53 protein-coding genes and 1 pseudogene (1 of these 54 cut by a window edge) are annotated in these 56,072 nt (G+C 70.8%); 26 read left to right on the top strand and 28 right to left on the bottom strand.

The features are described from left to right. The first annotated feature begins 30 nt into the window (after positions 1-30). Entirely contained in the window at positions 31-1,221 is a 1,191-nt protein-coding gene (locus OHT57_RS14710) for a cytochrome P450 (RefSeq protein WP_328746843.1), read from the top strand. 63 nt (positions 1,222-1,284) lie between these two features. On the opposite strand, the gene OHT57_RS14705 is transcribed toward OHT57_RS14710, so the two are convergent. The 3 genes from OHT57_RS14705 to OHT57_RS14695 all read right to left on the bottom strand — a co-directional run bounded on the left by OHT57_RS14705 (position 1,285) and on the right by OHT57_RS14695 (position 4,663). Beyond that, positions 1,285-2,433 (bottom strand): aromatic ring-hydroxylating oxygenase subunit alpha, encoded by a 1,149-nt coding sequence (locus OHT57_RS14705; protein WP_328746842.1) that lies wholly within the window; start codon positions 2,431-2,433, stop codon positions 1,285-1,287. Further along, positions 2,430-3,629, bottom strand: a complete 1,200-nt coding sequence (locus OHT57_RS14700; RefSeq protein ID WP_328746841.1) for a class I SAM-dependent methyltransferase — start codon at positions 3,627-3,629, stop codon at positions 2,430-2,432. The genes OHT57_RS14705 and OHT57_RS14700 overlap by 4 nt, the downstream gene beginning before the upstream one ends. A gap of 266 nt (positions 3,630-3,895) precedes the next feature. Continuing rightward, positions 3,896-4,663 (bottom strand): SDR family NAD(P)-dependent oxidoreductase, encoded by a 768-nt coding sequence (locus OHT57_RS14695; protein ID WP_328746840.1) that lies wholly within the window; start codon positions 4,661-4,663, stop codon positions 3,896-3,898. A gap of 142 nt (positions 4,664-4,805) precedes the next feature. On the opposite strand from OHT57_RS14695, the gene OHT57_RS14690 reads away from it, so the two are divergent. Beyond that, complete coding sequence (locus tag OHT57_RS14690) at positions 4,806-6,332, top strand: FAD-dependent oxidoreductase (RefSeq protein ID WP_328746839.1); 1,527 nt, start codon at positions 4,806-4,808, stop codon at positions 6,330-6,332. A 63-nt stretch (positions 6,333-6,395) separates the two neighbouring features. Here the strand turns inward: OHT57_RS14690 and OHT57_RS14685 are convergent, their stop codons facing one another. Continuing rightward, positions 6,396-6,713: a muconolactone Delta-isomerase family protein gene (locus tag OHT57_RS14685; protein WP_328746838.1), complete on the bottom strand. Its 318-nt coding sequence runs from the start codon at positions 6,711-6,713 to the stop codon at positions 6,396-6,398. A gap of 53 nt (positions 6,714-6,766) precedes the next feature. Continuing rightward, the gene (locus tag OHT57_RS14680) at positions 6,767-8,059 is read right to left on the bottom strand and encodes an activator-dependent family glycosyltransferase (RefSeq protein WP_328746837.1); all 1,293 of its coding nucleotides are present in this window, start codon (positions 8,057-8,059) and stop codon (positions 6,767-6,769) included. Positions 8,060-8,493: 434 nt separating this feature from the next. Between OHT57_RS14680 and OHT57_RS14675 the strand changes: the two genes are divergently transcribed. From OHT57_RS14675 to OHT57_RS14660, 4 genes are all read left to right on the top strand, one after another. Continuing rightward, on the top strand, positions 8,494-9,687 hold the full coding sequence (locus tag OHT57_RS14675) for a class I SAM-dependent methyltransferase (RefSeq protein WP_328746836.1): 1,194 nt from the start codon (positions 8,494-8,496) through the stop codon (positions 9,685-9,687). 125 nt (positions 9,688-9,812) lie between these two features. Beyond that, on the top strand, positions 9,813-12,818 hold the full coding sequence (locus tag OHT57_RS14670; protein WP_328746835.1) for a DEAD/DEAH box helicase: 3,006 nt from the start codon (positions 9,813-9,815) through the stop codon (positions 12,816-12,818). Beyond that, positions 12,815-13,630, top strand: a complete 816-nt coding sequence (locus OHT57_RS14665) for an SWIM zinc finger family protein (protein ID WP_328746833.1) — start codon at positions 12,815-12,817, stop codon at positions 13,628-13,630. Before OHT57_RS14670 ends, OHT57_RS14665 begins: the two co-directional genes overlap by 4 nt. A gap of 98 nt (positions 13,631-13,728) precedes the next feature. After that, a complete protein-coding gene (locus OHT57_RS14660; RefSeq protein WP_328746832.1) occupies positions 13,729-14,025 on the top strand; it encodes an antibiotic biosynthesis monooxygenase family protein in 297 nt (98 codons plus the stop codon). 66 nt (positions 14,026-14,091) lie between these two features. Here the strand turns inward: OHT57_RS14660 and OHT57_RS14655 are convergent, their stop codons facing one another. The 4 genes from OHT57_RS14655 to OHT57_RS14640 all read right to left on the bottom strand — a co-directional run bounded on the left by OHT57_RS14655 (position 14,092) and on the right by OHT57_RS14640 (position 18,414). Next, the gene (locus OHT57_RS14655; RefSeq protein ID WP_328746831.1) at positions 14,092-14,898 is read right to left on the bottom strand and encodes an AfsR/SARP family transcriptional regulator; all 807 of its coding nucleotides are present in this window, start codon (positions 14,896-14,898) and stop codon (positions 14,092-14,094) included. Between the two features lie 222 nt (positions 14,899-15,120). After that, positions 15,121-16,812, bottom strand: coding sequence for an MDR family MFS transporter (locus OHT57_RS14650; protein WP_328746830.1), 1,692 nt, complete (start codon positions 16,810-16,812; stop codon positions 15,121-15,123). Between the two features lie 103 nt (positions 16,813-16,915). Then, positions 16,916-17,488 carry a YbhB/YbcL family Raf kinase inhibitor-like protein gene (locus OHT57_RS14645; RefSeq protein WP_328746829.1) on the bottom strand — a complete coding sequence of 191 codons (573 nt, stop codon included), beginning with the start codon at positions 17,486-17,488 and terminating at the stop codon, positions 16,916-16,918. A gap of 50 nt (positions 17,489-17,538) precedes the next feature. Continuing rightward, the gene (locus OHT57_RS14640) at positions 17,539-18,414 is read right to left on the bottom strand and encodes an alpha/beta hydrolase family esterase (RefSeq protein ID WP_328746828.1); all 876 of its coding nucleotides are present in this window, start codon (positions 18,412-18,414) and stop codon (positions 17,539-17,541) included. A gap of 347 nt (positions 18,415-18,761) precedes the next feature. Between OHT57_RS14640 and OHT57_RS14635 the strand changes: the two genes are divergently transcribed. Genes OHT57_RS14635 through OHT57_RS14615 form a run of 5 tightly spaced genes read left to right on the top strand, consistent with a single transcriptional unit; the run spans position 18,762 to position 24,265 of the window. Further along, positions 18,762-19,967 (top strand): CaiB/BaiF CoA transferase family protein, encoded by a 1,206-nt coding sequence (locus OHT57_RS14635; protein ID WP_328746827.1) that lies wholly within the window; start codon positions 18,762-18,764, stop codon positions 19,965-19,967. Further along, the gene (locus OHT57_RS14630; RefSeq protein WP_328746826.1) at positions 19,964-20,842 is read left to right on the top strand and encodes an HpcH/HpaI aldolase/citrate lyase family protein; all 879 of its coding nucleotides are present in this window, start codon (positions 19,964-19,966) and stop codon (positions 20,840-20,842) included. The genes OHT57_RS14635 and OHT57_RS14630 overlap by 4 nt, the downstream gene beginning before the upstream one ends. Further along, entirely contained in the window at positions 20,839-21,732 is an 894-nt protein-coding gene (locus OHT57_RS14625) for a cyclase family protein (RefSeq protein ID WP_328746825.1), read from the top strand. Before OHT57_RS14630 ends, OHT57_RS14625 begins: the two co-directional genes overlap by 4 nt. An 8-nt stretch (positions 21,733-21,740) precedes the next feature. Beyond that, the gene (locus tag OHT57_RS14620; RefSeq protein ID WP_328746824.1) at positions 21,741-23,162 is read left to right on the top strand and encodes an MmgE/PrpD family protein; all 1,422 of its coding nucleotides are present in this window, start codon (positions 21,741-21,743) and stop codon (positions 23,160-23,162) included. Next, the gene (locus tag OHT57_RS14615) at positions 23,159-24,265 is read left to right on the top strand and encodes a phenazine antibiotic biosynthesis protein (RefSeq protein WP_328746823.1); all 1,107 of its coding nucleotides are present in this window, start codon (positions 23,159-23,161) and stop codon (positions 24,263-24,265) included. Before OHT57_RS14620 ends, OHT57_RS14615 begins: the two co-directional genes overlap by 4 nt. Positions 24,266-24,317: 52 nt before the next feature. Here OHT57_RS14615 and OHT57_RS14610 read toward each other — a convergent pair whose 3' ends face one another. Next, on the bottom strand, positions 24,318-25,667 hold the full coding sequence (locus OHT57_RS14610; protein WP_328746821.1) for a carboxylesterase family protein: 1,350 nt from the start codon (positions 25,665-25,667) through the stop codon (positions 24,318-24,320). 316 nt (positions 25,668-25,983) lie between these two features. On the opposite strand from OHT57_RS14610, the gene OHT57_RS14605 reads away from it, so the two are divergent. Beyond that, on the top strand, positions 25,984-27,135 hold the full coding sequence (locus tag OHT57_RS14605) for a sensor histidine kinase (RefSeq protein WP_328746820.1): 1,152 nt from the start codon (positions 25,984-25,986) through the stop codon (positions 27,133-27,135). On the opposite strand, the gene OHT57_RS14600 is transcribed toward OHT57_RS14605, so the two are convergent. Beyond that, positions 27,023-27,673, bottom strand: a complete 651-nt coding sequence (locus OHT57_RS14600) for a response regulator transcription factor (RefSeq protein ID WP_328746819.1) — start codon at positions 27,671-27,673, stop codon at positions 27,023-27,025. The genes OHT57_RS14605 and OHT57_RS14600 overlap by 113 nt on opposite strands. A 499-nt stretch (positions 27,674-28,172) precedes the next feature. Here OHT57_RS14600 and OHT57_RS14595 point away from each other — a divergent pair, with 499 nt between their 5' ends. From OHT57_RS14595 to OHT57_RS14585, 3 genes are all read left to right on the top strand, one after another. Then, positions 28,173-28,586 (top strand): hypothetical protein, encoded by a 414-nt coding sequence (locus tag OHT57_RS14595; RefSeq protein ID WP_328746818.1) that lies wholly within the window; start codon positions 28,173-28,175, stop codon positions 28,584-28,586. Between the two features lie 68 nt (positions 28,587-28,654). Next, the gene (locus OHT57_RS14590) at positions 28,655-28,852 is read left to right on the top strand and encodes a hypothetical protein (protein ID WP_328753535.1); all 198 of its coding nucleotides are present in this window, start codon (positions 28,655-28,657) and stop codon (positions 28,850-28,852) included. Position 28,853: 1 nt separating this feature from the next. After that, the gene (locus tag OHT57_RS14585; RefSeq protein ID WP_328746817.1) at positions 28,854-29,774 is read left to right on the top strand and encodes a carbohydrate kinase family protein; all 921 of its coding nucleotides are present in this window, start codon (positions 28,854-28,856) and stop codon (positions 29,772-29,774) included. A gap of 79 nt (positions 29,775-29,853) precedes the next feature. On the opposite strand, the pseudogene OHT57_RS47445 reads toward OHT57_RS14585, so the two are convergent. From OHT57_RS47445 to OHT57_RS14570, 4 genes and pseudogenes are all read right to left on the bottom strand, one after another. After that, a pseudogene (locus OHT57_RS47445) lies at positions 29,854-29,952 on the bottom strand (hypothetical protein); the annotation flags it as partial. Continuing rightward, a complete protein-coding gene (locus OHT57_RS14580) occupies positions 29,949-31,025 on the bottom strand; it encodes an aminopeptidase P family protein (RefSeq protein WP_443053611.1) in 1,077 nt (358 codons plus the stop codon). The gene OHT57_RS14580 and the pseudogene OHT57_RS47445, both read right to left, overlap by 4 nt. A 138-nt stretch (positions 31,026-31,163) precedes the next feature. After that, a complete protein-coding gene (locus OHT57_RS14575) occupies positions 31,164-31,508 on the bottom strand; it encodes a MazG-like family protein (protein WP_328746815.1) in 345 nt (114 codons plus the stop codon). Between the two features lie 37 nt (positions 31,509-31,545). Continuing rightward, positions 31,546-32,118, bottom strand: a complete 573-nt coding sequence (locus OHT57_RS14570) for a DoxX family protein (RefSeq protein WP_328746814.1) — start codon at positions 32,116-32,118, stop codon at positions 31,546-31,548. A gap of 131 nt (positions 32,119-32,249) precedes the next feature. Here OHT57_RS14570 and OHT57_RS14565 point away from each other — a divergent pair, with 131 nt between their 5' ends. Beyond that, complete coding sequence (locus OHT57_RS14565) at positions 32,250-32,576, top strand: nuclear transport factor 2 family protein (RefSeq protein ID WP_328746813.1); 327 nt, start codon at positions 32,250-32,252, stop codon at positions 32,574-32,576. Positions 32,577-32,630: 54 nt separating this feature from the next. Beyond that, complete coding sequence (locus OHT57_RS14560) at positions 32,631-33,611, top strand: aldo/keto reductase (protein ID WP_328746812.1); 981 nt, start codon at positions 32,631-32,633, stop codon at positions 33,609-33,611. A gap of 25 nt (positions 33,612-33,636) precedes the next feature. On the opposite strand, the gene OHT57_RS14555 is transcribed toward OHT57_RS14560, so the two are convergent. From OHT57_RS14555 to OHT57_RS14545, 3 genes are all read right to left on the bottom strand, one after another. Further along, a complete protein-coding gene (locus tag OHT57_RS14555; protein WP_328746811.1) occupies positions 33,637-34,338 on the bottom strand; it encodes an ABC transporter ATP-binding protein in 702 nt (233 codons plus the stop codon). Between the two features lie 90 nt (positions 34,339-34,428). Next, positions 34,429-35,895, bottom strand: coding sequence for an ABC transporter permease (locus OHT57_RS14550; protein ID WP_328746810.1), 1,467 nt, complete (start codon positions 35,893-35,895; stop codon positions 34,429-34,431). A gap of 370 nt (positions 35,896-36,265) precedes the next feature. Then, the gene (locus OHT57_RS14545; protein WP_328753197.1) at positions 36,266-37,024 is read right to left on the bottom strand and encodes an SDR family oxidoreductase; all 759 of its coding nucleotides are present in this window, start codon (positions 37,022-37,024) and stop codon (positions 36,266-36,268) included. Positions 37,025-37,174: 150 nt separating this feature from the next. On the opposite strand from OHT57_RS14545, the gene OHT57_RS14540 reads away from it, so the two are divergent. Next, positions 37,175-38,815 carry an alkaline phosphatase D family protein gene (locus OHT57_RS14540; RefSeq protein WP_328746809.1) on the top strand — a complete coding sequence of 547 codons (1,641 nt, stop codon included), beginning with the start codon at positions 37,175-37,177 and terminating at the stop codon, positions 38,813-38,815. Here OHT57_RS14540 and OHT57_RS14535 read toward each other — a convergent pair. Next, entirely contained in the window at positions 38,802-39,845 is a 1,044-nt protein-coding gene (locus tag OHT57_RS14535) for a Gfo/Idh/MocA family protein (protein WP_328746807.1), read from the bottom strand. The genes OHT57_RS14540 and OHT57_RS14535 overlap by 14 nt on opposite strands. Before the next feature lie 88 nt (positions 39,846-39,933). Here OHT57_RS14535 and OHT57_RS14530 point away from each other — a divergent pair, with 88 nt between their 5' ends. The 5 genes from OHT57_RS14530 to OHT57_RS14510 all read left to right on the top strand — a co-directional run bounded on the left by OHT57_RS14530 (position 39,934) and on the right by OHT57_RS14510 (position 45,008). Then, on the top strand, positions 39,934-41,241 hold the full coding sequence (locus tag OHT57_RS14530) for a multidrug effflux MFS transporter (RefSeq protein WP_328746806.1): 1,308 nt from the start codon (positions 39,934-39,936) through the stop codon (positions 41,239-41,241). Then, a complete protein-coding gene (locus tag OHT57_RS14525) occupies positions 41,193-42,368 on the top strand; it encodes a serine hydrolase domain-containing protein (protein ID WP_328746805.1) in 1,176 nt (391 codons plus the stop codon). Before OHT57_RS14530 ends, OHT57_RS14525 begins: the two co-directional genes overlap by 49 nt. 121 nt (positions 42,369-42,489) lie before the next feature. Continuing rightward, a complete protein-coding gene (locus OHT57_RS14520; RefSeq protein ID WP_328746804.1) occupies positions 42,490-43,473 on the top strand; it encodes a small ribosomal subunit Rsm22 family protein in 984 nt (327 codons plus the stop codon). Positions 43,474-43,550: 77 nt separating this feature from the next. Then, positions 43,551-44,168: a TetR/AcrR family transcriptional regulator gene (locus tag OHT57_RS14515; RefSeq protein WP_328746803.1), complete on the top strand. Its 618-nt coding sequence runs from the start codon at positions 43,551-43,553 to the stop codon at positions 44,166-44,168. 105 nt (positions 44,169-44,273) lie between these two features. Further along, positions 44,274-45,008: a bifunctional DNA primase/polymerase gene (locus OHT57_RS14510; protein ID WP_328746802.1), complete on the top strand. Its 735-nt coding sequence runs from the start codon at positions 44,274-44,276 to the stop codon at positions 45,006-45,008. An 18-nt stretch (positions 45,009-45,026) separates the two neighbouring features. On the opposite strand, the gene OHT57_RS14505 is transcribed toward OHT57_RS14510, so the two are convergent. From OHT57_RS14505 to efeO, 4 genes are read right to left on the bottom strand one after another with little or no spacing between them, the layout of a single operon-like run. Continuing rightward, entirely contained in the window at positions 45,027-46,028 is a 1,002-nt protein-coding gene (locus OHT57_RS14505; RefSeq protein WP_328746801.1) for a hypothetical protein, read from the bottom strand. After that, positions 45,988-46,860 (bottom strand): iron uptake transporter permease EfeU, encoded by an 873-nt coding sequence (efeU, locus tag OHT57_RS14500; protein ID WP_328746800.1) that lies wholly within the window; start codon positions 46,858-46,860, stop codon positions 45,988-45,990. The genes OHT57_RS14505 and efeU overlap by 41 nt, the downstream gene beginning before the upstream one ends. Before the next feature lie 3 nt (positions 46,861-46,863). After that, the gene (gene efeB, locus OHT57_RS14495; RefSeq protein ID WP_328746799.1) at positions 46,864-48,099 is read right to left on the bottom strand and encodes an iron uptake transporter deferrochelatase/peroxidase subunit; all 1,236 of its coding nucleotides are present in this window, start codon (positions 48,097-48,099) and stop codon (positions 46,864-46,866) included. Between the two features lie 10 nt (positions 48,100-48,109). Then, positions 48,110-49,255, bottom strand: a complete 1,146-nt coding sequence (gene efeO, locus OHT57_RS14490) for an iron uptake system protein EfeO (RefSeq protein ID WP_328746798.1) — start codon at positions 49,253-49,255, stop codon at positions 48,110-48,112. 243 nt (positions 49,256-49,498) lie between these two features. Between efeO and OHT57_RS14485 the strand changes: the two genes are divergently transcribed. Further along, entirely contained in the window at positions 49,499-50,143 is a 645-nt protein-coding gene (locus tag OHT57_RS14485; RefSeq protein ID WP_328746797.1) for a PhzF family phenazine biosynthesis protein, read from the top strand. Positions 50,144-50,146: 3 nt separating this feature from the next. Here OHT57_RS14485 and OHT57_RS14480 read toward each other — a convergent pair whose 3' ends face one another. Further along, positions 50,147-50,794: a biliverdin-producing heme oxygenase gene (locus OHT57_RS14480; protein WP_328746796.1), complete on the bottom strand. Its 648-nt coding sequence runs from the start codon at positions 50,792-50,794 to the stop codon at positions 50,147-50,149. A gap of 165 nt (positions 50,795-50,959) precedes the next feature. After that, positions 50,960-51,817 carry a type I methionyl aminopeptidase gene (map, locus tag OHT57_RS14475; RefSeq protein WP_328746795.1) on the bottom strand — a complete coding sequence of 286 codons (858 nt, stop codon included), beginning with the start codon at positions 51,815-51,817 and terminating at the stop codon, positions 50,960-50,962. A 58-nt stretch (positions 51,818-51,875) separates the two neighbouring features. On the opposite strand from map, the gene OHT57_RS14470 reads away from it, so the two are divergent. Then, positions 51,876-52,103, top strand: a complete 228-nt coding sequence (locus OHT57_RS14470) for a hypothetical protein (RefSeq protein WP_328746794.1) — start codon at positions 51,876-51,878, stop codon at positions 52,101-52,103. A gap of 41 nt (positions 52,104-52,144) precedes the next feature. Here OHT57_RS14470 and OHT57_RS14465 read toward each other — a convergent pair whose 3' ends face one another. Together OHT57_RS14465 and OHT57_RS14460 are read right to left on the bottom strand one after the other, a co-directional pair. After that, positions 52,145-53,416 (bottom strand): MFS transporter, encoded by a 1,272-nt coding sequence (locus OHT57_RS14465; RefSeq protein ID WP_328753196.1) that lies wholly within the window; start codon positions 53,414-53,416, stop codon positions 52,145-52,147. Positions 53,417-53,597: 181 nt separating this feature from the next. Next, positions 53,598-54,200, bottom strand: coding sequence for a hypothetical protein (locus tag OHT57_RS14460; RefSeq protein ID WP_328746793.1), 603 nt, complete (start codon positions 54,198-54,200; stop codon positions 53,598-53,600). A gap of 192 nt (positions 54,201-54,392) precedes the next feature. Here OHT57_RS14460 and npdG point away from each other — a divergent pair, with 192 nt between their 5' ends. Then, positions 54,393-55,109 carry an NADPH-dependent F420 reductase gene (npdG, locus tag OHT57_RS14455; RefSeq protein ID WP_328746791.1) on the top strand — a complete coding sequence of 239 codons (717 nt, stop codon included), beginning with the start codon at positions 54,393-54,395 and terminating at the stop codon, positions 55,107-55,109. Between the two features lie 34 nt (positions 55,110-55,143). On the opposite strand, the gene OHT57_RS14450 is transcribed toward npdG, so the two are convergent. After that, a protein-coding gene (locus OHT57_RS14450; RefSeq protein ID WP_443053446.1) for an RNA-guided endonuclease InsQ/TnpB family protein crosses the window boundary here: on the bottom strand, positions 55,144-56,072 show its 3' portion. It continues 304 nt past the right edge of the window; only the last 929 of its 1,233 coding nucleotides appear in the window; its start codon lies beyond the right edge, outside the window; it ends in the stop codon at positions 55,144-55,146.

The raw sequence follows: 56,072 nt of genomic DNA, 5'->3' as shown, positions 1-56,072 counted from the left end.
CTTCGGGCCAGGAACGCGAGGAGAAAACCCATGGGTGGTCCGCACTTCTCGGACGAGATGCAGAAGACCCTCGCCTGGTACGAGCGGATGCGCCGGGACGAACCGGTCAGCCACGACCCGACGTCCGGGCGGTGGCGGGTCTTCCGCTACGCGGACGGCTTGAAGGTGATGCAGGACGCGGAGACGTTCTCCAATGACATGAGCGAGTTCATGCCCCCGGTGGAGGAGCTGATCGCTTTTCAGAAGGGCAACTTCCAGAACATGGACATGCCCCGCCATCGCGAGCTGCGTGGGCTGGTCAGTCAGGCCTTCACGCCCCGCTTCGTGGCCGGGCTGGAGACGCGGATCAGGGCGGTGACCCGGCAGCTGCTGGACGCCGTCGACGCGCGGGGCGGCACCATGGACGTGGTCACCGACCTCGCTCATCCGCTGCCGGTCACGGTCATCGCCGAGGTGATGGGCCTGCCCCGGTCGGATCACGAGCTGTTCCGTAGCTGGGCCTACGCGCTGCTCGTCGACAACGGCGTCGACGCCATCCGCAGCGAGGCGGGTGTGACCGCCATGGCCCCGTACATCCGTGAGATGAACGACTACCTTACCCGGCATGTGCGGTGGCACCGGGACGAGCCGCGCGACGGGCTGATCAACGACCTGATCCGGGCCGAACTGGACGGCAGGCGCCTGGACGACGTGGAGATCGTCGGCTTCCTCGGGCTGCTGCTGATCGCCGGGTTCCTCACCACGAGCGCGCTGATCGGCAACGCGGTGCTCTGCTTCGACGAGCACGCCGAAGTGACCGCCAAGCTACGCGAGGACCCCGCGCTGCTGCCCGCGGCCATCGAGGAGGTGCTGCGCTACCGCTCGCCACTCATCTGGCTGGACCGCAGGGTGGCGGTGGACACCGAGCTGAGCGGGTACCGCATCTCCAAGGGCGCGCTCGTCAGCGTGGCGCTGGTGTCGGCGGCAAGGGACGGTGAGGCCTTCGCCGACCCGGACACGTTCGACATCGGCCGGCGCTCCAACCGCCATCTGTCCTTCGGCAAGGGCGCGCACGTCTGCCTGGGTGCCCCGCTGGCCCGTCTGGAGGCGCGGGTGGCACTGACCGAACTGCTCACCCGCTACGAGTCGTTCGAGGTCTCCGGCACCGAACCGGTGCAGTTCCACGATCCGGAGGGCCTGCTGGCGCCGAGCAGGCTGCCGTTGCACATGCGCACCGCGTAGCACGGCGCGACGGTGAAGCCCCGGAGACCTCGGACGAGGTCTCCGGGGCTTCACCGTCGCGTCCTAGCCGCAGAGCCCTTCGGCCAGCGAGCGGTAGAAGGCCAGCACGCCCGGTTCCTTGGGGCTGAGGTGGCCGCGTCCGGCGTAGCGCGAGCCGACCCCGCGCTGCACGGCCTCCAGACCGGTGCGGTCCTCGGCGTTGACCCGTGCGGTGAACTCCTCCAGCGGCCCGCGCAGGTTCTCCAGGCCGGCCTGCTCGACGATCCGGCGTGGCATCAGCGTGCCGCCGCGCACCACGGTGCGGTCCAGCGAGGCCGGGATGAGGCTGAGCCAGGCGATCGTCTCGCCGAAGGTGGCGACGCTGCCGCAGGGGAAGACGCGGAAGCTGTAGAGCGTCTTCTGCTCTTCCTCGGTGAGCGGCAGCACGGTCGGCTGCACGGGGTTGCCCGCAGGGCTCAGCAGCCGCGAGACCACGGGTGAGTCGAAGTGCACCCGCATATCGATGCCGCCGGTCATCAGGGGCTTGACGGTCTCGGGGTGGAAGCCGATGGCGTGGTAGTTCTCGTGGCCGTTCTCCACGGCCACCTTCCAGTTGCAGTGCCAGTCCTCGGTCCAGGTGGAGATCTGGACCATGTCGTCGAGCCGGTAGTTCTCCATCTCCGTCTCGACGACGGTCAGTTCCGGGGCGAGGGGCCGTGCGTGCGGGTCGAGGTTGACGTAGACGAAGCCGTGCCACTCCTCGACGGCGAAGCCGGGGAGCCGGCACGACGCCGGGTCGAAGTCGGGATTGCCGCGCATGTGGGTCGCGGCGATGAGCCGGCCGTCCATGTCGTACCGCCACAGGTGGTACGGGCACGTGAGGTCCTTGGCGTTGCCCTGCCCCTTCTCGACCAGCGGCATCAGCCGGTGCCGACAGACGGGTGAGGTGGCGTGCAGGGCGCCGTCCGTGGCACGGGCCACGAGGACGGCCTCGCCGGCGACGTCCAGGGCCACGTAGTCCCCGGGCGACGCGAACTGGTCTGCGTGGCCCACCAGTACCCAGGAACGGTGGAAGATCCGCTCGCGTTCCAGTTCGTACAGGCCGGGATCGGTGAACGCCCGCGGCGGCATGCTCAGTTGCGGCGGCACCGGAGCGAGATACTCGCGCAGCTGCGTCAGCAGCTCGGCGGTCTCCTCCGTGTGCACGGCGGCTGGACCGGTCGTGACGGTCATCGTGACTGCGCCTCCTCGCGCCCTTCTTCCGGGGTGATCGCGCCCAGGGCCTTCCACGCCTCGTCGTCCATCCAGGCGGGGATGCTGGTCTCGCCGTTCACGCCCTTCTCGATGAAGGCGATGTTGTGGTAGGTGTGCACGCCGATCACCTCCGACTGGGTGATCGTGCGGGGCTCGTCGGGTTTCGGGGCGAACTCCGCGTAGTGGATGTCGTCGAGCAGCCGCTTGAGCAGCCCCATGGAGGTGTCCGGCGCGGTCGTCGGCCCCGGGGTGCCGCCGAACCGTGGCCAGTACGACGTCTGCAGATCCTCGATCACGTACAGCCCGCCGGGCTGCACATACGGGAAGAGCGCGTCGAACGAGACGCGCACATGCTCGTTCTCGTGGCTGCCGTCGTCGATGACGATGTCGAACGGACCGTGTTCCTCGGCCAGTTCACGCAGGGCTTCGGCGTCGCCCTGGTCGCCGGTGAGCGCCTTGAGCCGGTCCTGGTCCAGTGCGGACTTGTCGAACAGATCGAGGCCGTAGACCATGCCACGGTGGAAGTAGCGCTTCCACATCTTCAGCGACGGGCCGCCCAGGGCACCCGCGTAGCCGCCGATGCCGATCTCCAGGATGCGCACCGGGCGGTCGCGGTACCGGGCGAAGTGGTTCTCGTAGTGCTGCGTGTACCAGTGGAAACTGGCCCACTTGTCCGAGCCGTAGCGCACCGAGAGCGCGCCGAGGCCGGGCGTCTGGCTGGTGCAGCCGGACAGCAGTGTCCCGCCCGCCTGATGGGTGGAGTCGAGGATGTCCCGCAGTCGGCTGAAGTCGGCCGGCCGTTCCGGGAGGAAGACGTCCGTGAAGTCACCGCTGTGCTGCGCGTGCAGCGGGCCGTACAGGCGGTGTACCAGGTCGGCGAGGGTGAACTGCAGGTGCCGGCGGATACACACCGACGGGTCGTCGTCACCGATGACCCGGATCGGTTCGCCGCGGGACATGCGCAGCACCGTGCGGTGGGTCTCCTCGCCGTGGCCGACCTCCAGCGCGATGTCCACGGGCATGGTGTTCACGGGGTCGTCACAGCGGAACAGCACCTCGTCGACGAGGACCGTGACAATCCGCGCCAGGCCGACTTCCTTGACCAGCGCGGCTGTTTCGGTGTCAGGTGCGGTCCCGCACAGGGTGAGGCGCCCGGCAAGGCTCTGGGTGGTCATCTGACGGATACCCTCTCTGCGGTCGAAACCAGGACGGATACGCGGGCGACCCTAGGGGCCGCTGCTTGAAGGGAGGTCAAACCCGGCTCGTGAGGCCGGCCGCCGCCGGCGGCGCACGGGCGTCGCGGACGACGCCTCGGCGGGACGTGGACCGCGGTGCGAAACAGCTCGCGAAAGGTCCCGGCAGCCGCCGAAGACCTTCGGCTTCGGCACCCGGGAATTCCGGAACGCTCAGCGCCCGCACGGTACCGGCTCCATCGAGCCGCTCACTGGACGGAGAGGGCGCCGTCGACCGCCAGGACGGTGCCGTTCGCGTACTGCGCCTGCGGCGAGGCCAGTTGGACGATCCACCAGGCGATCTCCTCGGGGGTTCCGACGCGGCCCGCGGGGATCCGGTCGTGCATGTCCTTGATGAACGCCGCGTAATGCTCTGCGGGCATGCCGTTGCGCGTCGCCATGCCGGTGTCGATGACGCCGGGCGCGACACCCACCACGCGGACCCCGCGCGGGGCGAACTCCAGGGCCCAGGTCCGGGTGAGGAAGTCGAGGGCGACCTTCGTGGCGCCGTACACGGACATGCCGGGCCAGGCGCGGCGCCCGAGCGAGCCTGCGGTGGAGAGGTTGACCACCGTGCCGGAACTCGCGGACAGCGCGTCCAGGGCACGCCTGGTCAGCAGGAACGGTGCGCGCAGGTTCGTGGCCAGCTGGACGTCGAGGGTCGCGGTGTCGAGGTCATCGAGCGTGCTGTGCACACCAAGGGCGGCGTTGTTCACGAGCACGTCGAGCCGTCCGTACCGCTCCAGCGCGGTCGTGACCACCGTGTCGGGGCCGTCGTCCGCGGTGATGTCGGCGGTCAGGGTGCTGATCGTGGGCTGCTCCCCGGCGGTCTCCCGGAGTGGTCCGGGCGTGCGTCCCACCACCAGGACGTGCGCGCCCTCCATGGCGAAGGCCCGGGCCGTGGCCCGCCCGATGCCGCTCCCGCCTCCGGTGACGACGACGGTCCTGCGCTGCGTGTGCTTCATCTCCTCGGTCACGGTCGCACCGTAAGAACCCTCGCTCGAACACCGCTCGACGAGCGGGGTCCGCCGGGTCCAGCCGGAATCGAGGGCGGGCGTGTGGGGTGTGCGAAGCAGCAGGCCTGTCGAGGGCCGGTCCGACGGAGGGAAGAGGGACGAGATGAGCGAAGGCACGCCACACCGGCCGCCACCGGGCCCCGTGGCGGTGGGCACCGACGATCCCCGCTATGCCGACCTGGTCAACGGTGTCAACCACCGCTTCACCGGCACCCCCGAGCACATTCGCGTCGTCGGTGACACCGAGCAGAGCGTCCTCGCCGTGCAGGACGCCGTCGACGCCGGTCTGCACATCGGCGTCCGCAGCGGCGGACACTGCCTGGAGGACTTCGTCGACGGGCCGGGCACCCGCTTCCTCATCGACATGTCGCAGATGGACGCCGTGTACCACGACCCCGCCCGAGGCGCCTTCGCCGTCGAGCCGGGCGTCCAGCTGGGGGCGCTCTACCGTGCCCTGTACAAGGGCTGGGGCGTCACCGTTCCCGGCGGCTCCTGCCCCACGGTCGGCGCCGGGGGACACATCCTCGGCGGCGGGTACGGCCCGCTGACCCGGCTGCACGGCTGCGTGGTCGACTACCTGCACGCGGTGGAGGTGGTCGTCGTGGACGCCTCCGGCACCGCTCGCGCGGTGGTCGCGAGCCGTGAGGACGAGGGTGCCCTGCAGGATCTGTGGTGGGCCCACACCGGGGGCGGCGGTGGCAACTTCGGCGTGGTCACCCGGTATTGGCTGCGTGCGCCGGACGTCTGTCCCGGCGCCGGTCCCGGTACTCTGCTGCCCCGCCCGCCGGCCACCGTCCTGGACAGTCTGGTGACCTGGTCGTGGCAGGACATGACCGGAGACCGCTTCCGGCGGCTGATGCGCAACCACGCCGAGTGGCACGAGCAGAACAGCGCGCCCGACTCCCCGTACGCGAGCCTGTTCAGCGTGCTCGGCGTGATGCACAGGGCGTCCGGGATCATCATCATGAGCACCCAGATGGACGCCACCGTGCCGGACGCCGCGTCGCTGCTGGACGGCTATGTCGACGCGCTCGCCGACGGGGTCGGCCCGCGCCCCGCGCACACGGTGCGGACCAGGCCCTGGCTGCAGTCGATGCTGCAGCCCACCCTGCCCGACACGGTGACGGGCATGCGCTCCAAGGGCAAGGCGGCCTATCTGCTCAAAGGCTACGAGGACGGACAACTCGACGTCCTGCACGAGGCGTTGACCGACGCCGACTACGGTCACGCGAGTGCCGGTGTGCTGTTCATGTCGTACGGCGGCAAGGTGGCCGAGGTGGCGCCGCAGACCACCGCGACGGCGCAACGCGGTGCCGTGATGAAGGCGTTCTACGTGAGCCTGTGGCAGGACCCCGCGCAGGACGCCCGGCACCTGGCCTGGATACGGGAGCTGTACCGGGACGTCTACACAGAGACCGGCGGTGTGCCTGTGCCCGGCGAGCAGAGCGACGGCACCTACATCAACTACCCGGACATCGACCTGGCAGATCCCGAGTGGAACAAGTCGTCCGTGCCCTGGCACACGCTCTATTACAAGGACAACTACCCCCGGCTCCAACGGGCGAAGGCGCACTGGGACCCGCGGGACGTCTTCCGCCACGCGCTGTCCGTCCGGCCGCAGGAGGCCTGACCGGTCCGGCGGGCGGAAAGGGGGCGGCCCGGTGCACTCCGTGGTGCACCGGGCCGCCCCTGCTCACTGCTGCAGTGTGTTCTCCCTGCCGTTCCGGTACGAGGTCGAGTCGAAGGCGCGCGGTTCGGCGAGCGGGATGACCTCGAACGACAGGTGCGGGCTCAGCGGGTTGTCGTAGAGGTGGGTCAGCAGCTCCTCGTGCGAGGCCACGTCGTAGACGAGGAGCCCGCCCGAGGCGCCCACGCGGACCCAGCTGTGCCGGATCACCCCTCGCTCCACCAGTTCGCGGGTGTAGGCGAAGCCCTCCGGCAGCCGGGCCCGGAACTCGTCGGCGCTGATCCCCGAGGGGGCCTGGGTGGCGAGAACTGCGAACAGAGTCATGGGTGTTGATCCTCCTGGGAACGTGGGGAAAGCGGGACGGCCGGGAGTACGGGTCACGTGGCGGCCGTGCGGTGCTGTGCAGCCAGGCGCTCCAGCACGGGTACGACCTCGTTGGGGGCGGGCTCGGCCGTCATCTCGTCGCGCAGCGCCTGCGCCCCCTTCGCGTACGACGGCTCGTGCAGCAGCCGGTCGAGGGCCGAACGCAGTCCGGCCGGGTCCAGTTCGGCGGGCGGGACGAACACTCCGGCACCCACCTCCTGGGTGCGGCGGGCCCGGTGGATGTTGTCCCACATCGAGGCGAGGACCAGTTGCGGTACGCCGTGGACCGCCGCGGTCGCCCAGGTGCCGGCCCCACCGTGGTGCACGATCGCCGCGCACGACGGCAGCAGGACGTGCAGCGAGGCGAAGTCGACCACCCGGGTGTTGTCGGGCACGGTGGTCAGCCGCTCGCGCTCGGAGTCGTCGAGGATCGCGACGATCTCGGCGTCGAGGTCGGCCACGGCCTCGAAGAAGTCGTCCGCGGTGACGGCGCGACCGTCGGGCGAGTCGATGGTGCGTACGCTCAAACCCTTCGTCAGACAGATCCGCGGTCGGTCGGGCGCGACGCGCAGCCAGGGCGGCACGGTGGCGGGCACCGGGCCGTTGTAGGGGACGTACCGCATGGGCACGGTGTGCTGTCCGGGGGCCAGCCGCATGCTCGCCGGCATCTGGTCGACGCGCCACTGACCGGTCACGGTCTCCTCGGTGAACTCCATGTCATACCGGGCGAGTTGGCCCGCGAGCCAGTGCCGTACCGGGTCTGCCTCGGGGGTGCGCGCGGCGTCCACCCCGTTTCGGGCGTGGTGGCCGAGCAGGGTCTGGCGCATGTGCAGGAACAGGTCGGGTCCCCACAGCAGCCTCGCGTGCGGGACCCCGGTGACCTGTGCGGCGACGGCGCCGGCGAAGGTGAAGGTCTCCCAGATCACCAGGTCGGGCCGCCAGGCGCGGCAGAACGCGACGAGGTCGTCGATCGTCTCCTCGTCGTTGATCCGTGCGTAGAACGCCGAAGTCATCAGCTCGTTGCTGGTGCGGAGGAACTCCGCGTCCACCGGTTCGTCCAGGCTGCCCACGAGGTCCCGGCCCTCGTGGTGGGCGTAGATCCGCGGGCCGGCCGCGGCCATGACCCGGGCGAGCTCCGGGTCCCGGCCGACGGGGACGGCGGTGAGCCCGGCAGCGGTGATGCTGTCGGTCAGCGGGGGCTGGGCGGCCACCCGTACTTCGTGTCCCGCTGTCCGCAGCGCCCACGCGAGCGGGACGCAGCCGTTGAAGTGGGCGTCCAGGGCGGGCGCCGCTATCAGTACGCGCATGGGTGCCTCTCCGACCGAGGTTGACGTGGCCGGGGCAGGTTGTCTCCAAGCGCTCGAAGACTCCTGGAACCTCGCTGAGCCGAGCGGGCAGGGGAGGGCTGGACAAGGGGGCCCGGCGACCGCTCGCCGAATCGAATTACGCCCGGATCGGCGGGGCCCTGCCCCATTTCGGAGATCCATGTATATGGAGTGGCTGTGGCTTGACAGAATGCCGTTCTTCTGGTCTCGAAATTATCGAGAAATGGGATTTGACTTTTCCTCGAATATCGTGTCCTGCGATACCTGGAAGAAGGGTCGGGGAAATGTGGCGACCGTTTCGTGAGACGGTCGCCACCGCAGGTCGAGCCTGCCTCGACCCGCCGCTCCTAGCCTCGGACCCGCTCGTCCGCCACGGCGGAACGGGATCCTGCCCACTCGGCCATGAAGGAGCGCACATGCCGGCGCAAGCCCCACGTGAACTGGAGAACACCCTCATCGGCCTCGCCGACCGCCCGGACGCAGAGGCAGCCGCCCGGCTGACCGAGCTCGGCGCCGCCGACTGTGCCCAGACCCTGCTGCGCGAACTGGTCTCGCGCGCCGCGCTGTTCCCGGAGCCCGTCGGCAAGACGACGGTGAAGGTGAGCCTGCGCCTGGGCGGCGAACTGCTCGGCTGCGGAGTCACGCTGGGCGGCGGCGTCGCCGAGGTGGTGCCGAGCGCCCCGCGGACAGCGGTCGCGAGCCTCGCCCAGGACCTCGTCGAGCTGCTGCGCGCCGTGTACGGAGCGCCGGGCCGGTACACGGCGACCCTGGAGCTGCACGTGGCCGAGCCTGACCGGCCCCTGTTCGACCCGGCCGACCCGGCGCACGCGGAGCGGGCGGCCGCCGTCACCGCGCTGCATCAGCTGGCCGCGGCGATCGGCGGCCGGGAACAGTCGCTCGACGAACTCGCGGTGCGTTTCGGCTCCGACAAGTGGGGCGGGCACTGGTACACCCCGCACTACGACCGCTACTTCGCCCCGCTGCGCAGGCGTCCGGTGACCGTGCTCGAGATCGGCATCGGCGGCTACGACGCCCCCGACCAGGGCGGCGCCTCGCTGCGCATGTGGAAGCACTACTTCCCGCGCGGCACCGTCTACGGCCTCGACATCCACGAGAAGCACGGCATCGCCGAGCCCCGCCTGGTGCCGCTGCGCGGGGACCAGGGGGACGTGCGGTACCTGGAGGGGCTGGCCGAGGGCCTCGGCCCCTTCGACATCGTCATCGACGACGGCAGCCACCTCAACCACCACGTCCTGACGTCCTTCCGGACCCTCTTCCCGCACGTGCGGCCCGGTGGCCTGTACGTGATCGAGGACGTACAGACCGCCTACTGGCCGGGCTGGGGCGGCAACGCCACCGATCTCCACGACTCCGGCACCTCAATGGGCCTGGTCAAGAACCTGCTGGACGGGCTCAACCACCAGGAGCGGCAGCCGGACGCCGACGCTGCCGGGCCCTCGTACACCGACCGCAACGTCAGCGGTGTCCACGTCCACCACAATCTGGTCGTGATCGAGAAGGCGGTCAACACGGAACAGGGGGCGCCTTCCTGGGTGCCGCGCGACGTCGATCCGGAAAGCTGGTACACCGACGCCGCGAAAAGCAATTAGATTCGGCCCCGGATCTCGCCGTCCTGCGGGATCGGATCCAGCTGTACTGTGAAATCGGGGCAACTCTCGGGGTATCCTGCACAGCGCTTTTCCGAATCCGCGATTTCGAGGAGACAGGATCGCTCATGGGCCGGCCCGAAATTCCCGGTCAGTTGCAGGCGACGTTCGTTCCGGACCCCGAGGTGCCCGGGAAGGGGAGGATGGCCTTCTGGGGAACGCCGTGGCCGGCGACGCACGCCGCGGCCCTCGGACTGGTGCCGCACACCGCGTCCGGCACCGGATCCGGCGCCGTCCTCCCCGTGGTGCTGCCCGACGGTGACCAGATGGTGGGTGCGGAGGTACCCGCCCTGCTGGTGCCGGTCGGCGAGACGCTTGCCGCTCTCGCCGGCCTGCACACGACGGGCCCCGTGTCCGGCGGGCAACAGCCCGGCCCGTCCGTGCACGCCTGGGCCCTCGCCGCGAGACTCGCCCTGGAGCACGTGGTCGCCGGACATCTGACCCCCGTGTTGTCCCCCGGCAGGGAGGACCGCGTGCACGGGCACTGGCGCGCCGACTGCGGGGGCGACCCGCGGCTGGCGGCCCTCGCCGAGGCGCTGCCGGCCGCCGCGCACGCACTGCGGCTCCCGCCGCCCGGCACAGTGGCCGAGGACGGCGCCGACGAGCTTCGGGTCTGTGCCCCGCACACCCTGCTCGGCGCGTTCTGCGACGCAGTCGCCGATGTCTGTGCCCGGGCCGGGGACAGCGTCGGTGCACCGGACGACCGGCCGCACGTCACGTCGGAGAGCCGCGCCGGCGACTGGCCGGGGGCCTGGCTGACGGCCCTGACGGCCGGAGCCGAGGCGGCCGCAGTCGAGGCGCCCGGCGCGCCCTCGGCCGACCGGATCGCGGACTGGGCCGCCTCCGGCGCCGACGAGCGGGTCGCCGTACGGCTCTGTCTGCGGCTCGGGGTGCCTGCCGGGCCGGACGCGCGGTGGCCTCTGACGTTCCACCTCCAGAGGGTGGGTGAGCCGGCGGCGCTGGTGCCCGCCCAGCGTGTGTGGACCACCGAAGCCACCACGCTCACCCTCGGAACCGGCGTCCTGGACCGGCCGCAGGACGTCCTGACCGAAAAGCTGGCCCTGGCCGCGCGTACCTTCCCGCCCCTCGCGGGCGTCTTGTCCCAGGGCCATCCGGTGCAGGCCATGCTGACCCCGTTCGAGGCCGCCGGACTCCTCGGCGACGGTGGCACCGCGCTGCGGATGGCCGGTATCGAGGTGGTCGTCCCGGACGGACTCGACGCGCCGGGCAATGTGCTCGGTCCACGGCTGCGGGTGGGTGTCCGGCGCGGAGGCTCCGCAGACCGCAGGAACGGGGCGAGCCCGCACGGCCGTACCGTCGCCTGCCGTTGGGAGGCCGTTGTCGGCGGCGAGGTCCTGACCCATGACGAGGTCCTCGCCCTGGCCGAGCGCGGTGAGCCCCTCGCCCCGTGGCGGGACCGGTGGGTACGGGTGGACTGCGCACAGGCCGACCGGCTCGCCGCACTCGTCGGCACCAGCGGGCGGCTGGCGATGGTGGAGGCACTGTCCGTCGTGCTGTGCGGCCGTCGTCACACCGAGGAGTTCGGTGACGTTCCGGCGCTGGCCGACGGGTCGGTCGCGGACATCGTGGCCGACCTGCGCGACGCGGCCGACGCCGGCGAGCCCGAACTGGCCGGGGTGCGTGCGGAACTGCGTGACTACCAGCGGCGCGGTGTGGCCTGGCTGCAGAGCCTGACCGGGCTGGGGTTCGGTGCGCTGCTCGCCGACGACATGGGCCTCGGCAAGACCCTCCAGGCCATCGCGCTGATCGCGAGCCGCACCGGTGAGCGACCCCACCTCGTGGTCTGTCCCACCTCCGTGATGAGCAACTGGGAGCGCGAAATCGCACGGTTCACACCGGAGTTGACGGTCCGTCGACACCACGGTCCGCGACGCGCCACCGCCGCGGACGAGTTCCGGGCCGACGAGGTCGTCGTCACCAGTTACGCCCTGCTGCGTCTGGATGCCGAGCTGCTCACGTCCGTGGACTGGAACCTCGTCGTCCTCGACGAGGCGCAGCAGATCAAGAACCACACCGCGCGGACGGCCCGTGCCGCCACCCGGCTCGCCGCCCGGCACCGCGTAGCCCTGACCGGTACGCCGGTGGAGAACCGGCTGTCCGAACTCTGGTCGATCATGCACTTCACCAACCCCGGACTCCTCGGCTCGCACCGCCGCTTCAAGGAGCGCTTCGCCGACCCGATCGAACGCGACGGGGAGAGCGGGACCGCCGAGCGGTTGCGCGCCGTGATCGCCCCCTTCGTGCTGCGCCGGCTCAAGAGCGCGGTGGTGGCCGAACTCCCGCCGAAGCTGGAGTCGACGGTCGCCTGCAACCTGACCGCGGAGCAGGCCGGTCTCTACAAGGCCGCGGTGGAGGCGGCCCTCGACACAGAGGAAGGACTGGGGACCGGCTTCGCACGCCACGGCAACGTGCTGCGTCTGCTGACCGAGCTCAAACAGATCTGCAACCACCCGGTCCAGTACCTGCACCGGGGCCGACAGACCCGCGACGATCAGCTCGTGGGACGCTCCGGCAAGCTCGCCCGGGCCACTGAGATGCTCTCCGAGGCGGTGGCGGCGCAGGACCGCGTACTGGTCTTCACCCAGTACCGTGTCATGGGCGAACTGCTCAGCCGTCATCTCGCCGCCGAACTCGGCCTGGGCCACGTGCCGTTCCTGCACGGCGGCACCCCGGTGGAGGAGCGCGACCGCATGGTCGAGGCGTTTCAGCACGACGAGACGGCTTCTCCGATCCTCGTCATCAGCCTCAAGGCGGGCGGCTTCGGCCTGAATCTCACCCGGGCCTCGCACGTCCTGCACTACGACCGCTGGTGGAACCCCGCCGTCGAGGAGCAGGCCAGCGACCGTGCCCACCGCCTCGGCCAGACCAGAACCGTCCATGTGCACAAGCTCGTCACGGCGGACACCTTGGAGGAGCGCATCGACGCCCTGCTGGAGAGCAAGCGCTCGCTGGCAGACGCGGTCGTCGGCATGAGCGAGACCTCGCTCTCCGAACTCGACGACGCGGCCCTCCGTGACCTTGTCCAGCTCACAGAATCAGGAGTCGACGAGTGAGCCCGGCAGCAAGCAGTACCCGGTCCGACAGCAGGCAGCAGCCCGCGGCCGCCGCAGCCACCTCGTGGAGCAGGCGCTGGATCCGCACTCTGGAATCACTGGGCGCGACCTACCCCAACACCAGGCTGCCGCGCGGCCGTTCGCTCGCGCGCAACGGCGCCGTGCAGGGCCTCGTGGTCCGGCCGGGCGAGGTCATGGCCCGCGTGGAGCAGGCCAAGGGGGCCTGGCCGGTGACGCTGACACTGCCGGTGTTCACCGACGACCAGTGGGCGCACGGTCTCCGCTTCCTGGCCGGGCAACTCCAGCACACGGCGAGCCTGCTGGAGGGCCGCATGCCGGAGAACGTCGACGAGACCCTGGGCAGGGCGGAGCTCGCCGCCTTCCCCCGCCGGGGCGAACTCTCCTCGCGCTGCGACTGCCGGGACACCGGCGACCCCTGCGTCCACGGCGCCGCCGTGCACTACGCCTTCGCCGAGGCACTGGAGGACAACCCCTTTCTGTTGCTGGCCCTGCGTGGCCGTAGCCGTGAGGAACTGCTCGCGCAGCTGCATGCCGCCCGTAACGACGGCGCTCTGCCCGAGCGCGCCGGCCGCACCGGTGTCCCGGCGGCCGAACTGCCGTCGGGGGAGGCGTTCTTCGCGGTCGGTGACCTCACCGCCGTACCGCTGCATCCGCAGCGGCCCACCGACCCGGCGGCCCGGTTGCGCCGCCTCGGCCCGCCGCCCGGCTGCACGGTGGCCGACGCGGAGCGGCTGGCCGCGGTCGTCGAGAGCGCGGCCGCCTGGGCGTGGGGGCTGGAACAGGGAGGGTGAGGCACCGGTTGTCGAGCGTTCGTCGAGCAGCCGGCGACAGGATCGGGGCACGGACCGCAGTCCGACCGCCCCGATACCGACGTGGAGAGGCCGCATCGATGATCACGTTCGTCAACCGTTTCGAAGTGCACGGTTCCGTCGAGGAGTTCGAGCGGGCGTTTGACGCCACCTCGGTGTTCTTCTCCGCTCGTCCCGGCTTCCTCGGGCATCGCATGCTCCGCCATGCCGACCAGCCGGGGCGGTACGTCAACGTCGCCGAGTGGGAGAGCCGGGAGCGCTTCGAAGAGGCCCTGGCCCACCCGGAGTTCCCGCCGCACGCCAAGGCCCTGAGGGTGCTCGCCACCAGTGACCCGAACCTGTACACCACGGTCCTGGACCGAACAGCACCGCGGTGACGCGAGCCGGTGTCCCGGGGCCCCGGTGCGGGCCGCGGGACACCGGCTCGTGCCGCCCGGCACCGGTCAGTCCACAACGAAGGGCAGCTGCGCCCGCAGAGTCCCGGGCAGGGACTCACCGCTCAGGACCGCCTGGTGCATGCGCTGGAGCCGGTGACTCGGCTCCACACCGAGCTCCATGCGCACACACTCGCGCAGGCGGCGGAACTCCTCCATCGCCCGCCAGGTGTTGCCGGAGCAGTAGAAGGCGGTCATCAGCTGGGCACGCAGGTTCTCGTTCAGAGGATGCCGGGCGGTCAGGACGCGTAGCTCGGCGATGAGCGACGAGTACCGGCCCAGCCGCAGATCGGCCTCGATGCGCTGCTCCAGTACCTGCATGCGGGACTCCTCCATGCTGATGGCCTCGAGCTCCAGCACCACCCCGCGTGGTACGTCGCCCAGTGCCGGTCCGCGCCACAGGTTCAGCGCCTTCCTGAGCAGGTCGGCCGCCGTACAGGGGTCACCGGTCTCCAGTGCTGCGCCTCCGCGCAGCGTCAACTGCCGGAACTCGGCCGAGTCGTGGCTCTCCACGGTCGGCGTCAGGCGGTAGCCGCCGAACGAGGTGGCGAGGACGTCCTTCGGAGTGAGGGCGGAGCCGGGGGCCAGGGTCCCGGCGATCTGGCGGCGCAACTGCAGAATGTACGTCTGGAGCGTGGTGGCGGCGCTGCGTGGCACCGCGTCCCCCCAGACTTCCTCCATGAGGGTGCTCACGGGTACGGTGTGGCCTGCCCGCAGCGCGAGCATGGTGAGGACCTGACGCGGTTTGCCGGCGGTGGGGACGATGGACGAGTGGTTGTGGTCTACGGACAGCGGTCCCAGGACCCCTATTTTCACGAGAACGCTCCGATCCGGTCCATGGTGTGGGGTACTTCGGAGCGTTCCACCTGCGCACCGGCGGATCCAGGACAGCGGACACCAATGGCGTGGGAATTGCACATCGCCGCCATGTGCATTTCTCACCTCCACCGCGTCAGGTGCCGTACGGCGGACAGAACGACTCCGGGGCCGGCTCGCATGGAGCGGCCCCGGAGTCGTTCGGGGGGTGTCGAGGAGGGATCAGCCCTGGCCCTTGGCCGCTGTCCGTTCCCTCGCGGCCTCTTGGGTGCCGGCCTTGGCCCGCAGGGCCACCGGCTTCCAGAAGACCAGGATCAGGAGGCCCACGACGGCGAGGGCGGCCGTCACCAGGAAGACCGTGCCCATCGAGTCGGCGAACGCCTGCCTGAGCGGGTAGGAGACGGCACGGGGCAGCGTCTGGAGCGCGGAGGTGTCGTGCACGACGTCCTGTGCGGCGCCGGTGTTCCCGGAGTCCAGCGCCGTGACCAGCTGCTGAGTGGTGTGGTCGTGGGTGCCCTGTGCCGCCCGGGCGACCTCCTGCTGATAGGCGGTGTCCCGTAGCGCCGAGTTCACGTGGTGTGTGAGGGCCGACGGGGTGAGCGCGAACCAGACGGAGAGCAGGACCGCGACACCGGTGGTGCCGCCGATCTGCCGGAAGAACGTGGCCGTCGCCGTGGAGATGCCCAGGTCCCGGGCGGGCAGGATGTTCTGCATCACCAGGGTGATGGGCTGGCTGAAACAGCCGATGCCGAGGCCGAACGCGAAGGTCACCGGCAGCAGGGCCGCCAGGTTCTCCGTCCCCGACAGGGCGTACAGGAGGAACATGCTGACCACTGTGAGGATCGCGGAGGCGACCGAGTGCACCCGGTACGTACCGGTGCGGGAAATGATCTGCCCCGATGTCAGTGCCCCGGCGATGGTGCCGGCGATCATCGGCAGGAGCAGTGCGCCCGCCCGGGTCGGCCCGGCTCCGAGCACCACCTGGAAGTACTGCGGTACCAGGCTGAAGGGGACCAGGACCAGGGCACCGAGGACGAAGGCGAGCACCGCGCCCTGGGAGAACTGGGTGTTCCGGAAGACCCGCAGCGGCAGCAGCGCGTTCTGGTCCATCCGTTTCTCGATCCACAGGAACAGCAGGGTGCCCACGCCGAACACCACGATGCAGACGACGGACCGGCCCGACCGCCAGCCCCACTCCTGGCCGAACTGGGCGACGACGAGCAGCGGGGTCAGCGCCACGGTGAGGGCCGCACTGCCGATCCAGTCGATCCGCACGCCCTCGCGCCGTGCGTGCTGGATGTTCAGGACCCGGTACACGACGAACAGGGCCACGAGCCCGAGCGGAACATTGATCAGGAAGGCCCAGCGCCAGCCGGTGATGCCGGCGATGGTGTGGGAGTTCGCCAAGACGCCGCCGATGAGCGGACCGATGACACTGGAGCCGGTGAAGACGGCCAGGAAGTAGCCCTGGTAGCGGGCGCGTTCCCGGGGTGCGACGATCTCGCCGAGGATCGTGAACGCCAGCACGCTCAGGCCGCCGGCACCGATGCCCTGTACGGCTCGGAAGACCGCGAGCTCGTACATCGACGTCGCACACGCGCAGGCGGTCGAGCCGAGCATGAAGACGGAGACCGCGAACAGATAGGCCGGCTTGCGCCCGAAGAGGTCGGACAGCTTGCCGTACAGCGGTGTGACGATGGTCGAGGTGACCAGGTAGGCGGTGGTGACCCAGGCCTGCTGCGAGTAGCCACCGAAGTCGTCGGCAATGACCCGGATCGAGGTCGCGACGACCGTCTGTTCCATCGCGATCAGGAAGATGCCCATGAGCAGCCCGGACACGATGTACAGGATCTGCCGATGGGTCAGTGCCGCAGGTGGTGACTCGGGCTTCTGCATGGTGGGGCGGTCAGCCATGATGCGTACTCTCTTCTGGTCGATCACGGTGGGACACGCGCGACCCGGACGGGGCGTCGGGCACCGTCACCCGACGCCGTCGTCAGGCCCTACCGGTCACAGGTCAGACCCGCTCGTAGAAGCCGTCGAGACGGCCGCGTGCCAGCACGTCGCCCGCGGCTGCCAGCACGGCCCGCGGTTTGGCGGAGTCCGGCACGGTGTCGCTCCGGCCGACGGTCAGCGGCGTGCCCAGGGCGAACAGCTGGAAGACGTAGCGGTGCGGGCCGTGGCCCTTGATCGGGGCGGGCCCCAGGTAGCCGCGACGTGAACCCGAGCTCAGCAGCCGCACCCCGTCCGCGGGGGTGTCGGCGTGGAGGCCGCCCTGGGGGAGAGAGGTCAACGAGGGGTCGAGCAGGGCGATTCCGTGGTTGTACGGCAGCGCCATCGGCGCGTCGGGATCTTCGATCACCAGCAGCAACTGGACCGTCCCGGTGGGCGCCGGCTCCCAGGTCAGGGCCGGTGAGAGGTCCTGGCCGCCCAGACGCTTGCCGGCGTGGAGGGTCGGGATCGGCGCCTCGTGCACGAAGTCGGGACTGCTGAGCTCCAGCGTGTCCTCGCCGCCCAGGTTCGGCGCGTTCCAGGCCAGGCCCTCGTCCCCGGCCCGCTTGTTCTTCAGCAACTTGCCCATCACTGCCATCAGTTACTCCTTGACGTGCTGTTGTCGGGTCGGTGTGGTCATCGGGTGCGTCACAGCTGTCTCGTGGCGGCGGGCGCGAGCAGGGGCGCGGCGAAGCGGCAGATCTCCTCGGCGCCGTCGAACTCCTGCGTGGTCGGTTCGTCCCAGTCGTCGCCGACGTCGGCGCCCGGCCAGTTGTGGCCGCCGCCGAACACCGTCCAGGCGACGACCCTGGTGCCTCCGACCCCGCCGTCGGTGGTGACCCGGCTTGAGAACTCCGTGGTGCGGGTGGTGTCGGCGCCGGGCGGGCATCGGTTGGTGGCACGCCAGTGCTCGGCCGTCTCGTGCAGGGAAAGCGTCCGCCCGAGCCGTTCGCCCCGGCGGCCGCGGCGCCGGGAATATCCCGGGCCGATCGGCGCGACCATGTCGGCGGTGCCGTGGATGAGCAGTGCCGAGACCGCGTGGGTCGGCTCCGTGTCGAGCAGGGCCGCGGGAAGTCCACCGGCCACGGCCGCCACGACGGCCACCTGGTCGCTCGCCTCCAGTGCCAGCCGGTGCGCCATGAACGCGCCGTTGGAGATGCCTGTCACGACGGCCCGGTCGGCCGGTGTGCCGTAGCGCGCGGCGGACCAGTCGATGATCGTGCGGAGGAAGGTGACGTCGTCGACCTCGGCGAGGTCGGCGCCGGTCACGCCGCGGCCGTCCGCCCAGCCGCCGCCGAGACCGTCCGGGTAGGCGACCGCGAAGCCCCAGGTGTCGGCCTGCCGGTCGAAGGTCGTCCACTCGCGCATGATGTGTCCAGTGACGTTCCACTGGTGGCCGTGCAGCACCAGGACCAGCGGCATCAGCCGTTCAGCCGGCAGGACACGCGGCAGCCGGAGCGCGAAGTCGCGGTACCTCCCGCCGATCCTCAGCTCGCCGACGACCAGGTCGCCATCGAGTGACATCTGAGTTCATACCCCCATGTATCCACAGCAAGACGGCATGACTGTGACGGTGTTCGGTGTGGTCGGGACGGACGCCGGGCGGCCCGTGGCCGGTGTGTGCGGTTCCGGCGGGCCGGGGTGGCATCGCCGATTCCTGGTGCGCCTCGGGACAGGACTGGTTCCTTATACACCGGAATCGCAGGCACTCGCACAGGAAGATAACGGGCAAAGCGCCCTAACCGTCCCGGAGTTGTGACAGCCGTCACTTCGACGGTCCGTCGGACCGGCGGCCGTGATGGTTCATGGCCCGCTCGATACATCCTCGAGCATCCCCATAGCCGCCGTCGCGAGGATCGGCCCACTGGACGATGTCCTTCGCCAGGACGAGAGGGTGCCCTGTGACCGGTACGAGACTTCCGTTGGCCGACATCAGAGTCATCGACGTGTCCACTCTGCTTGCCGGACCGTTCGCCGCCAGACTGCTGGCCGACTACGGCGCCGAGGTGATCAAGGTCGAGCACCCGTCGGGAGATCCGTTGCGCAGGTTCGGCAGCTCGAAGGACGGTGTCCCGCTGTGGTGGAAGGTCTTCAACCGCAACAAGAAGAGCGTGGTGCTCGACCTCGCCGACACCGAGGACGCGGCACGGTTCCTGGAGCTGGCGGCAGACGCCGACGTCGTCATCGAGAACTTCCGGCCGGGCACCCTGGAGCGGTGGGGCCTTGGCCCGGACGTGCTGACCGAGGTCAACCCGCGGCTGGTCCTCACCCGGGTCACGGCGTTCGGCCAGGACGGACCGTACCGGCGCAGGCCTGGATTCGGCACGCTCGCCGAGGCGATGAGCGGCTGCGCGGCCATGTCCGGCGAACCGGACGGACCTCCCCTGCTGCCGCCCTTTCCGCTGGGCGACGCCGTCGCCGGCCTGCACGCCGCGTGCGCGACACTGATTGCGTTGCGCGCCGCCGACCGGCTCGGCCACGGCCAGACCGCGGACGTCGCCATTACCGAGACGCTGATCAGCTCCCTGGGCGCCCAGCTCACCGAGTACGACCAACTCGGCGTCAAACCCGCCCGGTTGGGCAACCGCTCCAACAACAACGCCCCACGTGGTGTCTACCGGTGCCGGGACGGGCGGTGGGTGGCACTGTCGGCGCCGGCGCTGTCGGTGGCCGAGCGTGTCATGCGGCTCGTCGGCCGGCCCGAGCTGTGCGACGAGGCGTGGTTCGCCCAGGGGGCCGGCCGCGCCCGGCATCGGGATGTCATCGACGAGGCGGTCGGGAGCTGGATCTCGGCGCACGACCGCGACACCGTACTCGCCGAGTTCGAACGGGTCGAGGCTGCGGTGGCACCCGTCTACGAGGTCGACGACATCGCCGAGGACCCGCAGTTCCGGGCGCGATCGCTGCTGGCCCGGGTGCCCGACGCCGACCTGGGCACGGTGACCATGCCGACCGTGCCCTTCCGGCTGTCGCGGACCCCCGGAAGCATCCGGTGGGCCGGCCCGCGCCTCGGTGAACACACCGAAGAGTTGCTGCCCCGCTCGCGGAAGGAGCGGAAGGAGGAGGCGGGCGCATGAACGATCCCAGGGCGGAACACCCCGTCTACCGGAGCTGCCTGTATGTGCCGGGCCACCATCCGGACCGGATCACCCGGGCCTACGAGTCCGAGGCGGACGCCGTGATCATCGACCTGGAGGACGCCGTACCGGTCACGCACAAGCCGCTGGCCCGGGAGACGGCCGCCGCCATCACCTCCGGGCAGACCCCCAAACCGACGTTCGTCCGCCTGAACTCCATGCGCTCGACGCTGTGCGAGCAGGACGTGGCGGCTGTCACAGGCGTCGGTCTCACCGGTGTGCGGCTGGCGAAGACCGAGTGGCCCGAGGAGATCCGGCAGGTGGCCGAGATGCTGGGGGAGGCGGGCAGCGCGGCCGTCATCCATGTGCTCATCGAGACGGCCTGCGGGCTGGAGAACGCCTACCAGCTCGCCACTGCCTCGCCCTCCGTCGGCATGCTCGGACTGGGCGAGTCGGATCTGCGGGCCGATCTGTACGCCGACATGGACGGTCCCACCATGGACGCGGCCCGCAGCCGGGTGATCATCGCGTCCCGCGCGGCGGGCCTGCCCAACCCGCTTCAGAGCGTGTTCCCCGATCCGCGCAACCCCGAGGGACTTCTCGCCACGAGCATCCACGGGAAGCGGCTCGGCTTCATCGGGCGTATGGCCATCCACCCGTCGCAAGTGCCGATCATCCACGGGGTGTACACCCCTCAACCGCACGAGATCGAGGAGGCGATGGAGATCTGCGCGGCAGCCGCGCTCGCCGAGGAACAGAACCGGACGATCGTGATCAACAACAAGGGAAAGATGGTGGGACCGCCCGCGGTCGCCAACGCACAACAGACCCTTCGGCTGGCCAAGGCCCTGGACCTGGTGGGGAACGCGACGTGACACGCACTTCGGATGTGACAGGCCGGACAGAAGCGGCAACTACGCTGCAGCAGTCAGGAGTTGACGACCGCACCGCCGACCCGCTGCTGGCGGCGCTGGCCGCGGGCGTGGAAGCGATCGACCTCGCCCAGCCGCTGGCCAACGGAATGCCCTGCTCGCCGAACCACCCCGGTTTTCGCATGGTCCTCTCGCGCCGCCACGGGGACATGGTGCGTGCGGACGGCGGCTCCGCGGCGAACGAGGTGATCGTGACCGGCGGTCACGTCGGCACCCACATCGACGCGCTCGCGCATGTCTCCCAGGACGGCCTGCTGCACGGTGGCCTGGACGGCGCCGAGGCCCAGACCGGCGGCGCGTTCGCGGTCCACGGCATCGACGCCGTCCGGCCCCGGCTGTGTCATGGCGTGCTGCTGGACGTCGCGGCGCTGCACGGTGTGCAGCGCCTTCCGGGCGGCTACGGCATCACGGCCGAGGACCTGGCCGAGGCAGCGGACCGGGCGAAGGTACGGCCGCGTCCGGGCGGGGTCTGCCTGGTCAACACCGGCTGGAGCACGCTCTGGTCCGATCCGCCCGGCTATCTCGGCCTCGACTCGGGCGTGCCCGGCGTGACCCCGGACGGCGCGCAGTGGCTGGCCCGCCACGAGATCGTCGCGGCCGGCGCGGACACCTCGGCGTTCGAGCAGGTGCATCCCGGCCGCGGGCACGCCACGCTGCCGGTGCACCGGATCCTGCTCGTCGAGCACGGCATCCACATCATCGAGCACCTCCGACTCGGGGGACTTGCCGCTCGCGGACTCGCCGAATTCGCATTCGTGCTGGCGCCGCTGAACATCGTCGGCGCGACGGGCTCGCCGCTGCGCCCGCTCGCTCTCGTGAGCGGTGCCCGATGAGCGGCGCCGTGCGCGGGCTCGTGGACGACGTGGCCGACTTCGCCGCGGAGGCGGCGCGGCACGGTCTGCCGGCGCGGCGGCGGGAGGCCACGACACGCGCCGTGCTCGACACCGTGGGCGTCATGGTCCTCGGCTCGACACAGCCGATCCGGCACACCGTGCTCGCCGTGACCGGCCAGTGGGGAGCGCTGCCCGAGTCCACCGTGATCGGGCACCCCGAACGCATGCCCGGCGCCTCGGCCGCCTTCGTCAACGGCACCCTCGCGCACTGCATGGACTTCGACGACACACACCTGCCGTCGGTGCTGCATCCGAGCTCCTCGGTCGTACCCGCCGCGCTGGCCGTCGCCGAGGCCGCCGGCACCGACGGCCCGCGCCTGCTGGACGCCGTCGCGGTGGGCACCGAGGTGTGCATCCGGCTGGGCATGGCGGGGTATGACGAGGAGCGCCGCAACTCGGTCTTCTTCGACCGCGGTCAGCACGCGACCAGCATCTGCGGCGCCGTTGGCTCCGCCGTGGCCGCGGCGATGGTGCTGTCCGGCGACGCCGCCACGATCGCCGCCGCCGGGAGCATCGCGGCCAGCATGTCCAGCGGGCTGATCGAGGCCAACAGGACCGGCGGCACGGTCAAGCGGATCCAGACCGGATGGGCGGCGCACTGCGGGGTGACCGCGGCCCAGCTGGCGGTCGCCGGACTCACCGGGCCGCCCACCGTGCTCGAAGGACGGTTCGGGTTCTTCCGGGCCTTCTGCGGCGAGCGCGCCTGGCCGCAGCGGGTCACCGACGGGCTGGGCGACCGCTGGCACGCAGACCAGCTGCACGTCAAGCCCTACCCGTGCAACCACTTCACCCACACCGTCATCGACGCCGCACTCGAACTGCGGCGCCGTGGCGTGCGGCCCGCCGGTGTGCGCGCCGTCGAACTGGGCGTCGCGGAACCGGTGTTGCGGACCATCGCCGAACCGGCCGCCGCCAAGGCCGCTCCCGCCACCGGGTACGCGGCGGCGTTCTCCGGCCCCTACGCCTTCGCCGCCGCGCTGGCCGGCGGCGGCGGACTCGGCGTCCATGTCCAGGACTTCGACGACACCGCGGTCCGCCGCGCCGACGTACTCGAACTGGCCGCCAAAGTCCGCTGCCACGCCGATGCCGAATGCACGAGAATCTTCCCCGACCAACTGCCGTCCAGGGTGACGGTGCACCTCGCGGACGGCCGCACGGAACGAGTCTCCTGTCTCAGCAACAGGGGCGGGCCGGGCCGGCCCCTGACCGACGCCGAGCTGGACCTGAAGTTCTCCCTCAACACCGGGACCGGATACGACCCCGCCGACACGGCCGCGATCGGCCAGGAGATTCGTCGGCTGACCACGACCCCCGACGTTCGACCGACCATGAAACTGCTCAGAACGCATCACTGTGGAGGTATGCCGTGACCGGCCCCAGCGCGGACCCGAAATGGGCGATCCTGGAACCCGCCGCCCATCCGACCGACCCGGACGCCTACCTCAGGGCCGCCCTGGACTGGCACTTCGGCGCCGAGACCGGTTCGCCCTTCTGGTTGCGCCGAGCCGAGAAGCTCGACTTCGACCCGCTACGGGACGTGCACGGCTACGAGGACCTGGCGCTGTTTCCCAACGTTGTCGACGAACTGCGGCACGTAGCCGTGGAGGACCTGATCCCCCGCGGCTACGGGCCGAACCCCCCGATGCCGAAGGTCTTCGAGACCGGTGGCACCACCGGCGCGCCGAAGCGCGTCATCCTGATGCCGGACTGGGTCGAGGCCGCGCTGGACCGGATGCTCGCCGGTCCGGTCTTCGCAGGACGCGAACCGGCCAACATCCTGGTGGCCGCACCGACCGGCCCGCACAAGATCGGCTCCCAGTACGACTGGGTCGTCGCGCGGCAGAACACGGTCAAGTTCGCCGTCGACATCGACCCGCGGTGGGTCAAGAAGCTGATCAGCCAGGGCAAGGACGACGAGGTCAAGGCGTACGTCGAGCATGTGCTGGACCAGATCGAGCATGTGCTGGAGAGCCAGCACGTCGGCATGCTCGTGACCACCCCGCCACTGCTGCGCGCATGCGCGGGCCGCCCGCGGCTCGTCGAGCTGATCAACGCCAAGATCGAGGTGGTGTTCTGGGGCGGTGCCCACATGACGGTGGACGAGCGGTTCCAACTCGCCTACGAGCACTTCCCGAACGTCCGGATGGTCAGCAGGTACAACAGCGCCCTGATTCTGGAAGGCGCCCGAGAACGCGAGGGGGCCGACGCGGACACCGACATCACCTACGACCCGCGCAGCCCCGTGGTGACCTTCCGGGTGATCGACCCGGAGACTCTGCGGCCCGTGGCGTACGGCGAGCGAGGGCAGGTCGTGATGAACCACATCAGCAAGGGCATGTTCCTGCCCAACAACCTCGAGCGGGACAGCGCCGTCCGGGTCGAAGGCCGGCCAGGTCAGATCGGTGACTCGGTGGCCGGCCCGAAGCCGGTCGACACGTTCGGCGGCGAACGGGTGATCGAGGGCATCTACTGATCCGCGGGCCGGCCGGGGCAGGGGGCTCACCCCCCTGGGCCGGCCGGCCTTGTCACGGCCGAATCCGGTGCGGTGTCGGCTGCGCCGGACTCCAGGGCGCCCAGCCCGGCCGCCCGTCCGCGGCCAGTCCCATCAGCGCGGCCTGCTGCTGGGCACCCACCGCGCGATCGACCTCGGTGCCCTCCGAGCCCTGCGGATCGATGAACAGCGTCGGCTGGTCGACTCCGTGCACCGCCTTCCCGGCGAACAGCGGGTTCTGGGCTATCGGCGAGACGGTGGGGCTGTAGTCGTACATCTGCCACCAGCCGCGGCCGCCGGCCGTGTGCGCGGCGGCGAGCAGACGCTCCGCCGGCTCGTAGTACAGCTTCTCGGTGAGGAACTCCACCTTCTTGTCGTGGTTGTCGCCGACGTCCGGACCGGAGTGCTGCGCGTACATCGTGTCGACCGTGTCCGGCGAGAAGATGTCGTACGCCCGTGCCTCGTCCGCGGTGACCGAGAGCAGCACCGGCACCTCGGCCAGCCGTCCGTCGGCGACGGACTCCAGCGGCGGCCTCGGCACGACCGTGCCGTCGACGAACGGCTCGTAGTGCACGCGTCCGTCGCTCTTGAGGAGCTTGCGGTGGACGTGCCGGACGCCCACGTTGGGCATGGCGGCGAGCGCGGACGGAGTGCCCGCCAAGGCTCCCGCCGCGGCCAGGAACCGTTCCGCCCGGCGCGTCACTTCGTCCCTGGGCACCAAGGACTCGGCGTTCCCGCTGTAGAGGGCCGCCTTGTGGAACAGGCCGTGGGCCTGCGGCGCGCCCAGCAGCGTGCCCACGTCGGAGCCGCCCGAGGACACGCCGAAGATGCAGACGTTGCCCGGATCGCCGCCGAACCGGGCAATGTTGTCGCGGATCCAGCGCAGCAACAGGATCTGGTCGAGGACGGGCAGGTTGGCACTGTCGACGAAGTCCGGATCGAGGCCCCCGAGGTACAGCCAACCCCAGGGACCGAGACGGTAGTTCGCGGTGACGATGACCGCGTCGTGCCGGGCGGCGTAGACCCAGGCGTCCATGGAGGGCGAGCTGCCGCTGCCGTACACGTGGGCACCGGGGTGCAGCCAGACCAGGACCGGCCGGGATCCGCCATCGGCGGCCGGCGACCAGATGTTCAGGTTGAGACAGTCCTCCTGCTCGACCGCGTCCTCGTGCACGACCTGCCACGACATACCGGAATAGATGGGTACTTGCCAACTGATCGGGCCCCAACGAGTGGCCTCCACGCGGGAGTTGGGCTCTGCCGGGACGGCCGGGCGAAACCGCCGCTCGACCCGTCCGTACGGCACACCGCGCCAGTTGGGCACGTCGCGGTCCAGGAACCCGCGTACCGGTCCCGATGTTGTCTCAACTGTCAGGTCGTTCATCGCCGGTACTCCTCAGGATCGACAGGTGCTGGCCGGGCACGGCTGCCCGGCAGATGCTCACAGCGCGCCCTCGACTCCCGCTCAAGAGTTCATCGACGGCCGCACGAGCACATCCCCGCCCGGATTCGTGCGGCATGCGAACAGGGGATCAGTTCACGCCATCCCGCACGACCGGCCTGGATTGCTGCCGTTGATCTGTAAACGGAACCCCCCTAGGCTGAATCGTCTGCGTGACACCAACCGGGCTTTACGGGGGGCTGGACGGGTGTACAGGGGACTTCGCGAAACGACCGGATGGCTGTACTGGGTACTCGGCATGGCCACGGTCCAGTGCGGGATCGGACTGATCGGCCTGTTCGTCATGATGGACGTCGAGTCGAGACCGGACGTCATCGCGTGGTTCGTGTTCCTGCCGTGGATCGTCGCCCTGCAGATGTTCCACAGCTCGCCCTTCGGCCAGCGACTGGGCTTTCGGCGGGCCATCTGGACCATCGGCCTCCAGGAGGCGCTGATCTATGTGCCACCGCTCTTCTTCAGCGTGCAGTGGCCCGGTATGCCCGGGTTCGCTGCGGCCTGCGCGCTCGTGGTCCTGCGCGGATGGGTGGGTGACGTCCTCTTCGTCGCGAACGTGGCGGGCGCCTGGGCGCTGGGCTGGCACAGCGGACTGTCGTACAGCGAGACCGCTTGCGTCACCGCCGTCACCGTGGTCATCGGGCTCGGTGACGCCGCCCTGATCGGGCTGAGTTGGAGGCTGGGCCGGATCAGCCGCCTGGAGTCGGGCATCGTCCGCGGAGCGGCGCAGGACGAGAGGGTGCGCATCGCGCGCGACCTGCACGACCTGTTGGCCTCACGCCTGACCACCGTCACCCTCAGGGGAGAGATGGTCGACCGGTACGTCGGTGTGCAGAACGACCGCGCGCGTTCCGAACTGCGGTACATGATGGGACTGACCCGTGAAGTGCTGCGCGATGTGCGGTCGTTGGCGCACGATTGCTGGGATCTGAGCCTCGTTGAGGAACTCGACAACGCCCGTCTCGTACTGAGCGGCATCGGCATCGAGGTCTCCGTGGTGGGCGACGCGGATGTCGTCGAGGGCGAGGCGGGGATCCTGTTCGCGGTGACGATGCGCGAGGCCGTGGCCAATCTGCTGCGGCACAGCAAGGCGACCTGCTGCCACATCACCCTCCGCTGTGTCGGAGACCGGGCCGAACTCCTGGTCCGGAACGATGGCGCCCGGAAGCCCACTCGACGCATCGGCTCGGCCAGTGGCCTCGGGCTGGGAAACCTCGCCGCCCGTGCCGCCGCCACGGGCGGTTCGTGCACCGCGTCGATCTCTCGTGACGGGTGGTACACCCTCACCGTGAGTTGTCCGAGAGGTGCGACGCCGGAGTGCGGGAGCCCAGCAGCCACCCCGCTTCGCGAGCAATCCGGACCGCATCCAGCCGACTTCGTGCGCCGAGTTTCATGACACACCGGCTCAGGTAGTTGCGGACGGTTCCGTGCGACAGCCGGGTCGCCTCGGCGATGTCCGCGATGTCCAGTCCCTCCGAGGCCCGGGTGAGGACCTCCGTCTCCCGCGAGGTGAGCGGGTTGCTCCGGGCCTGCCACGCGGAGAGCATCAGTTCCTGCGCGATGACGCGCTGCGCCGCCGCCACCTTGCGGATCGCCGACGCCAGGGCCCCGGGTGACGCGTCCTTCAGCAGATAGCCGGTGACCCCTTGGTCCAGGGCCCGGCGCACCGTGCCCGGGCTGTCGAGGCTGGTGAGGAGCAGGACGCGGCACTGCGGGAACCTCTCCTGTAACTGCCCTGCCACCTCAAGTCCGTTCATGTCGGGCAGATTGATGTCCAACACGGCCACGTCCGGGCGGTGTTCACGCGCGAGCCGCAGCACCGTCCTGCCCTCACCGGTGTCCGCGACGACCTGGATGCCTTCCTCAGAGCTCAGCAGGGAGATGAGCGCTCCCCGTATCAAGTGTTCGTCCTCGGCGATCAGAACACGTATCACTGTTCCCCCTTTGCCCATCCGGCTGGATGACGGGCTGGTCCCGGGTTCCCCGAGGCCGATCACCGTCGATCAGCGGCGGCGTCAGGATAGTACGGGCGGAAGTGGTCACCGGATGATTCCGGCCCTCCACGGGGAGCGTCCGGCGAGCGTGCTCGATGATGCCCACGACAAGCTCGTCCAGGGTGGCCCCGGCCAGCGGGTCGGACCAGATCGACGGGTATACCGCACTCACCATGTCGTGTCACCGCCACTCCAGGTGCCGGGTCCCTCCCGGCCGCTTCCGGAACTGTGGGCCCGGGAACTGGAATGCGACTGGACCAGGGCTCGCCACCGGCTCGTACGCCCGACCGGTTCCGTCTCGACCGGTTCTGTAGGACGCGCCGCTACCGTCGGCGCCCCGGACGGCGATTGAGAGGAACGAGCAGTGGTGAGCCGTGTAACCAGTGGGGCGTTCCGTGCGTCGGCCCTTGCCGCTCTTGGGCTGGCGACGGTGGCAGGTGTGACCGTACCGGCGGGCGCCGCGCACGCGACGGTGCGCTCCTCGCCGGTCGGCGTGTGGGAGGGCACGGTCCGGCACGGCGCCGGGACGGACGACCTGGTGCTGGCCCTCCATGCCGACGGCTCGGTGTGCCTCGCGGTGACCGACGTGCCGGACGGCGGCAGGGCTCAGGGCGCGGGGAGTTGGCGGGCCACGGGGACGGACTCCTTCTCGTACGTGGTGAAGGAGTGGCTGCTCGATGCGAACGGGGCCGTCACGGGCTCCGTCGACATCGATCAACAGGCCGTACAGCGGGCGGAGACGTTCGACAGCTCGGGGATCTCGAAGATCTACGACGCACAGGGCACCTACGTAGCCTCCACCGAGGCCGAGGTTTCCGTCCGCCGGGGCGGCAGCCGGCCGGACTGCCGCTGACCGGACGCCCCGTCGGCCCCTGTCCCTTCCCCGGAACCGACCAGCCCACTACGACCTTGGGGAGCGTTGTGTCCCGTCGTCCGTTCACCTCGGAGTCTGTGTGGGAGCCGGAGCTCAGGGCGCTCCTGGACGAGGGCGTCAAGCCGGACACGGACGACCACCGTCTCCTTGTCAACCCGAACGGTCGCTTCGGCCGTGAACTGCCCCGGTTCAGCTGGGAGAGGACGGACCGCGTGGACGCGTCGCGCAAGGCCGCGGGACTCTGACGTGCGCATCGCCGTCACCGGTTCCATCGCCACAGACCACGTGATGACGTTTCCCGGGCGCATCGCCGACCAGCTGCTGGTCGGCCACCTGGACCACGTCTCGCTGTCCTTTCTGGTGGACGAACTGGAGATCCGGGACGGTGGCGTGGCCGCCAACATCGCCTACGGGCTGGCCGGCCTCGGGCACCGGGCGCTGCTCGTGGGAGCGGCGGGCGTGGACTTTCGCGACCACGGGGCCCGGCTCGCGGGCCGCGGAGTCGACATCTCCGGCGTGCGCCTCTCCGCCACCCGTCCCACCGCCCGATTCCTGTGCACCACCGACCCGCACGGTAACCGGCTCGCCTCCTTCCACCCCGGAGCGATGGCCGAGGCCTGCGACATCGACCTCGCGGAGGTTGTCCGTCGCTGCGGTGGGGCCGACCTGGTACTCGTCGGCGCCGACGACCCGTCGGCGATGCTCCGGCACACACGGGCCTGCCGAGACCTGAGTATCCCCTTCGCCGTCGGCCCCTCCCAGCAGTTGGCCCGACTCGGCGGCGCCGACATCGGCGAACTCGTCGACGGCGCCGACTGCTTGTTCACCGATGAATACGAACGCGGGCTCCTGCTCGGCAGGACCGGCTGGACCGAGACAGAGGTGCTGCGCCGGACCGGTACCTGGGTGACCACCCTCGGCGGGCAGGGCTGCCGTATCGACCGGGCAGGTCGGCCGACCGTGTGTGTCCCTGGCGTGACGGCGACCCGGGTGGTGGACCCCACCGGCGTGGGAGCCGCCTTCCGGGCAGGTTATCTGGCGTCCCTGGCCGAGGGCCTGGCCGCGGAGCGCTGCGCGCGGCAGGGTGCGGCTCTGGCCGCGCTGGCTCTGTCGGCCGTGGGCACCCAGACGTATGACATCGCCCCCGACGACCTGGACGCTTGTTGAAAAGGCCTCTGCGGGACGTCGTACACCGGTCCGTGCGCCACTCCCGGACGTTGCCGGACATGTTGTACAGGTCGAAGCCGTTCGCCTCGAAGGTTTTCACCGGGGCCGTGCCCCGACAACCGTCCGCCGCCGTGGCTGTGGCGGTAGCCGTATGAATGCGCGGAGGGACGGCGCTCACTCCACGATCGCCATCCCACGGTCCGTCGGGTTCAGCCGGCGCCCCCCGTCCGCCGTGCACGTCACGACGTCCTCGATTTGTACGCCGAAGCGGCCCGGCAGGTACACCCCGGGGCCGATCGAGAAGCACATGCCGGGGGCGAGCAGGGTCTCGTTGCCCTCGACGACGTACGGCGGTTCGTCGGTCGTGATGCCTGTGCCGTGACCGGTGCGGTGGGCGACGTACGAGCCGTGGTCCGCGTCCTCGATCACCCGGCGTGCCCTGCGGGCGATGTCCTGGCAGGGCACGCCGGGGGCGACGGCCTCGAACGCCGCCTGCTGGGCCGTACGGACGAGGTCGTGGGCCGTGTGTTCGTCCTCCGTGGGCTCGCCGACGTGGACCGTGCGGGCGAGTGCGGAGCCGTAGCCGTCCTTGAGGCCGGCGAAGGCGACGACGACCGTGTCGCCGTGCTCGATGATCCGGGCGCCGGGCTCGTGGAGCGCGTTCGCGCTGTTCGGGCCGGAGGCGACCATCGTGAAGTCGACCTGGCTGTGGCCGTGTTCGCGCAGGAGGTGGGCCAGGTCGGCGGCCACGTCGGTTTCGCGGCGGCCGGTGAAACGGACGGACAGGAGCTCCTCGTACGCCGCGTCCGCCGCCGCTCCCGCCGCCGCGAGACGGGCCACCTCGTGCTCGTCCTTCACCGCGCGCAGCAGCGGGAGTACGACGGTCAGCGGGCGGTAGGTCGTCAACGGCAGGGCCTCCTGGAGGCCGAGGAGGTGCAGGGCCCAGGTCGTGTCGCAGACGCCGTAGCGGCCGTTGGGGAGGAGGAGGCCGGTGGCGGCGGCGTACGGGTCCTGGCCGTCGCTCCAGTCGGAGATGCGCAGGGCGCCCGCGCCGGGGGCGGCCTCCGCGTCGGGGCGTTCCAGGGCCGGGACCAGCAGACGGGGTTCGGAGCCGGGGATCAGGACGAGGAGGGTGAGGCGCTGCGTCACCGCGGTGGGGCGGTGACCGCACAGCCACATCATGTCGGGGCCGGGGGTGACGAGCAGCCCGGCCAGGCCCACTTCGGCTGCTGCCCTGACCGCCCGGGTCATCCGGGCCGCGTAGTCCTGTTCTGTGAAGGGGGCGGGGGTGTCGTTCACGGGGCTCCTCCGACCGCTGCCGTCGTCCGGTTCATCGTCCGAGGGGTGCGGTGCGGGGTGCCCGGGGGCGTAGGCCGATCGGGTGAGGGGTCAGGCTGCTCCGGGGCCGAGTGAGCGCTCCGTCACCCGGGTCAGATGGCGGTGGAAGATCTCCCTGGTGTCGGGCGTCAGCGTGCGCAGCGCCACCAGCGCCGTGATGACGACGTCGCACAGCTCGCCCTGTACGTCCTCCCAGGTGTGGCTGACGCCCTTGCGGGGGTTCTGGCCCATGGCGCCGATGACGGCCTCGGAGACCTCGCCGACCTCCTCGGAGAGCTTCAGCATGCGCAGGAGGAGACCTTCGCGGCCGCCCACCGGCTGATCCCTCTCCAGCCAGGCCCACAGGGCGTCGACGGATGTCCAGAGGTCCTCGGGAGGCGTGCCGTGATCAGTCATGCGGAACCACTCATGCGGAGCAGCTTCCCACGGGCCGTCACTCCCCGAACAACGCCTCCTGCTCCTCGAACAGGGCGGTCTGCGTGTCGCCCTCGCCCTTCTGCTCCCGCAGTCGGCGATTGCGCGCCCCCACGACCAGGGCCGTCACCAGTCCCGTCGCCCCGAGCGCCGCCGGCACCATCCAGCTCCGGTTGACGGTGTGGCCGAGTGCGTGGTCCAGGGAGAGCCGGCCGGGGCCCGTGACGGCGAGGCCGGCGGCTGTGAGGCCCAGCGTGGCCGCGTACTCGTAGCCGCCGCTCTGGGCGAAGAAGCCGTTGGGCACGTGGACCGCGGACGCGCCGGCCATCGCGCCGGCCGCCGCGGCACCCGCCGCCGGGGTCGCCAGGCCCAGTGCCAGCAGGGTGCCGCCGCCCGCCTCGGCCAGCCCCGCCGCCGTCGCGTTCGCCCGGCCCGGCGCGTATCCGACGGACTCCATGAACTGGCCGGTTCCCTCGATGCCGCCCCCGCCGAACCAGCCGAGCAGCTTCTGCGCGCCGTGGGCGGCCAGCACACCCCCGGTTCCCAGCCGGAGCAGCAGCAGGCCCAGATCACGTCGGTCGTAAGCGGTCACGATGACTCCCAGCACGAAAGGTGGAACGGGACCCCCCTCGCGTTTCCACCGTTGCACCGCTCACACCTGCCCGGAAACCCGCGCCGCCGTTCGGGTGGCGGCCTCGCGGGTGCGGTGTGAGTCTGGCTGGCATGACGATTCAGACCGCCCGACTCAGGGACCCGGCCGTCCGCGCCTTCGTCACCGCCGTCAACTCCCATGACCGTGAGGCCTTCGGGGCGCTGCTCGCGCCCGGCGCGACCATGGCGGACGACGGCAGCGACCGTGACCTCGACGAGTGGGCCGACCGGGAGATCTTCTCCTCCCACGGCCACCTCGACGTCGACAACGAGTCCAACGGCGGCCGTTCCCTCCTCGCCCACTACCGCAACGACGCCTGGGGCGAGATGCGCACCCGCTGGGACTTCACCGTCGGCGACGACGGCAGGATCGCCCGCTTCGAGACCGGGCAGGCATAACTTCCCGTACGGCCCTTGCCCTGGAGCGCACTCCAACTCCTAGCGTTCATAGGCATGGAGATCACACGCACGCTCGGCCGTTCCACCATCGAGGTCAGCGCACTCGGCTTCGGCTGCTGGGCGATCGGTGGGGAATGGCAGAACGCGGAAGGCCAGCCGCTCGGCTGGGGCAGGGTCGACGACGAGGAGTCCGTACGGGCGGTCCGGCGCGCCCTCGACCTGGGCGTCACCTTCTTCGACACGGCGGACACCTACGGCGCCGGGCACAGTGAGCGGGTGCTGGGACGGGCACTGGGCAAGCGCCGGGACGACGTCGTCCTCGCCACCAAGTGGGGCAACGTCTTCGACGAGGACACCCGCACTCTCACCGGCAGCGACCACACCCCCGCCTACGCCCGCCGTGCGCTCACCGCGTCCCTCGCCCGTCTGGGCACCGACCGCATCGACCTCTACCAGCTGCACCTGTCCGACCTGGACCCGGCATACGCGGCCGAACTCCGGGACGCCTGCGAGGAGTTCGTCAGTGAGGGGCTCATCCGCGCGTACGCGTGGAGCACCGACGACCCGGCCCGTGCCGCGGTGTTCGCCGAGGGGGAGCACTGCGCGGCCGTACAGCACGCGCTGAACGTCCTCCAGGACGCGCCCGACATGCTGTCCCTGGCGGAGGAGCTGGACCTCGCCAGCATCAACCGCAGCCCGCTCGCGATGGGGTTGCTGGCCGGGAAGCGCCAAGGGGCGCAGGACGCCGGCGACATCCGCAGCAGGCCCCCGGCCTGGCTCCAGGGCTTCGGCGACGGCTCGGCGGCCGACCCGCAGTGGCTGGCGCGGATCGACGCGCTGAAGGACATCCTGACCGGCAACGGCCGTACCCTCGCCCAGGGTTCACTCGCCTGGCTGTGGGCCCGCAGCCCCCGCACGGTCCCGATCCCGGGGTTCCGTTCCGTGGCCCAGGCCGAGCAGAACGCGGGCGCGATCGAGCAAGGGCCGCTCACCGCCGAGCAGTTGACCGAGATCAACGTGCTTCTGGAACGGTGAGCGGCCCGACCCCGACGAACGACCGCTACCCCTGCGCGAGCGAGCGCTGCGGCTCCTGCTCGGTCAAGGTGATCTGCCCCGCCTTGATCGTCGCGAGCCGCGGCGACCGGCGCGCGATCGACGAGTCGTGGGTGACCAGGATGAAGGTCAGCCCGTACTCGTGCCACAGCCCTTCCAGCAAGGCCATGATCTCGTCCCGCATCGACTCGTCGAGGTTGCCGGTCGGCTCGTCGGCGAGCAGTACCTTCGGCTTCTTCACCAGCGCACGGGCGATGGCCACGCGCTGCTGCTGCCCGCCGGACAGCTCGGACGGCGCGTGGGCGAGCCGTTCAGCGAGGCCGACCGAGCGCAGGGCCTCGGCCGCTCGCTCACGCCGCTCCGGACCCTTCACTCCCAGCGGGACCAGCGCCGTCTCGACGTTCTCCTGCGCGGTCAGCGTCGGGATCAGGTTGAACGACTGGAAGATGATGCCGATCTTCTCGGCGCGCAGCCGGGTCAGCTTGGCCTCGCTGATCTTCGCGAGGTCGACGCCGTCCAGCTCGACGCTGCCCTCGGTCGGCCGGTCCAGTCCGCCGATCATCTGGAGCAGGGTCGACTTGCCGCCGCCGGTCGGGCCCTGGATGACGAGCTGGTCGCCGTCCTCGATGGTGAGGTCGACGTCGCGCAGCGCCTCCACCGTCTCCTTGCCGCGCGTGTAGCGCTTGGTGACGCCGGTGAGTCTGTACATGAGAGCTCCGTAGAGGGTCCGTGGAGAGGAAGTTGGGGGTGGGGCGCCGCGTCCCGGGGGAGTGGAGGCGGCGCCCCGGCACAGGGGGTGCTACGACACGCTGCGCAGCGCGTCCGCCGGCCGCATCCGGGAGGCACGCCAGCCGCCCATCGCCCCGGCGATCAGACCACCGGTCACCGCGAGGCCGACCGCGAGCGCGATGGTGGTCATCGAGACCGGCGCGGTCAGCGCGATCTCCATGGTGCTCTGGGTGGACTGCCGGCCGGGGCCGCCGCCACCGCCCGGGCCGCCCGCACCGCCGCCGGTGTTGCCGAGCTGCGCGGTCAGCTTGGGGCTGATCATGGTCACGGCGTACGCGGCCGCGAGGCCCAGGCCGATGCCGAGGGCGCCGCCGAGCAGGCCGTTGACCATCGACTCGCCGACGACCTGCCGGGTCACCCGGCGGCTGGGCCAGCCGAGCGCCTTCAGCGTGCCGAACTCACGCACCCGGCGGGAGACCGCCGAGGAGGTCAGCAGCGCGGCCACCAGGAAGGCGGCGACGAGCACGGCGATGGAGAGCCACTTGCCGACGCTGGTCGCCAGGTTGGAGGCGGTGGACAGGGAGCCGGACACGGTCTCCGCGAGGTCGGCGGAGGTCGTGACGGTCGTACCGGAGATGTTCTTCTGGATCGCCGCCTTGACCGTGTCGATCTGCTTGGAGTCGGTCGCCTTGACGTAGATCGTGGTGACCTGGTTCTTGGCGTCGGCCAGCGTCTGGGCCTGCTTCAGCGGCAGGTAGACGTCGGTCGTGGACTCGCTGCTGTCGGGCGTCGCGATGCCGATGATCGTGTACTTGGTGCCGGAGATCTTGAAGGTCTTGCCGACCTTGTAGGAGTTCTCCTTGGCGTACGACTTGCTGACGACCGCGACCTTCGCGTTGGTCTGCGTGGCCGTGAAGGTCTTGCCGGTGGTGATCTTGGAGCCGGCCAGCGGGCCGAGCGTCTGGTCGCTGACGTCCACGCCGGCGACGGAGTAGGAGTTCACGTCGAAGTTGGCGCCGCCGCCCTGGACCTGCGGAGCTGCGGTGCTGTTACCGCTGCCGCCGTTGCCGCCGGGGCCGCCCTGGCTCTGGGAGGAGCCGCTGCTCTGGGACTGCGCCTTGCCCTGGGTGAAGGAGCCGTCGACCTTGGTGACGTTCAGGGTCAGCGCGCCCACCGCGCCCGCCACGCCGCTCTGCTTGGTGACCTTGGTGACCACACTGGACGCCAGGGCCTGACCACCCTGGGTCGTCACGCGGTCGGAACTCTGGGTGTCGTCGCTGTCGTTGGAGTTGGCGTCGAACTGGAAGTTCGGTCTGCCCGAACTGCTGCCCGTGGGTGCCGTCCTGGTCTTGGTGACGGTCATGTCGGTGCCGAGGCCGTAGAGCGACTTCAGGACCTTGTCCTGAGCCTGTGTCATACCGGCCGACACCGAGTTGACGGTGATGACCAGCGCGATACCGAGCGCCAGACCCAGAGCGATGACGAGGGCCGCCTTCTTGCGCCGGCCCAGCTCGCGCTTGAGATAGATGCCAAACATCCCGTTCCTCGAAGGTTCTTGGCGCCCGCTGTGGGCGCGCCCTCAAGGTATGGACGAAGGATTGCGGGGCCGTGAGTAAGGGATATGTGCGGGCTGAGAAGGGATGTGCGTGAGCTGAGAATGTGCGGCGGCCGTCCACGGACCGGTGTGCACCCCGAGGTCCACCCCCACCCGGTCCATGGACGGCCGCCGCCTCCCCCCTCGGGCGGTAGGCGGAATGCGATCCCTCCATATGTGTAGCTCTTATGGAGTAGATGTGATGAGCATAGGCCGCCGACCGGCGCCGGAGAGGCCGGACGAGCAGATTCCGCTTGTGTAAATCGACACCCCGGCCGCACCACGCACCGCTCGGCCCCGCGTCCCGCACCGCTCAGCCACGCCCCACGTACGGCATCGCCGTCGCCAGTACGGTCGCGAACTGCACGTTCGCCTCCAGCGGCAGCTCCGCCATGTGCCGCACCGTGCGCGCGACGTCGGCCACGTCCATGACCGGCTCCGGCGCCACCTCCCCGTTGGCCTGGAGCGCCCCGGTCCGCATCCGCCGGGTCATGTCGGTCGCCGCGTTGCCGATGTCGATCTGCCCGACCGCGATGCCGTACGGCCGCCCGTCCAGCGACAGCGCCTTGGTGAGGCCGGTCAGCGCGTGCTTGGTCGCGGTGTAGGCGACGGAGTGCGGCCGGGGCGTGTGCGCCGAGACCGACCCGTTGTTGATGATCCGGCCGCCCTGCGGATCTTGTTCCTTCATCTGCCGGTAGGCCGCCTGCGCGCACAGGAACGCCCCGTTGAGGTTGGTGTCCACCACGTGCCGCCAGGCGTCGTACGGCAGCTCCTCCACCGGCACCCCGCCGGGACCGAACGTCCCCGCGTTGTTGAACAGCAGATCCACCCGCCCGAACCGTTCCACGGTGGCGGCGAACAGCGCGGTGACCTCGTCGGGGCGCGAGACGTCCGTGGGTACGGCGAGAGCGGCACCCTCGGGCAGCAGTGCCGCCGTCTCCTCCAGCGTCTCGGCCCGTCGCCCGGCCAGCGTCACCGACCAGCCCGTACGCAGCAGTTCCACGGCCACCGCGCGGCCGATCCCGGAGCCCGCGCCGGTCACGACGGCGGTCTTCGCGTTGTTGGTGTCCATGGGCTTCTTGGTGTCCATGGGCCCGCAGCGTAGGTGAGCCCCCGCGCCCCGGAAGCGACTGTCCGCCATCCGGGTGCTGCCGCCCCCGTGAGCGTGTGTCGTCGCCGGGTCGCCCCCTTCTCCTCCCTCAACTGTGACGGGAGGAAAAGAATGACCATCACATCAAGCCGGTCGCAGGGGCACACTCGTGAACTGCGCGCCGCTCGTTCCATCGGCCGCCGCCGCTTTCTGGGCCTCACCACCGCGGCCGCCGCACTCGCCTTCGCCGTGGACCTGCCCGCGACGGGCACGGCAGCCGCGGCCGAACTCGACGCGGCACGCATCGAATATTTTCCCTTCACCCTCGGTGTCGCCTCGGGAGACCCGCAGCCCACCTCGGTGGTCCTGTGGACCCGGCTCGCGCCCTCCCCCTACCAGCCGGACGGCGGACTGCCCGCCGAACGCGTCGACGTCGACTGGCAGGTGGCCGAGGACGAGACGTTCGCGACGATCGTGGCCAGGGGTACCGCCGTCGCGCACCCGGAGTTCCACCACACCGTGCACATCGAGGTCGAGGGCCTGGATCCGGGCCGTGTCTTCCACTACCGCTTCCGCGCGGGCACCTGGATCAGCGAGACGGGCCGCACCCGCACGGCGCCCGCCGCCGACAGCCCCGTCGCCTCGATGACCCTGGCCGCCGTCTCCTGCCAGGCCTACCACGACGGCTACTTCACCGCTTTCCGCCACCTCGCCGAGAGCGACGTGGACCTGGTCCTGCACCTCGGCGACTACCTCTACGAGTACGCCGTCGACGCGGTGGGCGGCGCCCGCAACTACACCGACCGCGTCCTGCCCAAGCGGTTCGACCACGAGACCGGCACGCTGGAGGACTACCGGCTGCGCTACGCCCTCTACAAGACCGACCCCGACCTGCGGGCCGCGCACGCCAGGCACCCCTTCGTGGTCACCTTCGACGACCACGAGACCGAGAACAACTACGCCGGCTCGATCCCCGAGAACGCCGTCCCGCCGGCACAGTTCCTGCTGCGCCGCGCCGCCGCCTACCGCGCCTACTGGGAGAACCAGCCACTGCGCGCGCCACAGTTGCCCGTCGGCCCCGACATGCAGCTCTACCGGCGCCTCCAGTGGGGCTCGCTGGCCCAGTTCGACGTCCTCGACACCCGCCAGTACCGATCCGACCAGGCCTACGACGGCGCACAGCACGTCCCCGGCCCCGACTCCGAGGACCCGGCACGGACCATGACCGGCGCCGCCCAGGAGAAGTGGCTGCTGGACGGCTGGCGCGACTCCGGGGCCCTGTGGAACGTGCTGGCCCAGCAGGTCTGCTTCTCCGGCCGCAAGGTCGACCTCAACCCTGTCGCCAAGGTCTCGATGGACGCCTGGGACGGCTACCCCGCCTCCCGCCGCCGCGTCCTCGACGGCGTGAAGGCGGCCGGGATCGAGAACCTGATGGTGCTCACCGGCGACCTCCACCGCGGGTACGCCTTCGACATCAAGGACGACTTCGGCGACCCCCTCTCGCGCACCCTCGGCACCGAGATCGTCGCCACGTCCGTCACCAGCGGCAAGGACGGCAGCGAGAGACCCTCGAACTGGGCCACCTACCTGACCGCCAACCCCCACCTGAAGTTCTACGACGGCAGACGCGGCTACGCGACGGTCACCCTCGGCCGCACCGAGGCCCGCGCCGACTTCATGACCCTGCCGTACGTCACCACCCCCGGGGCGCCCGTCACCACGGCCGCCTCCTTCGTCACGGAGGTGGGAAAGCCGGGGCTCACACAGGCGTGACGGTCCCCCCGGCGGTCCCGGCCGTGTCCCCGGCAGCCTCTCCCGGGTAGCGGACGCCGATCCGGTCCCGTACCGCGTCGAGCGTCCGCATCACCGCGAGGGTGCCCTCCAACGGCACCAGCGGCGACTGGGTCTCACCGGCCCGCAGCGCCCGCATCACCTCGCGGGCCTCGTGCTTGAGGCTGTTGCGGGGGCCGTCGGCCGGGTCGGCGACGAACTCCTCGGGGTCGCGCCCGTCGCGGTGCAGGACGAAACGGTCCGGGTGGAAGAAGCCGTTCGGGATGTCGATCCGGCCCAGCGAACCGGTCACCGAGGCGGTCGTGCCGGTGCCGCCGGTCAGGGAGCAGTGCAGCGAGGCGAGCGCCCCGTCGTCCCAGGACAGCAGGGCGCCCGTCTGGAGGTCGACGCCCTCCTCCGACAGCACCGCCTTCGCCGTGACGTCGGAGGGCTCCCCGAGCAGCAGGTGCGCGAACGACACCGGGTACACCCCGAGGTCGAGAAGCGCGCCGCCGCCCTGCGCCGGGTCCCGCAGCCGGTGCGAGGGAGGGAAGGGCCCGGCGAGCCCGAAGTCGGCCTGCACGGTGCGTACGTCACCGATCGCGCCGTCGTCGACGAGGGCCTTGAGCCGGCGGATCAGCGGGTTGCAGTACATCCACATGGCCTCCATGAGGAAGCGGTCGTGGTCCTTCGCCAGAGCGACGAGTTCCCCGGCCTCCCGGGCGTTGAGCGTGAACGCCTTCTCGCACAGCACGTTCCGCCCGGCGGCCAGACACAGCCCGGCGGCCGCACGATGCGCAGCGTGCGGAGTGGCGACGTACACGACATCGATGTCCGCGTCCTCGGCGAGGGCGCCCCAGTCGCCGTACGCCCGCCCGATTCCGAACCGCTCCGCGAACGCCTTCGCCGAGGCCTCGGACCGGGAGGCCACCGCGACCACCTCCGCGTCCGGGAGATCCACCAGGTCCGCGGTGAAGGCGGCCGCGATCCCGCCCGTCGCCAGAATCCCCCAGCGCACGCTCTGTTCCGTCATGCCCGGCTCCGCCCTCGCTCACGTGGCCATCGCCACCTTGTACGAGCTGAGAGCATAGGTGGCGGACCCATCGAAGAGGGAGGGGCACATGCCCGAGCTGGGCGCACCGACACCGCACCTGGAGCAGCAGACGGACGTGAGACCGGACCCGGGCCCGGCGGCGTCCGCCGTCGCCGCACGCCGCACCGGCCTGTTCGTCACCCTGCTCCTCGGCGGTCTCACCGCCACGCCACCGCTGGCGATGGACATGTACCTGCCCTCGCTCCCGGAGGTCACCGGCGCCCTGCACGCGCCCGCCGCCACCGTCCAGCTCACCCTCACCGCCTGTCTGCTCGGCATGGCGCTCGGACAACTGGTGGTCGGCCCGATGAGCGACCGCTGGGGCCGCCGGCGCCCGCTGCTGGCCGGTCTCGTGGTGTACGTCGTCGCCACCGCGCTGTGCGCCGTCGCGCCGACGGTGGAGTTCCTGGTCGGCTTCCGGCTCGCGCAGGGCCTCGCGGGCGCGGCGGGCATAGTCATCGCCCGGGCCGTGGTCCGCGACCTGTACGACGGCGTGGCGATGGCCCGCTTCTTCTCCACCCTCATGCTGATCGGCGGGGTCGCGCCGATCGTGGCACCGCTGATCGGCGGGCAGATCCTGCGGGTGACGGACTGGCGGGGCGTGTTCGTGGTCCTGACGGCCATCGGCGCGCTCCTCGCCGTACTGGTCTGGGTCCGGCTGCCGGAGACCCTGCCCCCGGCCGAGCGCCACACGGGCGGCGTCGGCGAGGCCCTGCACTCGATGCGCCGGCTCCTGTCCGACCTGCCCTTCACCGGCTACCTGCTCACCGGCGGCTTCGCCTTCGCCGCGCTGTTCGCCTACATCTCGGCGTCGCCGTTCGTGATCCAGGAGATCTACGGCGCCTCTCCGCAGACGTTCAGCCTGCTGTTCGGCGTGAACTCGGTCGGGCTCGTCGTCGTCGGCCAGATCAACGGCAAGGTGCTGGTGGGACGGGTCGGCCTGGACCGGGTCCTGGGTGTGGGCCTGCTGACGGTGACCGCGGCGGCCGCCGCCCTGCTGCTGATGTCGACCGGCGTGTTCGGTGAGGTGGGCCTGGTGCCCGTCGCCGCCGCACTGTTCGTCCTCATGTCCGCGATGGGCGTCGCCCTGCCCAACGCCCAGACCCTCGCCCTGCTGCGCACCAAGCACTCCGCGGGCTCCGCGTCCGCCCTGCTCGGCACGTCCTCCTTCCTCATCGGCGCCGTCGCCTCCCCCCTGGTCGGGATGGGCGGCGAGGACACGGCCGTCCCGATGGCCGTCGTCCAACTGGTGGCGGCACTGGTAGCGCTCACCTGTTTCATGGCAATGTGCCGTCCTTGGAACAGGCGTGCGACTACGGAGGAGGAGGAGAACTGAGCGCACCGAGACTGCGCACCGACACACCGGAACGGGCCGGGCTCGATCCCGGTGAACTCCGTCGGCTCGTCCGGGAGTTCCACACCCTCACCACCGGTGAACGCCCCTGGTCCGCGGGCGCCGTCCTGGCCGCCGGGCGCGGCCCGGTGCTCGCCGTGGAGGAGGCGTCGGGCTGGGCCGTCCGCTACTCCTCCTACGACCCCGAGACCGACGCGGGCGTGGAACTGCCCCCGGAGGAACGCGTCCCGATGCGCGTGGACACCCCCTTCGACCTGGCGTCCCTCACCAAACTGTTCACAGCCGTGGCGGCGGTCCAGCAGCTCGAGCGGGGCACGCTGGGCATCGACGCGCGGGTGGGCGCCTACCTGCCGGACTTCACAGCGGCGGCGACCTACGGCATCACCGTCCGTGAACTGCTCACCCACACCTCGGGTCTGCGGCCCGAACTCCCCTTCCACGACTGCGCCGACGACGAGGAACGCCTCGACCTCCTGCGCGCCGAGCCGCCCATCGGCGTCCCCGGCACCTACACCTACTCCGACCTCAACCCGCTCCTCCTCCAGCACGTCCTCGAACGCATCACCGGCCGCACCCTCGACGTCCTCGTCCACGAGGGCATCACCCGCCCCCTCGGCATGACGGACACCCGTTTCGGCCCCTGCCCGAAGGCGGCGGCCACGGAGGACCAGCGCCGGCCGTGGGCCAAGGCGGACCGGGGGATGCTGCGGGGCGTCGTCCACGACGAGAACGCCTGGTCCCTGGGCGGGGTGGCAGGCCACGCGGGCCTCTTCTCCACGGCCCAGGACCTGGCGATCTTCTGCCGCACCCTGCTGGCGGGCGGCGCGTACGGCCCGGCCCGCATTCTCGGCCCCGACTTCGTGGAACTCCTCCTCACCGCACCGGGCCTGGGCTTCGCGATCGACCAGAAGTGGTTCATGGGCGACCTGGCAGGGCGGGGAGCGGCAGGCCACACGGGCTTCACCGGCACGTCGCTGGTCCTGGACCCGGTCACCGACACGTTCGTGGTGCTCCTCGCCAACACGGTCCACCCGAGAAGACGCCCCCCGGACAACCGGCCGAGGGCGGACGCGGCGACGAGGATGGCGCGAGCGGTCAGGGGAGCGTGAGGTTTTCAGCCCGTCCGGCGTCTTTCAGCCCGTCCGGCGTTTGAGGACGAGGCCCCGCAGGGCCGACGGGGGGCGGCGGGGGCGAGAAAAAGCCCTCAGCGCCCGCCCATAGAATCACCGGGTGACCGCCCCCGCCCCCTCGGCCGAAACCCTCCGCGCCACCCTCGCCACCCTCCTCGACGGTCTCCCCCCGAAGCAGGCGGCGCACGCGGTGGACCGCCTGATCGCGAACTACCGCGGAGCCACACCCACCGACGCCCCGATCCTCCGCGACCGCGCGGACGTGGCCGCCTACGCCGCCTACCGCATGCCCGCGACCTTCGAAGCGGTGCACGCCGCGCTGGAGGCCTTCGCCGACGCCACCCCCGACTGGGCTCCCGCCGGCCACACCGACGTCGGCGGCGGTACCGGCGCCGCCACCTGGGCCGTCACCGCCACCTGGCCGGGCACGCGCACGGTCACCGTCCTCGACTGGTCCGACCCCGCCCTTACCCTCGGCCGTGAGATCGCCGGCGCCAACCCGGCCCTCAAGGACGCCCGTTGGCAGCGCGCCAGGATCGGCAAGGACCTCACCCTGGCCCCCACCGACCTGGTCACCGTCTCCTACGTCCTCAACGAACTCACCCCGGCCGACCGCACCGCGCTCGTGGACACCGCGGCGGCCTCGGCGCAGACGGTCGTGATCGTCGAGGCCGGCACCCCGGCCGGCTACGCCCGTGTGCTGGAGGCCCGCGACCGCCTGCGCGCCGCCGGTTTCCGCATCGCCGCCCCCTGTCCGCACAGCGCCGCCTGTCCGATCGCCCCCGGCGAGGACTGGTGCCACTTCTCGGCGAGGGTCAGCCGCTCCTCCCTCCACCGCAAGGTCAAGGGCGGCTCCCTGCCGTACGAGGACGAGAAGTTCAGCTACGTGGCGGCCACCCGCCTCCCGGCCACCCCGGTTCCCGCCCGGGTGATCCGCCGCCCCCAGATCCGCAAGGGCCAGGTCCTCCTCGACCTCTGCGAGTCCGACGAACACCTGACCCGCCGTACGGTCACCAAACGCCACGGCGACCTGTACAAGGCGGCGCGGGACGCGGCATGGGGCGACCCCTGGCCGCCGCCGTAAAGCCGGTCCGCGTCCGGACCCGCAAGGAGACGCCCGCGACGAGACGCCCCGTCTCACCTCCCTGCTACGGTCGCCCCATGGTCAAGCAGCCCGCCCCCGACACCGCCCGCCGCAGCGAGAGGTCCCGCCGCGCGATCTACGAAGCCGCCCTCGCCCTCGTCGGCGAAGTCGGCTACCCGAGAACCACGATCGAGGGCATCGCGGCCCGCGCGGGCGTCGGCAAGCAGACGATCTACCGCTGGTGGTCGTCGAAGGCGGAGGTGCTGCTGGAGGCCTTCCTCGACCTGAGCGAGCAGGCGGCCCGGGAGGCCGGTCCCGACGACACCTACACCATCCCGGACACCGGTGACCTCGCCGCGGACCTCAAGTCCGTACTGCGGCTCACCGTCGACCAGCTCAAGGACCCCCGCTTCGAAGCACCGTCCCGCGCCCTGGCGGCCGAGGGCGTCGTCGACGAACAGCTCAGCCGGGTCTTCGTCGCCAAGCTCCTCGCACCGTCACTGCAGCTGTACGTCGACCGGGTGCGCTCCGCACAGGAGGCCGGCCAGGTCCGCCCCGAGATCGACCCGCGCATCGCCCTCGAACTCTGGGTCTCCCCCCTCGCCCAGCGCTGGCTCCAGCACACCGGCCCGATCTCCTACGACTACACCGACACCCTCGTCGACTACGCCCTGCACGGCCTCGCACCCCGCTGACGCGGCCCGGTACGTCCCCCTGATGTCGGTTCCGGGCCCCCGGAGCAAAGGAAGATGGGACGATAGGGCATGCTGTTCCGCACAACAGCTAGGCGAGGGTGGTATATGAGCGCGGAGTCGGAAGGCCGGACCGGCCTGCGGGGCAAACTCTCCCACTGGCTGCACGCACGGGGGCCGAAGGCGGCCGCCGGGGACGCCGGTGGCCGTGAGGCGCTGCTGCTGGCCGCCGCCGCAGCGGGCCTGCCGCTCGCACCCGCCGCGCATCCCGCCGCCGACTACCGGTGCTCCTGCGACCGCGTGGGATGTCCCACTCCCGCCCGCCACCCGGTGTCGTTCGCCTGGCAGACGCAGTCGACCACCGACCGCACACAGATCGAGCGCTGGGCCCGGCACCAGCCGCAGGCCAACTTCATCACCGCGACCGGCATGGTCCACGACGTCCTGGACGTCCCCCTGGAGGCCGGCCTCGAGGCCCTGCAGCGGCTGCTGGCCGACGGCATCGAGGTGGGCCCGGTCGCCGAGAGCGACGACGGCCGGCTCCTCTTCTTCACCCTCACCCGCGGCACCCCCGAGGACGAGGACGAGTGGTGGCCGTGCGAGCTGGACTGCCACCCCGAGACCGCGGACGAACACCCCGGCCTGCGCTGGCACTGCCGCGGCTCCTACGTCCTCATACCGCCCGCCCGCCTGCCCGGCGACCAGGCCGTGCACTGGGTACGCGGCCTCGAACACCCGCTGCCCGACCCGCTGAGCCTCCTGGAAGTGCTCACCGACTGCAGCGCCCGCCATGTCGGCGAGGAGCCGGACCACGAGAGCGCGGCCTGGCCCGTGCGCCGGTAGCGAGCCGCCCGCCGGTTCCTACGAACCGTCGGCGGACGTCAGCCCCTGGATCCGCCCGAGCAGGTCGACCCGCTGTCCGCCCGCGCCCTTCGCCGGGTCGAGGGCCGCCTGGTTGGAGACGAACTCCATCGTGAGCGACTGCTTGATCTCGCCGGTCGTCAGCGCGAGCACGGCCGTGCCGGGCGTGGGGATCGCCGCACCGGAGTGGGCCGTCTGCTTCTCGTAGTGGTGCGTGGCGAAGAACACCAACGCCCCGCCGTCCTTCGTGCGCAGCGCCAGCGGTGTGTAGCCGCCGTTCGTCAGCGGTTCGTCGATGTACTGGGTGGCGAGGCCCGGCCTGGCGGCGTCCTTGGTCCGCTCCGAACGCCACACGCTGGTGTGCGTGCCGTCCGCGAAGACGTCCCCGCCGCTCTTCAGATAGCCCGCGTAGTCCTTGCTCAGGTCCCCGGGTTCGGCGGCCAGATCGGTCGTGTTCGCCGGAACCGCCTCGGCCCAGCCGTCCGCGTCCTTCTTGAACTCCGGCACCTTGCCCTGGGTCACCAGGGTCAGATAGGCCACCTGGAACGGCTCGTTCAGACCGTTGCGGGTGAACACGAGCAGCCAGCGCGCGCTGCCGCCCTTGTTGCCGGCCGCGTCGGCGACGAACCAGCGAGGCCAGCCCGCCTTCTTCGGGATGGTGTACGTCACGTCCGACAGCTTCAGCGGCGTGTGCGAGGCGTTGCCGCCCGGGCTGCTCGTCTTGCCGGCCTTCAGCCGCGCCGCGTCGATGGCGGCGAGCGCGCCGGTGACATGAGCGGCGTCCAGCGAGCTGTCGTACGCCTTGTCCGCCGCGTTGTACGCGGTGGTGAACTGCTGGAGTGCCCTGGCGGCCTCCGCCCTGGTCGTCGCGGGCAGTACCTCCCGCTCGCCGTGCACGACCATGCAACCGCTCGCCGTCAACGACAAAGCGGTCACAGAGGCTGCTGTCAGTGCGCTCCGGTCAAGCCTGCGGAGCCTTCGAGGGCCGCGATCCCTGCTCATCAGGTGCCTTCACCTTCCCCTTCCCGGAGGCGAACCCTACCGGGGCGAGGAACAGCGCGAGCGTCGGGATCAAGTACAGCAGCCACACCGTGACCTGAAGGACAGTCGGGTCCGGCTGGAAGTTGAACACGCCCTTGAGGAGGGTGCCGTACCAGCTGTCAGGGGCGATGGTGTCGCTGATGTCGAAGGCCTTGTTGTTCAGGCCCGGCAGCCAGTCGGCCTCCTGGAGATCATGGAAGCCGTACGCCAGCACGCCCGCCGCCACGACGACCAGCATGCCGCCGGTCCACGTGAAGAATTTGGCCAGGTTGATGCGCAGGGCGCCGCGGTAGAACAGCCAGCCCAGGACGACCGCCGTCAGGATGCCCAGGGCCACCCCGATCAGCGGGCGCGGGGTGCCGTCACCGGCCGCGCGGACCGACGCCCACACGAACAGGGCGGTCTCCAGGCCCTCCCGGCCGACCGCGAGGAACGCGGTGGCGACCAGGGCCCCCGTGCCCATCGCGAGGGCCGCGTCGAGCTTGCCGTGCAGCTCGGACTTCAGGTGCCGGGCGGTGCGCCGCATCCAGAACACCATCCACGTCACCAGGCCGACCGCGAGGAGCGACAGGGAGCCGCCGAGGGCCTCCTGCGCCTCGAACGTCAGCTCCTGGGAGCCGAATTCGAGCGCGCACCCGAAGCCGAGGGCGAGCGCGACCGCGACGCCGATGCCGATCCAGATGGGCTTCAGCGCGTCCCTGCGGTCCGTCTTGACCAGGTAGGCGATGAGGATGCAGACGACGAGGCTGGCCTCGAGACCCTCGCGCAGGCCGATCAGGTAGTTGGAGAACACGGGCTAGGCCTCCTTGGAGAACAGGGTGCTGCCCCACCAGTCGTCCTTGTCGCGGACGCCGGGCGGGACGGCGAAGACCGCCGAACCCACGTGCTGGATGTACTCGTTGAGCGCGTCGGTGGCCAGATGACGCTGGATACGGATGAAGCCCTCCCGCACGTCCTTCATGTACGCCAGGAAGAACAGCCCCGCCTCCAGCCGGCCGAGGCCGTCCGTGCCGTCGGTGAAGGAGTAGCCGCGGCGCAGGATCGTCGCCCCGTGGTTGGAGTCGGGGTGCGCGAGCCGGACGTGCGCGTCGGGCTTCATCGCGGGCAGGAACGGCTTGTCGCGCTCCTTGGCCCGGCCGACCGGAGCACCCTCGCCCTTGTCCCGGCCGATGATGTCCTCCTGCTCCTGCAGGGGGGTGCGGTCCCAGGTCTCGATGTGCATACGGATCCGGCGGGCGACGAGATACGAGCCCCCCGCCATCCAGTCGGAGTCCTTGCCGTCCGTCCACACGAACTTCTTCAGCCGGTCCGTCTCCGTCCCCGCGATGTTGCGGGTGCCGTCCTTGAAGCCCAGCAGGTTGCGCGGGGTTTGCGCGTCGGGTGTCGTCGACGACGTCTTGCCGAAGCCGAGCTGCGACCAGCGGATGACGACCTTGCCGAAGCCGATCCGGGCGAGATTGCGGATCGCGTGCACGGCGACCTGCGGGTCGTCCGCGCAGGCCTGGACGCACAGGTCGCCGCCGCTGCGGTTCCTGTCGAGGTTGTCGCCGGCGAACTGGGGGAGATCGACGAGGGCTTCCGGTTTCTGCCCGGCCAGGTCGAACCTCTCGAAGAGGGACGGTCCGAAGCCGATCGTCAGCGTCAGCCGCGAGGGCTTGAGGCCCAGCGCCTCACCGGTGTCGTCCGGCGGGGCCTCGGCGAGACCGCCGTAGGCCCCTTCGCCGACCGCCTTGCCGGCGGTCATCCGCCGGGCGGCCGCCGTCCAGTCCTTCAGCATCTGCACGAACGCGGCGCGGTCGTCGGTCGTGACGTCGAACGCGGCGAAGTGCAGCCGGTCCTGGACGGGCGTGGCGATGCCCGCCTGGTGCGTGCCGTGGAACTCGACGGCCGCACCGGTTGCGGCGGCGGTCGGCTCCAGGTCGTCGCCGGTGCGGGTCATCGCGACCGCGCCCCCGGCCGCGGCGGCGCCGAGCGCGAGCCCGGCACCGCCCCAGCCGATCAGCGCACGGCGGGAGGGAGTTGTGTCCGTCATGGCCCCTGCCTCAGGAAGACTTGGTGACGACGGCGGCGGCGAGCTTGGACAGCGGCTCCGCAAGCGCGTTCACACCGTCCGACAGCCGCTTGCGATCGTTCTCGCCGACCGTTTCGTACGAGACGAAGCCGTCGGACGTCTTGTCGGTCCGGTAGCCGTCGAGCAGCGTGTTCAGCGCGGCGAACTGCTTGTCGAGCTCGGTGACCAGGGCCGCGTCGTTCTCCTTGGCGACCGGCTTGAGCAGCTCGTACGCCTTCTGCGCACCCTCCACGTTGGCCTTGAAGTCGCTCAGGTCGGTGTGCGAGTAGCGGTCCTCCTCACCGGTGACCTTGCCGGTGGCGACCTCGTCGAGGAGTTCCTTGGCGCCGTTGGCCATGGAGGTCGGGGTGATGTCGGCCTTGCCGACCCGCGTCTGCCAGTCCTTGAGGTCGGTGACCAGCTGGGCCGCGAGGGTCTTCTGCTCGGCGCCGATCTTCTTGTCCTGCCAGAGGGCCTTCTCCAGCGCGTGCCAGCCGGTCCACTTCTGGCCCTTCTCCAGGCCGTCGGCGCGGGTGTCCGTCTCGGGGTCGATGTCCCCGAAGGACTCGGCGATCGGCTCGGTGCGCTCCCAGCCGACGCGGGAGGGGGCGTAGGCCTTCTTGGCCGCGTCGAGGTCGCCGGCCTTGATGGCGGCGGCGAACGTCTCCACCTTCGGGATCGTCGCGTCGGCCTGCTCCTGCGCGTACTTGCGGTACGCGGCGACGGCCGCGTCGAGCCGCGGGTCGCGCGCGGCCACGCTGCCGCCCGTGGCCTTCACCTTCTGACGGATGCCGTCGCCCTTCATGCCGGGCTTGCAGGCGATCGTGTAGTCGCCCGCCTTGACCTCCGCGGTGACCCGCTGCTTGGTGCCGGGCCCGATGTTCTCCCGCTCGCTGACGATCCGGTCGTCCGGGAAGAGGAGGTAGACCTCGGTGACCTTGGAGCCCTTGTTCTCGATGGCGAGTTCCAGGTGACCGGCCGGGAACTCCTTCGTGGAGACCTCGCACTTGCTGTCGGTGGCGGTCACGTTGACGACGCGGCCGCTGTCGCCGGAGCTTCCCTTCTCCGTGCACCCCGTGACGGCGGTCAGGGCCGCCACGGCGGTGGCGGTGACGACGGACAGTCTGGCGGCTCGCATGCGGGCTCCTGGTATGGCTGAAACAAAGGCGTGATGGTCACACAGATAGCGGTGAGGCTGACCTAACTTATCTGAGGCTTACCTGAGTGATACCGCGGGATGGCCTAAAACAGACACCAAGGGAAGGTCAAAGGAGATTCAAAGGTTCTGTTCCCAGCCGTGTCCGGTGACGGAGATCACCAAGCGTCCTCACTCCGCGGACGTGCGGATCCGAGGCCCTCGCCGCAGTGCTTCAATCTCCCCGTGACTGATTACGACGTGCTGCGCGTCTTCTGTGCACCGAACGGCGGCTACGGCAATGAGCTGGGCGTCGTCCGGGAGGGGTCCGTGATGCCGGACCGGGACGAGCGGCAGGCGTTCGCCGCGAAGCTCGGGTTCAGCGAGACCGTGTTCGTGGACGACCCCGAGCGCGGTGTCATCGACATCTACACGCCCTCCGTGCGGCTGGCGTTCGCCGGATATCCGTGCGTCGGGGCGGCCTGGCTGCTCGACGTGCCCGAACTCGTCACGCTCGCCGGAGTCGTCGGCACCCGGCTGGACGGCGAGTTCAGCTGGATCGAGGCGCGCGCGGAGTGGCCCGCGCCGCGCACCTTCCGCCAGTACGGCACCGCCGCCGAGGTCGACGACCTGACCGTCCCGCCGCCAGGGGAGTGGGTGTACGCCTGGGCGTGGGAGGACGAGGCCGCCGGGCGGGTCCGGGCCCGGGGATTTCCCGGCCGGGGCGACGGGGTCGAGGAGGACGAGGCCACGGGCGCCGCGGCCCTCCAGCTCACCGACGCACTGGGCCGCGCCCTGAACATCGTCCAGGGCGCCGGCTCGCAGATCCTCACGGCCCCGCAGCCGGGCGGTTGGGTGGAGGTGGGGGGACGGGTCTTCCTGGAGCGCTGACGCTCACGCCGACAGCGGGAACTCCTCGCCCAGCGCCCGGAAGACGTTCGTGTTCAGCGCGAACGCCCGCTTGCACTCGGCCACGATCCGCTGCTTCTCCAGGTCGTCCGCGCGCACCGCGTCCAGGAGTTCGCGGTAACCCCGCTTGAAGGCGGCGGGGTTGGGGATGTCCTCGAAGACGTAGAAGCGGACGCCGTCGCCCTTCTTCTCGAAGCCCCAGGTCCGCTCCGCCCGGTCGCGGATGATCTGGCCGCCGGAGAGGTCGCCGAGGTAGCGCGTGTAGTGGTGCGCGATGTATCCGGCGGGCCAGGACCGCGCGCACTCGCGCACCCGGTCCGCGTAGGCCTGGGTGGCGGGCAGCGCCGACGCCTGCGCCCGCCACCGCGGGCCCCGCAGGTGCGCCAGGTCCCGCTCCAGCGCCCGCAGCCGGAACAGCTCGGGCCGGATGAAGCCGCCCGCCACCGGGTCCGCCCCGAGCTTCTCGGCGCTGGCCTCCAACGCCTCGTAGACGAACCACAGTTGCTCGGTGTAGCGCGCGTACGCGTCGACGCCGAGCCTGCCTCCCAGGAGGTCGCTCATGAACGTCGAGGTCTCCGCCTCCACGTGCTGCTCGTGGGACGCGGTGCGGATGAGTGACGAGAACGAGTTCATGGGGAGATCCATAGCCAGATTTTCTATGGTTAGGCTTACCTAAGTCAACGAGTTGCCGACCTTCTGTCGGTAACTTTTCCGACAGTGTGTCGGCAAAAACCCGTCCGGGCAACAGAAAGCCCGCCCTCCCGAGGGAGAGAGCGGGCCGTCGGTCGCGGGCGGGGGCTACGGCAGCGTGAGGATCTCCGCCCCGGACTCCGTCACCACCAGCGTGTGCTCGAACTGTGCCGTCCGCTTCCGGTCCTTCGTGACGACCGTCCAGCCGTCGTCCCACATGTCGTAGTCGTGTGTCCCGAGCGTCAGCATCGGCTCGATCGTGAACGTCATGCCCGGCTGGATGACCGTCGTCGCGTGCGGGCTGTCGTAGTGCGGGACGATCAGGCCCGAGTGGAAGGACGAGTTGATGCCGTGGCCGGTGAAGTCACGGACCACGCCGTAGCCGAAGCGCTTGGCGTACGACTCGATGACCCGGCCGATGATGTTGATCTGTCGGCCCGGCCTGACCGCGTTGATCGCGCGGGTCAGGGACTCCCGGGTGCGCTCGACCAGCAGCCGGCTCTCCTCGTCGACCTCGCCCACCAGGTACGTCGCGTTGTTGTCGCCGTGCACCCCGCCGATGTACGCCGTCACGTCCAGGTTGACGATGTCGCCGTCCCGGAGCACGGTCGAGTCCGGAATGCCGTGGCAGATCACCTCGTTGAGGCTCGTGCACAGGGACTTCGGATAGCCCCGGTAGCCCAGCGTCGACGGGTAGGCGCCGTGGTCGCACATGTACTCGTGCGCCACCTTGTCCAGTTCGTCGGTGGTCACCCCGGGAGCGATGATCTTCGCCGCCTCCGCCATCGCCCGCGCGGCGATGCGGCCGGCGACCCGCATCGCCTCGACGGTCTCCGGGGTCTGCACCTCCGGTCCGGTGTACGGCGTCGGCGCGGGCTTGCCGACGTACTCGGGGCGACGGATGTTTCCGGGCACGGAACGGATGGGAGACAGCTCCCCGGGCACGAGCAACGACTGGCCAGACATGCCGACGAGTCTATCCAGCGCCGATGGGGGAACATGTCGGTGGCGAGAGGAGCAGGTCATGCCCTTGTTCAAGAAGCGCACGGTCGGCAAACCGGGCGAGTGGTACTACTGCCTGCAGCACAAGAAGGTCGAGGAGGGCCCCGAGTGCCCGGCCAAGGACCGGTTCGGGCCGTACGCGACCCGCAAGGAGGCCGAGCAGGCGATGGCGACGGCCCGCGAGCGCAACCTGGAGTGGGAGAACGACCCCAAGTGGCACGACGCCACCGCGACCGCCGAGGACGACTGAGCGGGCCGCGACCGGTCCCGGCGCGGCTGCCCCGCGTCTGATCACGCCTCCATGGGAGCCGGCGCGGCTGCCTCACGTTGCTTCCGCAGCCGCGTCGCATGCTCGTTCGTGCGCACGTCGTACGACATCAGCCCCGGCAGACACAGCGCGAGCAGGCCCACGGCTCCCGCACACAGCAGGCCGCCCGACCACACCGACGTCCGCACACCCCACCACGAGGCGAAACCGCCGGCCCTGACCTGGCCGACGGTCGGCCCCACCGAATACGACAACAACTCGATCCCGGCGAGCCGCCCGCGCAGCTCGTCCGGGATCGTCTGGTTCCACATGGCCCCGCGGAAGACCCCGCTGACCATGTCGCAGCCCCCGGCCACGGTCAGGAACAGCAGCACCAGCCATACGTCCCCAACACTGCCGGCGGCCGCGATCGCCAGGCCCCAGAGCCCGGCCGACAGCACCACCATCCGGCCGTGGTGGTGGACCCGCGAGGTCCAGCCACTGGTCAGGCTCACCAGCAGCGCCCCCAACGGCACGCTCGCGTACATCAGCCCCAGCGACCACTCGGCGTTCAGCTCGTCCGCCAGGAACGGCAGCAGGGCCAGCGGCATCGCCAGGAACATCGCGGCCAGGTCGACGGCATAGGTACCGAGGAGTTCCTTGCGGCCCCAGGCATACCGCGCCCCCTCCGCGATGGCCCTGAGCGACGGCTTCGCGGCCTCGTGGGAGGCGGGGGAGGCAGCGATGCGCACCATGAGCACGACCGAGACCACGAAGGTCAACAGGTCGGCGCCGTACGCCCAGCCGAGGCCCGCGTACGCCACCACCACGCCCGCCAGCGCCGGGCCCGCGACCCCGCCGACCGTCCAGCGGAAGGAGTTCAGCGAGGCCGCCGCCGGGAGGTGGTCGTGGGCCACGATCCGGGGCCACAGGGAGTCGAGCGCGGGGCGCTGTACCGAGACCAGGGCGGAGGAGAGGGCGGCGACCACGTACAACGGCCAGACGGTGGGGTGCGGGAGCAGGGCGTTGACCAGCAGGCCGACGCTCAGCAGGCCCTGTCCGGCCTCCGTCCACACGATCAGCTTCCGCTTGTCCCACGCGTCGGCGAGCGCGCCGCCGTACAGCCCGAAGACGAGGAGGGGCACGAGTTCCACGGCCCCGATCGCGCCCACCGCCGCCGCCGAACCGGTCAGCTCCTTCAGCTGGACCGGCAGCGCGACGAACGTGAGGAAGCTCCCGAAGTTCGAGACCAGCCCCGCGTACCACAGCCGCCGGAAGTCCCGGGAGGCCCGCCACGGGGCGAGGTCGGGCAGCATCGCGCGAAGGCCGGAAGGGGCGTCGGGGGGTTCTGGGGCGTCGTGGGTGTCGTCGGTCACGAAGGGCCATGGTCGGGGGAGGAGCGGGGGGCGGGCAAACGCTTTTCGGCGGGTACGCCGTCCACCTCGCGGCGGGTCGGCGGGTCGGCTCACTGGCTCAGGGGCGACCGCCGGCTTCGTGTCACCAGCCGGCCGGCGGGGGTGCCGTCAGGTGGTCGGCCAGGCTCGACAGACGGTCCCGGAACCGTCGTTGGCCCCGGGGTGCGGGCACGGCGTTGTCCCCGGCCGCCGCGCTCACCAGATGCTGCACGGTGTCCAGATCGAGATCCGTGGCCTCCGGCACGGCGAGCGACTCGTGGGCCATCGCGGCGAGCTCGCCCTCGCCCGGCCCGAGGGACAGGATCGTCGCCCCGGCCCGCCGGGCGTCGTGGACGTGTTCCAGCAGCGGGGCGCCCGGCCCCGCCGGGGACACCACCAGCAGGGTCTCCCCGCGCCGGGCCGCCGCGAGCCGGCCCGGGCCGACCGACAGATGCGCCGGGTCGGAGGCCCGCGCGTCGTGCCGTACGAGCGTCGGCGCCAGCTCCGGAGTGCCCGACCAGGCCGCCTCGTCGACCAGATGGGCCGCCAGGTGCCACGGTTCGTACTCCGGTGTCCCGACCAGCAGCAGGCCGCCGCCGTGCGACACCACCGACCCGCGCAGCACGCCCCCGAAGCGGCGGGTGGCTTCCAGCCACTCGGTCCCGGCGAGCACTTCACGCAGCAGCGCGACCCGTACGGCGTCCATGGGGCCGCATCCTGCCGCAAACGGCCCTCTGCGACCCGGGGTTCACCCCGGATTCGCCCGAACCGGGCAAGGGGACGGCCCGCCCCCGCACTCCGTTCCCGCCGACAGCGAGCGGACCGCGTTCCGGGGGGTCCCCCGTGACGCGGCTCACCTGACCGGCCGGGTCCGGCGGGGCGCACGTAAAGTCGGCCCATGACCTCTACCGACAGTGCTGCACAGCCCCCCGCGAAGGCCCCCGCCAAGGACCCGTGGGACCTCCCCGACGTCTCCGGTCTCGTCGTCGGCGTGCTCGGCGGGACCGGCCCGCAGGGCAAGGGCCTCGCCTACCGGCTCGCCCGGGCCGGCCAGAAGGTGATCATCGGCTCGCGGGCCGCCGACCGCGCGCAGGCCGCCGCCGACGAACTCGGCCACGGCGTCGAGGGCGCCGACAACGCCGAGACCGCGCGCCGCAGCGACATCGTGATCGTGGCCGTGCCCTGGGACGGCCACGGCAAGACCCTGGAGTCCCTGCGCGAGGAACTCACGGGCAAGCTGGTCGTCGACTGCGTCAACCCGCTCGGCTTCGACAAGAAGGGCGCCTACGCGCTGAAGCCGGAGGAGGGCAGCGCCGCCGAGCAGGCCGCCGCCCTGCTGCCGGACTCCCGGGTCGCCGCCGCCTTCCACCACCTGTCGGCCGTGCTGCTCCAGGACCCGGAGATCGAGGAGATCGACACCGACGTGATGGTGCTGGGCGAGGAGCGGGCGGACGTGGAGATCGTGCAGGCGCTCGCCGGCCGCATCCCCGGAATGCGCGGCGTGTTCGCGGGCCGGCTGCGCAACGCCCACCAGGTCGAGTCGCTGGTCGCCAACCTGATCTCGGTGAACCGCCGGTACAAGGCGCACGCGGGGCTGCGGGTCACGGACGTTTGAGTCCTCCCCCTCGTGAACGAGGGGGATTCCTGGCTCAGGCCGCCTCCTGGAGCAGCGCTCCGGGAGGTCTTACGCCCTCGACACCAGCCGGGTTGAGACCAGCCCGGACGAGCATCACGCGGGCGGAGTTCTTGTCTCTGGGCGAGACGGCTCTGCACGCGGTGCAGGTGTAGGTACGTTCTGACAGCGGCAGTGCGTGCTTGGCTCTCGCTCCGCAGTGCGCGCAGTCCATGGTGGTGTGTGCGGGGTGCACGAGCCGGACGTCCCGCCCGTGCTTGCGGCCCATCTCGGTCAGGGCCTGCTTGGTCGCGCCGATGGCGGCGTCGGCCGCCTTGCGGGCCATCGAGGACTTGGCGAGGAACCTCGGGCGGAAATCCTCCACCGCGATCGCGTCATGGTCGCGGACGACCTTCTTGGCCCACTTGCGACCGGTGTCCTCCCGCTGCCGGGCGGCCTTCTTGTACGCCTTCGCGCGCAGCTTCCTGGCCTCGCGGTAGCCCTTCGAGCCGGGCTGCCCCTTGGCGGGTTTGCGGCGGGCCATCATCCGGTCGTACCGCGACAGCTTCGCCTGGGCTTTCCTGCCGTGCTGGGCGTGCGGGAGGTCGTGGGCGTCCGAGGTGGTGGTGGCGGTCTCCTTCACGCCCCAGTCGACGCCGATTACCGCGCCCGTCGAGGGCAACAGCTGAATTTCGGCCGGGACGACGAACGAGGCGTACCAGTGGCCGACACTGTCCAGGTACACCCGCACGGAGGAGGGTTCGGCGGGCAGGTCCCGCGACCACACGACCGTCAGCACGATGTTGCCCGCCAGGTGCAGCAGGCCGTCCTGGAGCCGGAAGCCGCGCTTCGTGTAGTTCAGGCTTGGGTCGGCCTCGTGCTTCTTCTTCCACCTGGGCATTCCGGCCCGCTGCCGCTGGGGCAGACGATCCCGCACGTCCTTCTGTGCCTTCGCACGGGACTTGC

The sequence above is a fragment of the Streptomyces sp. NBC_00285 genome (assembly GCF_036174265.1).
Taxonomy (GTDB): domain Bacteria; phylum Actinomycetota; class Actinomycetes; order Streptomycetales; family Streptomycetaceae; genus Streptomyces.
Note: the sequence above shows the minus strand (reverse complement) of the source record. Positions and strands in the feature narration are given on the sequence as shown.

Coding starts and splice junctions, on each gene's coding strand:
- OHT57_RS14710 (WP_328746843.1), top strand. CDS start 31: ATGGGTGGTCCGCACTTCTCGGACGAGATGCAGAAGACCCTCGCCTGG.
- OHT57_RS14705 (WP_328746842.1), bottom strand. CDS start 2,433: ATGACCGTCACGACCGGTCCAGCCGCCGTGCACACGGAGGAGACCGCC.
- OHT57_RS14700 (WP_328746841.1), bottom strand. CDS start 3,629: ATGACCACCCAGAGCCTTGCCGGGCGCCTCACCCTGTGCGGGACCGCA.
- OHT57_RS14690 (WP_328746839.1), top strand. CDS start 4,806: ATGAGCGAAGGCACGCCACACCGGCCGCCACCGGGCCCCGTGGCGGTG.
- OHT57_RS14685 (WP_328746838.1), bottom strand. CDS start 6,713: ATGACTCTGTTCGCAGTTCTCGCCACCCAGGCCCCCTCGGGGATCAGC.
- OHT57_RS14680 (WP_328746837.1), bottom strand. CDS start 8,059: ATGCGCGTACTGATAGCGGCGCCCGCCCTGGACGCCCACTTCAACGGC.
- OHT57_RS14675 (WP_328746836.1), top strand. CDS start 8,494: ATGCCGGCGCAAGCCCCACGTGAACTGGAGAACACCCTCATCGGCCTC.
- OHT57_RS14670 (WP_328746835.1), top strand. CDS start 9,813: ATGGGCCGGCCCGAAATTCCCGGTCAGTTGCAGGCGACGTTCGTTCCG.
- OHT57_RS14660 (WP_328746832.1), top strand. CDS start 13,729: ATGATCACGTTCGTCAACCGTTTCGAAGTGCACGGTTCCGTCGAGGAG.
- OHT57_RS14650 (WP_328746830.1), bottom strand. CDS start 16,812: ATGGCTGACCGCCCCACCATGCAGAAGCCCGAGTCACCACCTGCGGCA.
- OHT57_RS14645 (WP_328746829.1), bottom strand. CDS start 17,488: ATGGCAGTGATGGGCAAGTTGCTGAAGAACAAGCGGGCCGGGGACGAG.
- OHT57_RS14640 (WP_328746828.1), bottom strand. CDS start 18,414: ATGTCACTCGATGGCGACCTGGTCGTCGGCGAGCTGAGGATCGGCGGG.
- OHT57_RS14635 (WP_328746827.1), top strand. CDS start 18,762: ATGTCCTTCGCCAGGACGAGAGGGTGCCCTGTGACCGGTACGAGACTT.
- OHT57_RS14630 (WP_328746826.1), top strand. CDS start 19,964: ATGAACGATCCCAGGGCGGAACACCCCGTCTACCGGAGCTGCCTGTAT.
- OHT57_RS14610 (WP_328746821.1), bottom strand. CDS start 25,667: ATGAACGACCTGACAGTTGAGACAACATCGGGACCGGTACGCGGGTTC.
- OHT57_RS14605 (WP_328746820.1), top strand. CDS start 25,984: ATGGCCACGGTCCAGTGCGGGATCGGACTGATCGGCCTGTTCGTCATG.
- OHT57_RS14580 (WP_443053611.1), bottom strand. CDS start 31,025: ATGACCCGGGCGGTCAGGGCAGCAGCCGAAGTGGGCCTGGCCGGGCTG.
- OHT57_RS14575 (WP_328746815.1), bottom strand. CDS start 31,508: ATGACTGATCACGGCACGCCTCCCGAGGACCTCTGGACATCCGTCGAC.
- OHT57_RS14565 (WP_328746813.1), top strand. CDS start 32,250: ATGACGATTCAGACCGCCCGACTCAGGGACCCGGCCGTCCGCGCCTTC.
- OHT57_RS14560 (WP_328746812.1), top strand. CDS start 32,631: ATGGAGATCACACGCACGCTCGGCCGTTCCACCATCGAGGTCAGCGCA.
- OHT57_RS14555 (WP_328746811.1), bottom strand. CDS start 34,338: ATGTACAGACTCACCGGCGTCACCAAGCGCTACACGCGCGGCAAGGAG.
- OHT57_RS14550 (WP_328746810.1), bottom strand. CDS start 35,895: ATGTTTGGCATCTATCTCAAGCGCGAGCTGGGCCGGCGCAAGAAGGCG.
- OHT57_RS14545 (WP_328753197.1), bottom strand. CDS start 37,024: ATGGACACCAACAACGCGAAGACCGCCGTCGTGACCGGCGCGGGCTCC.
- OHT57_RS14540 (WP_328746809.1), top strand. CDS start 37,175: ATGACCATCACATCAAGCCGGTCGCAGGGGCACACTCGTGAACTGCGC.
- OHT57_RS14535 (WP_328746807.1), bottom strand. CDS start 39,845: ATGACGGAACAGAGCGTGCGCTGGGGGATTCTGGCGACGGGCGGGATC.
- OHT57_RS14530 (WP_328746806.1), top strand. CDS start 39,934: ATGCCCGAGCTGGGCGCACCGACACCGCACCTGGAGCAGCAGACGGAC.
- OHT57_RS14515 (WP_328746803.1), top strand. CDS start 43,551: ATGGTCAAGCAGCCCGCCCCCGACACCGCCCGCCGCAGCGAGAGGTCC.
- OHT57_RS14510 (WP_328746802.1), top strand. CDS start 44,274: ATGAGCGCGGAGTCGGAAGGCCGGACCGGCCTGCGGGGCAAACTCTCC.
- OHT57_RS14505 (WP_328746801.1), bottom strand. CDS start 46,028: ATGAGCAGGGATCGCGGCCCTCGAAGGCTCCGCAGGCTTGACCGGAGC.
- efeB (WP_328746799.1), bottom strand. CDS start 48,099: ATGACGGACACAACTCCCTCCCGCCGTGCGCTGATCGGCTGGGGCGGT.
- efeO (WP_328746798.1), bottom strand. CDS start 49,255: ATGCGAGCCGCCAGACTGTCCGTCGTCACCGCCACCGCCGTGGCGGCC.
- OHT57_RS14480 (WP_328746796.1), bottom strand. CDS start 50,794: ATGAACTCGTTCTCGTCACTCATCCGCACCGCGTCCCACGAGCAGCAC.
- map (WP_328746795.1), bottom strand. CDS start 51,817: ATGTCTGGCCAGTCGTTGCTCGTGCCCGGGGAGCTGTCTCCCATCCGT.
- OHT57_RS14470 (WP_328746794.1), top strand. CDS start 51,876: ATGCCCTTGTTCAAGAAGCGCACGGTCGGCAAACCGGGCGAGTGGTAC.
- OHT57_RS14465 (WP_328753196.1), bottom strand. CDS start 53,416: ATGCTGCCCGACCTCGCCCCGTGGCGGGCCTCCCGGGACTTCCGGCGG.
- OHT57_RS14460 (WP_328746793.1), bottom strand. CDS start 54,200: ATGGACGCCGTACGGGTCGCGCTGCTGCGTGAAGTGCTCGCCGGGACC.
- npdG (WP_328746791.1), top strand. CDS start 54,393: ATGACCTCTACCGACAGTGCTGCACAGCCCCCCGCGAAGGCCCCCGCC.